We start from the raw sequence: 55,751 nt of genomic DNA on the forward strand, positions 1-55,751 counted from the left end.
ACTTATATTGGGGTGAAGAAAAAGAAATCCACCACCAATCGCTACACTATAGCTGATTCTCGTTCCCCCGCGCGGTTCCTGGCGGTTCGGCCAGGAGGCCTTTGCGCGGTAGCGAACGCTCGTCAGCAACAGCGCGCTATTTATCGGTATAGGGGTTCGTCGAGGAACGAAACTCTATGCGCAATGGAGTGCCGGTGAGCGAGAAAGTTTCCCTGAAACGGTTCTCCAAATAGCGCTTGTAGGTTTCGGTCACGGCGTCGAGTGCATTACCGTGAATCACGATAATCGGCGGGTTCTGTCCCCCCTGGTGCGCGTAGCGCAGTTTCGGGCGAACCGGACCGCGACGGCGCGGCTGCTGGAACTCCACGGCTTCGATGAGCGCGCGCGTGAGCTTCGGCGTAGGCAGCTTCGCCATGGCGGCCGCATAGGCCTCGTCGACCGAGCGCATCAGCGGGCCGATGCCGAATTTTTCCGTCGCCGAGATGAAGCGCATTTCCGCGAAGTCGAGGAACTTCAACTTGCGTTGCAGGTGGTGCTTGGTGCGCTCGCGCGCGTGATCGTCCATGCCGTCCCACTTGTTCACGCCCACCACGAGGGCGCGCCCCTGCTCCACCACGAAGCCCGCGATATGCGCGTCCTGGTCGGAGATTTCCTGCTGCGCATCGAGCAGCAGAATCACCACATTGGCGTCGGCGATCGATTGCAGCGTCTTCACCACCGAGAACTTCTCGATCGCCTCGAACACCTTGCCGCGGCGGCGCAGGCCGGCCGTGTCGATCAGCGTGTACTTCTTGCCGTTGCGCTCGAAATCCACGTAGATCGAATCGCGCGTCGTGCCCGGCATGTCGAACGCGATCACGCGGTCTTCGCCGATCAGCGTATTGACGAGCGTGGACTTGCCCACGTTCGGACGACCGACGATCGCGATCTTCACGCCGTGCTTCGAGGCATCTTCTTCGCTTTCCTCGGGCTGATCGGCGTAGGCCTTTTCAAGCGCCTCGTTGATCATCTCCGTCACGCCGTCGCCGTGCGCCGCGGAAATCGCGCGCGGGTCGCCAAGGCCGAGCTCGTAGAAGTCGGCGGCCACGGCGCTGTACTTCATGCCCTCGGCCTTGTTCACGACGAGGAAGATCGGCCGCCCGGTCTTGCGCAGGTAGTCGGCGATGTGCTTGTCCTGCGGCGCGAGACCATTGCGACCGTCGCAAATGAACACGACGATGTCGGCTTCTTCCACGGCTTGACGCGTCTGACGCGCCATCTCGTGAAGGATACCGTCCTTGGCCACGGGTTCGAAGCCGCCGGTGTCGACCACGAGATACGCGCGATCGCCCACACGCCCTTCGCCGTAGTGGCGGTCGCGCGTGAGGCCCGGCAGGTCGGCCACCAGCGCATCGCGCGAACGCGTGAGCCGGTTGAACAGCGTGGATTTCCCCACATTGGGGCGCCCGACGAGGGCGATTACGGGTTTCATCTGATCTTTTCTACAGTAAGGCGCGGCGCCGGAGAGTCCGGCGCGCTGCGCGGCAAGCCCTGCGCCAGCAAGGCTGCATCAGTTGCAAATTATCACGAAATTCACGAGCGGGGCCGCGGCCCCGAGCCGAAAGTGCGCGGCGGCCGAATCCGGCCACCGTGCATCCGCCGCTGACGGCAACGACAGGAAGCGCGGCCGTGCGCGCCGCGATCCCAAAATGCGCGCGGCCGGCTTGAGCCGGCCAGCGGGAGCGGCGCCGGAACCAGCCGGCTTCGCCGCCTTGCGCAATCCGCGTGCAACAGACTGCCGCTCGTGAAACGCGGCCGCCTGTGTCTTGCCCGCGGTGCGAATGTCTTGCCTGATGCGCCGGCTGTGCGGGCCGGCGCGCGGACGCTGCCTTGAGGCTTGAGGCGGCGCCCGACAGAATGGCGCTTAATGCGGACGCAAGCCGTAGATATCGCCGTCCTTCGTCTGCACAACCAGCGTATTGCCGGCCAGCACCGGTGCGGCCGTGATCGGGCTGCCGTCAGTCTTCACGCGCGAGACAAAGCTGCCGTCGTCGAGCGAGAGGAAGTGCACGTAGCCCTGATAGTCGCCGAGCACGAGCGCGTGGCCCAGCACCGCGGGCACGCTCACATCGCGGCTCTTGAGCTTTTCGTTCGTCCAGGTCGGCTGGCCCGTCGACACGCTGAAGGCCCGCACGACCGACCAGTCGTCGCCGCCCGCCACCGTGCTCTCGTCCTGAGCGATGCCGCTCGTGCTCGAGAACGCCTTTTGCCACATCGGACGACCCGAGTTGGCGTCGAAGCAGCCAAGCTGCCCCTGGAACGTGACCGCGCAGGTCGTCGCGCCGACGAGCGTGGGCGGGCCGCTCACGTCGTTGATGCGCTCGACTTCCGTCACGCCCTTCGGATACGAAACCGGCGTTTCCCAGAAGGCATCGCCGCTCTGGATGTTGATGGCCGCGAAGGTGCCGCCCGGGAAGCCCGCGAGCACCGCCTGGTCGCCCGCGAACGTCATGCCCGCCGACACGCGCAGGTTCAGCGGCACGGCACGGTTGCGGTAGATCCACTTCTGCTCGCCCGTTTGCCCGTTGAAGGCGACGATCTGGCCGTCGATCGTGCGTACGATCACAAGACCGTTACCGACGAGCGGCGGCGAGATGATCTCGCCCGGCGCCTTGGCTTGCCACGACAGCTTGCCGTTCGCGTCGAGCACGTAGACGTCGCCCTTCAGGCCGCCGACGGCCGTGAGATTGCCGTCGCTGCCCACGCCCGCCGAGAGGTCGTCCTTGAGCTTCGTGCGCCAGACTTCCTTGCCCGACGTCGCGTCGATCTTCGCGACCGAACCGTTTTCGCCCGCCGCATAGACGGTGTCGCCCACGGCGACCGGCGCGAACAGATAGCGGCCGGCCTTGCCGACGCTCGCCTTCCACACCTGCTGGACGTCCAGCACCGGCTTGAACTCGGTCAGCGGCACCGGCACGCGGCGCTCGTCTTTCGTCGATGAGCAGGCTGCGAGAGCCAGGACGGTCATCGCGAAAGCGACGGGCACTACGGTTCGTTTCAGCAGATTCATCGGTGAACGAAGCATGAATGAAGTTGGTTTTGAATGGTTTCGCAACGCCATGCGCCTTTCGCGCAGGTTAGCCGCCCAGTGCGTCCAGCTTGAACTGGATCAGCTGACGCTCGGAAGCGTCGCTCTTCGGCAGGCTGTCGAGGGCCAGCTTGTAGGCCGCGCGCGCGTCGTCGCGCTTGCCGGCGGCCGACAGCAGGTCGCCGCGCCCGTCGGCGACGACGCCCTTGAACGGGCCCGAATCGGGTTGAGGAATCAGCGCGAGGCCCTGATCGTAGGCCTTTTCGTCGAGCAGCAACGAGGCGAGACGCAGCTTCGCGATCTGGCGGAATTCGTTGTCCTTCGCGTGGTCGGCCGCCCATTGCAACTGGGCTTTCGCACCGGCCGTGTCGCCCACCATATAGAGCGACTTGGCCACGGCGAGCGCCGTCATCTGCGCATAGGCGGTGCCGCCGAAGCGGTCTTCCATGTCCGACGCCACGCGCGTGAGCATCGCCTTGTCACTGCCGCTCGCGGCCTGCTGCACCTGGTCGTACAGCACGGCGGCCTCGGCCGCCTGACGGCGCTGCCAGAAGTTCCAACCGTTCCACGCGGCGAGCGCGAGCAGAACGATCAGCACGACCCACGTAGTGGCGTTGCCCCACTGCGTCCACCATGCCTTGAAGCTCTCGATCGATTCCTGTTCGTCGTGGTAACTCATCGCGTAGCGATTCCTCGTTTATTCTCAAGCCTGTTTTCGAATGCCCGGCAACCTGTGCGCCCCCTCACGGGAGCGCACTGTTCAATCGTCGCCGTCTTCGGCGGATGCAACCATCGCATTGATCAGATATTCGGTCAAGTCCTCGAGCGCTACCGTTTGTTGCTCGTTGCGGGCCTCGGCGTCGACGCCGCGCAGCGCCTTCACGCCCGCCTCGCCCTTCGCCACTTCGTCCTCGCCGAGCACCACGGCGAACGCCGCGCCGCTCGCATCCGCGCGCTTCATCTGCGACTTGAAGCTCGCGCCCTGACCGTCTGCGCTGCAATGCAGGATGACGTCGAGCCCCGTGTCGCGCAGCCGCTCGGCCACGATGAACGCCTGCTCGCGCGCCGTTTCGCCCTGGTGGACAACGTAGACGTCGCAACCATCCTCGTCCGGCACGAGGTCTTCTTCCTTGAGCAGTTCGAGAATGCGCTCGATGCCCATGGCCCAGCCGCACGCGGCCGTGGCCTTGCCGCCCAGTTGCTCGATCAGCGGATCGTAGCGGCCGCCCGCCGCCACCGTACCCTGCGCGCCGAGCTTGTCGGTCACCCACTCGAACACGGTCAGATTGTAGTAATCGAGACCGCGCACGAGACGCGGATTGATCTTGAACGGAATGTTGTTCGACTTGAGGATGCGTTGCAGCCCCTCGAAGTGCGCGAGCGACGCCTCGCCGAGGAAGTCGATCAGCTTCGGCGCCTTGTCCGCGATCTCTTGCAGCGCGGGGTTCTTCGTGTCGAGCACGCGCAGCGGGTTCGTGTAGAGGCGGCGCTTGCCGTCTTCATCGAGCAGATCGACGTGCTGCTCCAGATACTTGATGAGCTCCACGCGATGCGCCGCACGCTCCTCGGCCACGCCGAGCGAGTTGAGTTCGAGCTTGATGCCCGTGAGGCCGAGGTCGTCCCAGAGGCGCTGGCACATCAGGATGATTTCAGCGTCCGCATCCGGGCCCGCGAAACCGAGCGCCTCGACACCCACCTGATGGAACTGGCGATAGCGGCCGCGCTGCGGACGCTCGTGACGGAACATCGGGCCGATGTACCACAGGCGCTTCGGGCCGTCGTAGAGCATGTTGTGCTCGATCGACGCGCGCACGGCCGCAGCCGTGCCTTCCGGGCGCAGCGTGAGGTTCTCGCCGTTGAGCGCGTCGGTGAAGCTGTACATCTCCTTCTCGACGATGTCCGTCACCTCGCCGATGCCGCGCGTGAAAAGCTGCGTATGCTCGACGATCGGCGTGCGGATATTTTGATAGCCGTACGAACGAAGCAGCGACTTCACCGTGGTTTCGAAGAATTCCCACAGCCCTGCCTCCTGCGGCAGGATGTCGTTCATGCCCTTCACACCCGTGAGCTTTTCGGGCTTGCGTTTTTGTTCAGTCATTGCGTTGCGGATGGCGTTATTCGGTTGTGCGTATCGAACCAGATCGAAACTGCGGCAGAACTACAAAGAACTGCGGACGGCCCGGCGAACCGGCTCAGGTCGTCGCTTCGGCCTTGCCGTACTTGCGCGCCACGTAGTCGCTCACGATCTGCTGGAATTCTTCGGCGATGCGCTCACCGCGCAGCGTCTTCACCTTCTCGCCGTCGATGAACACCGGCGCCGCGGGATTCTCGCCCGAGCCCGGCAGGCTGATGCCGATGTTGGCGTGCTTCGACTCGCCCGGGCCGTTCACGATGCAGCCCATCACGGCGACGTTCATCGTCTCGACACCCGGATACTCGCCGCGCCAAAGCGGCATTTGCGCGCGCAGATAGTTCTGGATCTGCGAGGCCAGCTCCTGGAACAGCGTGCTGGTCGTACGGCCGCAGCCGGGGCACGCGATGACCATCGGCGTGAACGAGCGCAGGCCCATGGTCTGGAGGATTTCCTGGCCGACCACGACTTCACCCGTACGCGCGCCACCCGGTTCCGGCGTGAGCGAGATACGAATCGTGTCGCCGATGCCCTGCTGGAGCAGCACGGAAAGCGCGGCCGTCGAAGCGACGATGCCCTTCGAGCCCATGCCCGCTTCCGTGAGGCCCAGGTGCAGCGCGAAGTCACAACGCTTCGCGAGTTCCTGGTAGACGGCGATCAGGTCCTGCACGCCGCTCACCTTGCACGACAGGATGATCTTGTCGCGGCCGAGGCCAAGCTCGACTGCGCGCTCCGCCGAGCCGATGGCCGACTGGATGAGCGCTTCATACATCACGCTTTGCGCTTCCCACGGCGTCGAACGCGCGGCGTTCTCGTCCATCATGCGCGCGAGCAGGTCCTGGTCGAGGCTGCCCCAGTTCACGCCGATACGCACCGGCTTGTCGTACTTGATGGCCGCTTCGATCATCTGCGCGTATTGCGTGTCGCGCTTCGCGCCCTGGCCCACGTTGCCCGGGTTGATGCGGTACTTCGAGAGCGACTCGGCGCAAGCCGGATAGTCGCGCAGCAGCAGATGGCCGTTGTAGTGGAAGTCGCCGACGAGCGGCACCGTCACGCCCATGCGGTCGAGTTGCTCGCGCACGTGCGGCACGGCCGCCGCCGCTTCCGGCGTGTTGACCGTGATACGCACGAGTTCCGACCCGGCCTGCGCGAGTTCCTTGATCTGGATCGCGGTGCCGATGGCGTCGGCGGTATCGGTGTTGGTCATCGACTGCACGCGCACCGGCGCGTCGCCGCCGATCGTCACCAGTTGACCGCCCCAGCGCACATGCACGGCGTGCGACTTGCGGCGCGGCGCGTGGCCGCCGAGGACCGGCTCGTTCGAGCAGATCTGACTGTTGCTGGTCGAAGATTGCGTTTCGCTTTGCATCGAAAAACCCATTTACGCCTCACGCGCCAGCGCTAGCTCGCTAGCGGCGGCCCAACGTGAATTGAAAAAGCGTCGCGGCCGGCAAACAAACGCTTCGCCGGCCGCGACGCATGCCATGTCCTGATCAGGGCAACACGAAGCGCGCGACATTGCCGCGCGCCGACGCGTACTTCGACGCGTCGACCGGTTGGCCGTCGATGGTCATCGACTCGATGCCCGCCCGGTTGCCCACGGTGATCTTGAGCGGCTCGGTGCCGGTGATCTCACGGGCGTCGCTGCCGTGGATCATGCCCGAGAACACTTCCTTGCCATCCTTCTGACGCACGCTCACCCAGGTGTCCTGCGTCACGCGGATCGCGAAGGTCGAGGTGTCCGCGCCGCTGTCGGCTGCGGCGTTTTGCGCCGCAGGCGCGCTCGCCGCCTGGGCCTTCGCCGCAATGGCCGCGCTTGCGGCGTTAGCCGCCGCCGCGCCGGGCGCCGGCGCGCTGGCCGCCGCGGGACGCGCTGCCTGCTGCACCGGTTGAGGCGCGGGCTGGGCCGTCACCTGGGGCGCGCTGGCCGCCGCCTGCTGCGCGGGCGCGGCACTGCCGTTTTCGCCTGCGCTGTTTGCATTCGCCGCGTCGTTGGTGTCGCCGGCTGCCGGCGCCGCCTGCTGCTCCGACTCCTGCGCCGCCGAAGCACCGCCCGCACCCGTCGCCTCGCCTTGCGTGACCGTGGGCGACGACGCGCCCGTCTGGACGCTCGCGCCGTTCGCCATCGCCTTCAGGCGCGAGAACCATGCCGACGACTCGCCGCTGTTCGTATGCCACATCGAGAGGGCGAGCACCGCAATGACGATGATCCCCACGCCCCAGAGCCACGAAGCGCGACGGCGCGGCGCACGCGCGCCGCCACCGCCGAGCGAGAGCGAAACGCGCCCGCGCGGCAGGTCCGAGCCTGCCGAAGCGGGCATCGACAGATCCGGCTGCGCGATGCCGCGCTCGCGGCGCAGCACCTGCGTAAACGGCGCGGAATCGGTGCCGAGCAGCTTCGCGTATGCGCGCACCACGCCCAACGCGAACGTCGTGTCCGGCAGATGGCTGATATCGCCCGCTTCGAGCTCGCGCAGCTTCGACACCGCCACCTTCAGACGCGCCGAGACGTCCTCGACCGCCCAGCCCTTGGCCTCGCGCAGTTGTGCCAGCCGCGCGCCGGCCGCAGCCAGCGTGTCGGGCACGGCCTGCACCGGCGAGGGCGCCGAACGACCTGCGTTGCTGTCAGTTCCGTCTGTCCCGAAAGGGTGCTGCGGCTCGCTCATCCCAAAGTCCTTGCGTCGATTCTTTTCCATACTGCAACCGGTGGGCCGCGGCGCATCCCGCCCCCGCCTCTACCCGATTCGCAGACCGTTTATAACAAAATGCGCAGCCCGTTGCGAAACCCCAGGCCGCTTCCGATCGCTTCTGCAACTTTCTTTTCAAATACCGCCTGCGACAGCGCGTTCCCCCTGCTCGCCGCCGCGGCTTCTTCCTGCATCGGCCTCAGTGTTGAACCGGCCGAACTTCGATCACCTTGCCCGCGGCCCGCCCCGTGCGCTCGGCAAGTCGCGTACGGTCCTTCACCTCGCCGGCGAGCTGCCCGCAGGCCGCGTCGATGTCGTCGCCGCGCGTCTTGCGCACGGTCGTGACGACGCCCGCATCCATCAGGATCTGCGCGAAGCGCTTGATCTGGTCCGATTTCGAGCGCAGCAGGCCCGACTCCGGGAACGGATTGAACGGGATCAGATTGAATTTGCACGGCACGTCGCGCGTCACAGCGAGCAATTCCCGCGCGTGCTTTTCGGTGTCGTTGACGCCGTCGAGCATGCAGTACTCGAACGTGATGAAGTCGCGCGGCGCGACTTCCAGGTAACGCTGGCACGCCGCCATCAATTCGCGCAGCGGGTACTTGCGATTGAGCGGCACGAGCTCGTCGCGCAGCGGGTCGTTCGGCGCGTGCAGCGAAACGGCGAGCGCCACGGGCAATTCGGCGCCCAGGCGGTCCATCATCGGCACGACGCCCGACGTGGAAAGGGTGACGCGCCGGCGCGACAGGCCATAGGCATTGTCGTCGAGCATCAGACGCATGGCGGGCACGACCGCGTCGTAGTTCAGAAGCGGCTCGCCCATACCCATCATCACGACATTCGTGATGACGCGCTCGCCCTTGCCGTCACCGCCGGTCGCGCGACCGCCCGCCTCTCCGAGAAGCGAGGCGCGCAAGGCGAACTCCGCCATGCGCAGCTGGCCGATGATCTCGGCGGTGGTGAGATTGCGTGAAAAACCTTGCTTGCCGGTGGAGCAGAACCGGCAATTGACCGCACATCCCGCCTGCGAGGACACGCACAGCGTGCCGCGATTCTCTTCGGGGATGAACACGGTTTCGACCGCGTTGCCGTTGCCGACGTCCACGAGCCATTTGCGCGTGCCGTCGGAGGAAACGTTGTCGCTGATGATGCCGGGCATGCCGATGGTGGCGCGCCCTTTGAGCTTCTCGCGCAGCGATTTGGCCAGATCCGTCATGCCGTCGAAGTCGGCGGCGTTGTACTGATGGATCCAGCGCTGAAGCTGCTTGGCGCGAAACGGCTTCTCGCCCAGGCTCTCGCAATAGGCGACAAGCCCTTGGGCGTCGAGATCGAGAAGGTTGACGGTGGAACTGCTCGTCATATCGAATCCTGCCATTTCAGTGCGAGAGCGCGCTCACCGCCCGTATTGCCCGGCTGCCCGCGCATTGGCGGGGCAACGGGAACCGGGCGGCAAGCGTCATCGCCGTTCGCGACCCTATGCTACTACTGCTATCTGCCCGCGCCTTGCTTAGCGCGAGTAGACGTTGACTTGCGGGAAGAAGAACGCGATTTCGACGGCAGCCGTCTCAGCTGCGTCCGAACCGTGCACGGCGTTCGCGTCGATGCTGTCGGCGAAGTCGGCGCGGATCGTGCCCTTTTCAGCCTTCTTCGGATCGGTTGCGCCCATCAGTTCGCGGTTCTTCAGGATGGCGTTCTCGCCTTCCAGCGCTTGAATCATCACCGGACCCGAGATCATGAAGTCGACGAGATCCTTGAAGAACGGACGCTCTGCGTGAACAGCATAGAACTTCTCTGCGTCGGCGCGCGAGAGGTGGACCATGCGCGAGGCAACGATCTTCAGGCCAGCGTTTTCGAAGCGGCTGTAGATCTGACCGATCACGTTCTTTGCCACTGCGTCCGGCTTGATAATCGACAGGGTGCGTTCGATCGCCATAAAAACTCCAGAAAATTAAGAGGTTACAGATTCAAATGAATCCGCAATTGTAGCATGTTCCAATGTATGATTGCGATTGAACCCTCTTAGGCCCGCCAAACCTGCAACAAGCGACCCGCAAGCAGGCCCAGGCGCGCAAGAGCCGTGCCGCCACGCCTTTCAGTGAGGCTTAATATTGGCGGCATAGGCTCTGCGCAATGTGGTGCGAGGTGCGGTGGAAGCCGCTGTTCGAACCGCAGCTGAAACATAACGCAAACTGTGTGGCAACCCGTTGAAACTCTGGGTCGGCGCACTTATCTTATGGGGGAGCGGACCGCGCATCGGCGCACCCTCAACCACGCGTCTCACGTAAGGAGAAAGCATGAACGAGTATCCCTATAACTTCGGCCGCGGCGGCTCCGTCTCCTCGGCCGAGACCCGCAATCGCGTACTGCGCAACACCTACTGGCTGCTCGCGCTGTCGATGGTGCCGACGGTGCTCGGCGCGTGGGTGGGCGTCGCGACCGGTTTCTCGCTCTTCGCCGCAACGAGCCCGGCCATGAGCCTGCTCGCGTTCTTCGCGATTGCTTTCGGCTTCATGTTCGCCATCGAGCGCACCAAGAACAGCTCGGTGGGCGTGTTCGTGCTGCTCGGCTTCACGTTCTTCATGGGCCTGATGCTCTCGCGCCTGCTGTCGTTCATCCTCGGCTTTTCGAACGGCCCGCAGCTGATCATGCTCGCTTTCGGCGGCACCGGCGTCATTTTCGCCGCCATGGCCACCATCGCCACGGTCAGCAAGCGCGACTTCTCGGGCCTCGGCAAGTGGCTGTTCATGGGCGTGATCGTGATCCTGCTGGCCGGCGTCGCGAACATGTTCCTGCAACTGCCCGCGCTGATGCTCACGGTTTCCGTGCTCGCCATCTTGATCTTCTCGGCCTACATGTTGTTCGACGTGCAGCGCGTCGTGAACGGCGGCGAGACGAACTATATCTCGGCCACGCTCGCGATCTATCTGGACCTGTATAACGTGTTCACGAACCTGCTCGCGATCCTCGGCATCTTCGGCGGCAATCGCAACTAAAGCTAACCAAACCCTGGCGGGGCCGGATCGATCGATACCGGCTTCGCAAGACAAAAAGCCCATGACTCGCATCATGGGCTTTTTTTTGTCCGTCGATTTTGCCTGGCGGCACCAGCTAACGGTTCAATGCGGGCTCAGAGCGAAATCCAGTCGAAACCTTCCGCCTGCGAGGCCACGCCGATTTCCGTCGCCGCGTTGCCCAGCACCGCCGCCATTGCCGCGCGGGCCAGGTCGGGCGTGTTGTTCTGCTGACTCAGGTGCGCCGCGATCAAGTGCCGCAGTTTCGCGCGATCGAGCCCCGCAAGAATGCCACCGGCCGCCTCGTTGTTCAGGTGCCCATGCGATCCGCTGATGCGCGCTTTGAGCGACGCCGGGTAGCGACTGGTCGCGAGCATGTCGAGATCGTGGTTGCATTCGAGCACGAGCGCATCGCAGCCGCCGAGCACGTTGCTGATGTGCGGCGTCGATTCGCCAACGTCGGTGAGTACGCCGAGGCGGCTGGCGCCGTTGCTGAACACGAACTGTAGCGGCTCGCGTGCGTCATGCGGCACCGTATAGGGCAACACGCCGAGTTCGCCGATTTCGACCGTTTCGTCGCCCCACAGCACATTGAGTTCGACGCCGGCGGCATCGTCCGCGCCCACGGCCTGGGCCGTGCCCCAGCTCATGTAAAGCGGGATCGACCAGCGGCGCGCCAGTGTGAGCGCGCTGCCAATGTGGTCGCTGTGTTCGTGGGTGATGAGAATCGCGGTGAGCGAGTCGGCGGCCAGCCCCGCGCGGGCGAGGCGCCGCTCGACTTCCTTCGCTGAGAATCCGCAGTCGAGCAGCGCGCGCGTGGGCGTCGCGCCGCCGCCTGCCTCTACGACCAGTGCGTTGCCCTCGCTGCCGCTGCCGAGGCTCGCAAATCGCATATCAGCGCACGTCAGTTCAACTGCGAATGCAGCGCAGCCACGATGCGCTGCGCGTCCGACGAGGTGTCGATGCGACCGCTCTGATCCACCACGGCGACCTGGGTCGAGTTGCCCGTTGCGCGAACCGCAACGACGAATTCCGGACCCTGATCCTTCGCGGCCTTCTTCGGGTTGTAGAACAGCTTGCCGAGCAGGCCGTCGCCCTTGAGCTCCTGCATGGAATCGGCGTAGCGCACGTAGTACAGGCCCTTCTCGCGGTCGCGGTTGTCGACCGTGAAGTTCGTGCGGTCGAGCGCGAGGCCCACGCGCAGCCACGCGGTGTCGAACGCTTCGGGCAGATCGAGCGTCGTGCCGTCAGGACCGGCGGCGACCTTGACCCCGGCCGTGGACGGACGGGCGTCGGTCAGCAGTTGCTTCGACTGCGCGTCAGTCAGACCGAACTTCTGCATGATCTTCGCGAGGAACGCGGCTTCCAGCGCCGGGTCGCGCGGGCGCTCCACCCACTTCGAGCCCGTCTTGTCCTGCCCCGTCAGCACTTCTTCCATCGCGTTATGCGTAACGGAAATATCGGTTTGACCGTCCGGACCGCGCGAAACCAGCACGCGGAAGCGGTCGCGCGTGCCCGACGAGTACGCGAAGTCGATCACGCGGCCGATCGTGCGGCGGAACCAGTCGTCCGGAATATTGGCGCGGTTCTCGGCCCAGTCGGTCGTCATGATGCCCGTGGACGGCGAGTCGGTCGTCAGCGTGAAGCCATTCTCGGTCCAGAACTCCTGCAACTGCGGCCAGACGTCGTCAGGCGAGCGCCCGTCCACCACCAGCCAGCGGCGGTCGCCGTCGCGCTCCACGTGCATGCCCAACGGGTCTTGCGAGCTCGGCACGCCGAGCGTGGCGTTGCCCGCCGGCGTGACCGTGCGCTGCGCGGCGCCGCCGAGCGTGATGGTGGGCGGCGGCGCGACATACTTCTGGTCGTTCGGAGCCGACGACAGATCCTGCGGCACGCTCAGCGGCGGCGCCGTAGGCGTGTCCTTGTAGTTGACGCGATCCGTCGCGAACATGTCGTTCAGCGACTCGCAACCTGCGAGCGAGCCGAGTGCAAGCGCCAGCACCGCCATGCGGGTTGCGTGGAGGGAAAGAGCGGAACGTTTCATGTGGGCCTTCGTGATACGGGAACGCTAAGCCTTGCTCTGCCAGATGGACTGTCCGGGGTCTGTCAGCGATTGGGCGGGTGGGCCGTGGCGGCGTCGGTTGAAAAAACGGCGACTGGCTGAATGGATCAGCCAGTCAGGCCGGCTTCGCGCAGCGCGGCGCGCACCACGTCGTGGTAGCGCGCATCGAGCGGCGTGAGCGGCAGACGAATGCCGCCTTCGATGCGGCCGAGTTCCTGCAACGCCCACTTCACCGGAATCGGATTCGATTCGATGAACAGGTTCTTGTGCAGCGACAACAGCTTCAGATGAATCTCGCGCGCCGTCTTGACGTCGCCGGCAATCGCGGCGCGGCACAACTCGCTCATCTGGCGCGGCGCGACGTTCGCCGTCACCGAGATATTGCCGTGGCCGCCCAGCAGCATCAGCGCGATCGCGGTGGGATCGTCACCACTGAAAATCTTGAAGCCGTTCGGCGCATGCTTGATGAGGTGCGCGGCGCGGTCGATGTTACCCGTCGCTTCCTTCACCGCGATGATGCCCGGCACTTCGGCCAGACGCAGGATGGTCTCGTTCGACATGTCCGCGACCGTACGGCCCGGCACGTTGTACAGGATGACCGGCAGGTCGACCGACTCCGCGATCTTCGCGAAGTGCAGGTACATGCCTTCCTGGGTCGGCTTGTTGTAATACGGCACGACCTGGAGCGACGCCTGCGCGCCCACTTCCTTCGCATGCTTCGTGAGTTCGATCGCCTCGGCCGTGGAGTTGCCGCCGGCGCCCGCGATGATCGGCATACGGCCGGCAGCGTGCTCGACCGCCGTCTTGATCATCAGGATGTGCTCTTCGACGTCGAGCGTCGCGGACTCACCGCTCGTACCGACGACGACGAGGGCATCCGTCCCCTCTTCCACGTGCCAGTCGATCAGTTTGCGGAACGCCGGCAGATCGAGACTGCCGTCCTCGTGCATGGGGGTGACGATCGCGGGAATGCTGCCGCGCAGCGTAATGCCGTCCTGAGTGCCGTTAGCCATGAAACGCCAGAAAAATGAGTCGGTTAAACCGCGATTGTAGCGGATTAGCCGGTCAGATCGTAACGCGGTGCGGGTAGGCCCTGGTTCTCAGGTACATTACCGATGCTTTCGAGGGACACTGAGGTCGTTTTTTCCCGTACCGCGCAGATGCGCTGAATATACGCCTCACGGGGCTGCGAGAGAAACCCGTCCTCGTAGGCGATCACCCGCAAGGCGGGCGCGCAGACGGCGAGCAATTCGCCGGGCGCGAGCAGAAAAGCGGGGTTCGATGGCTTGCCCACGGTCTCGTTGCCCTGTGCAAAGGTTTCGTAGACGAGGACGCCGCCGGGCGCGAGTGCGTCGATGAGACGCGTCATGAGCGGCCGGTGCAGGTAATTCGTGACCACGACGGCGGCAAAGCGCGCGTCGGCGGCCAGCGGCCAGGGCGCGCCTTCGAGGTCGCACTCTAATGAGGTGACGCCCGCCACGCCATGGAGCGTGGCGAGCGCGGCGGCGTCGCGATCGAGCGCCATAACCGGATGGCCTTGCGCCGCGAGCCAGCGTGCGTGCCGGCCTGCGCCCGAGGCCACGTCGAGCACCCTGCCGCCAGGCGCGATCAGGTGCGCCCAGCGGCGCACCCAGCGCGAGGGCTCCGAAAGCCCGTGGACGAGCGGCGCGGCGGCAGGCGTCGGCGTCATCGGCTGCGTCAATTGCGTCAGCTGTAGGAGAGGCCCATGGCCTCGCGCACGTCGCGCATGGTTTCGTTGGCGAACTTGCGCGCCTTGTCGCAGCCGTCCGCAACGATGGCGCGCAGGAGCGACGGATCGTCCATGTACTTCTGTGCGCGTTCGAGCATCGGTTGCTGCTCGCGCAGGATGCCCTCGATCACCGGTTGCTTGCACTCCAGACAGCCGATGCCCGCCGAACGGCAGCCCTTTTGCACCCAGTCGTGCGTCTGCTCGTCGGTGTAGACCTGGTGCAGTTGCCATACCGGGCACTTGTCCGGATCGCCCGGATCGGTGCGGCGCACGCGCGCCGGGTCGGTCGGCATGGTGCGCACCTTCTTCGTGATCGACTCGGCGTCTTCGCGCAGGCCGATGGTGTTGCCATACGACTTCGACATCTTCTGGCCGTCGAGGCCCGGCATGCGCGAAGCTTCGGTCAGCAGCACCTGCGGCTCGGGCAGGATGATCTTGCGCGAGCCTTCGAGGTAGCCGAACAGGCGCTCGCGATCGCTCATCGAAAGGCTTTGCGATTCCGAAAGCATGGCGCGGGCCTGTTCGAGCGCCTCTTCATTGCCTTCCTGCTGGTAGGCGTTGCGCAGCTCGTGGTAGAGCTTCGAGCGCTTGCCGCCCAGCTTCTTCGCGGCGTCGTTGGCCTTCTCTTCGAAGCCCGGCTCGCGGCCGTACATATAGTTGAAACGGCGCGCCATTTCGCGGGCCATTTCGACGTGCGGCACCTGGTCCTCGCCCACCGGCACGAGCGACGCGCGGTACAGCAGGATGTCGGCGGCCATCAGCACGGGGTAACCGAGGAAGCCATAGGTGCCGAGGTCCTTGTCGCGCAGCTTTTCGATCTGCTCCTTGTAGGTCGGCACGCGTTCGAGCCAGGACAGCGGCGTGCTCATGCCGAGCAGGAGCGCGAGTTCGGCGTGCTCGGGCACGCGGCTCTGGATGAACAGCGTCGCCTGGTTCGGGTCGATGCCCGATGCGAGCCAGTCGATCAGCACGTCCCAGACGTTCTTCTCGATGACATCCGGCGTTTCGTAGTGCGTGGTGAGCGCATGCCAGTCCACCACGCAGAAGAAGCACGGGTACTCGGACTGAAGCCGCACCCAGTTTTTCAGCACGCCGTGATAGTGGCCGAGGTGCAGCGACCCGGTGGGCCGCATGCCGGAGAAGATACGGTCAGGGAACATGATGTTATGAAAAGAGCGATACAAGAGGGGTAAGAACCGCCGTGACCACGTCGTAACCTAGACTTACGAGCGGACGCAGCCAGAATCGCGTGAAGATGCCACTCACGAGCAACCCCATCACGATGATGAAACCATAGGGCTCGATACGGGCGAGCGCAATGCTCGCGCGCGTGGGCAGCAGCGCCCCGAGCACGCGGCCGCCGTCGAGCGGCGGCAGCGGAAAGAGATTGAGCACGCCCAGCACGAGGTTCACGCCCACGCCGGCGGCGGCCATGCGCGTGAAGAACGGTTCGTTCACGGCGAGCACCGCCAGCGCCACGCCGAACACGCCCCACACGAGCGCCTGCACGAAGTTGCACAGCGGCCCGGCCGCCGCGACCCACAGCGTGCCCCAGCGCGGATTGCGCAGATTGCTGAAGGCGATCGGCACGGGCTTCGCGTAACCGAACACAAACGCACCATTCGTCAGGAAATACAGCACGAGCGGCATGGCGATCGTGCCGATCGGGTCGATGTGGCGCATCGGGTTGAATGACACGCGGCCGAGCACATAGGCGGTGTTGTCGCCGAGCATGCGCGCGACGTAGCCGTGCGCGGCCTCGTGCAGCGTAATCGCGAAGATGACCGGCAAGGCGTAGACGACGATCGTCTGAATCAGATTGGCTTCCATGGCGGGCTATTGTATCAATGCGGTATCAATGCGGAATCCATGCCTTTCGGCCACGCGAGGCGCGCGCCGCTTCGTGTTCCTCCGCCAGGTACGTTTCTAGGCTTCTTCTTCCTCGATGCCGAACGGCTCGAGTGCGCCGCGCCCGGGGCGCACGAGCACCGGCTCCTCGCCCGTGAGGTCGATCACCGTGGACGGCTCGCACGGGCACGCCCCGCCGTCGATCACGAGATCGACCTGCTTTTCGAGGCGCTCGCGAATCTCTTCGGGGTCGTTCAGCGGTTCGGTGTCGGGCGGCAGGATCAGCGTGGATGCGAGCAGCGGCTCGCCCAGTTCTTCGAGGATCGCCTGCGGGATCGCGTGCCCCGGCACGCGCAGCCCGATCGTCTTGCGCGACGGATGCGAGAGACGGCGCGGCACTTCCTTGGTCGCCACCAGCACGAACACGTACGGCCCCGGCGTCACCGACTTGATGAGCCGGTACTGGCGGTTGTCCACCATCGCGAAGTTCGCGAGTTCGGAAAGATCGCGCACCATCAGCGAAAGCAGCGCCTTCTCGTCGAGCCCGCGGATACGGCGCAGGCGCTCGGCCGCGTGCTTGTCGTCGATGCGCGCGGCGAGCGCATAGCTCGAATCGGTGGGCAGCGCGATCACGCCGCCATCGCGGATGATCTGCACCGCCTGCTTGACGAGGCGCGGCTGCGGATTCTCTGGGTGAAGCCGAAAAAACTGGGACATGGCAGTAATCAGCTCAACGGGTAGCGACGGGAAACTGCGGGACAGCACGGAACGCGGACAACTGCGAACTACACCGGGAATTGACGACAACCGCGGACGACAACCGCGGACGACAACCGCGGACTGCAACCACGCCGGACGGGACCGGCCCGTTCAGGCCGCCGGCCTTGCGTGGCCTACAGCCATCGCTCCCAGACGGGCTTGAGATCGGAGGGAAGCGGCGGCAGCGTGCCCGGCTCGATCGAATCCGGGCCCGGCGCGTGGAAGTCCGAGCCGCGCGACGCCTCGAAGCCGAAGCGCCGTGCGACGGCAGCATACTCGCCGTACTGGTCCGGCGTGTGGCTGCCGGTCACGACTTCGATGGCCTTGCCGCCCAGATCGATGAATTCGCCGAAAAACGTGTCGAACTCGAGCTGGCTATAAGCATAGCGGCCCGGATGCGCGACGATCGCCTCGCCGCCCGCCGCCTTGATCCAGGAAACCGCGTCGGCAAGCTTCGCCCAGCGGTGCGAGACGTAGCCCGGCTTGCCTTCGCCGAGCCAGCGGGAAAATGCGTCCTGGGTGTTCTGCGCGCGCCCGCTCTCCACGAGAAAGCGTGCGAAGTGCGTGCGCGAGATCAGGTCGGGATTCGAGACGTAACGCAGCGCCCCGGTGTAAGCGTCGGGAACGCCGAGTTCGCCAAGGCGCTCGCCGATGGCTTCCGCGCGGGCGGCGCGGCCGTTGCGCGTGCGCGCGAGCCCGTCGACCAGCGCGGCACACTCGGGGTCGACGTGCAGGCCGACAATGTGCACCGTGCGCGAAGCCCAGGTGACGGAAATCTCCACGCCGCTCAGATAGCGCATGCCGAGCGCTTCGGCCGCTTCGCGCGCCTCGCGCTGGCCGCCGAGCTCATCGTGATCGGTGAGCGCCCACAGCGTCACGCCGCCCGCCTTCGCCAGCTGCGCAACGGCAGCGGGGGCCAGTTGGCCATCGGAGACAGTGGAGTGGCAGTGGAGATCGGCGTTCATTGCGTGCAGGAAAAGGATGAATATCCATTTTACTGCAATGCAGTGAAGTCGTCGGGGTCACCCTTCGCGCGCGGCCACGAGGCGCTCAGGCGCAGAACGCCTCGATGAGGCGCGCGATCTCTTCGGGCTGGTCGTGATGCACCATGTGCCCCGCCCCGCTCACGATGCGCTCGCGCCAATCGGGGAACGCCTCGAAGCGCTTCTTGAACGCGTCGATGGACGACGCGGCCGCGAGACGCGCGAGCGTTTCGGAATCGGCCGCTTCCACGTGCAGCACCTTCGCGCGCACCTGCGACCAGATCGCCATCACCTCGTCGAGCTGATAGAGCAGCGGCCCGTGCACCTTGTGCGCCGGATCGCCGAGCAGCACGAAGCCGCCCTCGCCGTCCGGCTTCGACCAATGCTGCGCAAGAAACTGCGCGCGCGACTCGATCAGGCGCGGATTCGTCTTCACGAGCCGCGCGGCCACCGCGTCGAGCGAGGCATATGAGCGCAGTTGGGGCGGCGTGCGCACGTCGTCGAGCCAGCCGCGCACGCGGCGCGGCGCCTGCGCGGGCGAGCTTGCCGGCAGGCCGAAGCCTTCCAGATCGACGACCCGGCGCACGCGCTCGGGCCGCACCCCCGCATAGAGGCAAACGATGTTCGCGCCGAGGCTGTGCCCGACGAGATCCACCTGGCCTTCGGGCGCGTAGTGCGCGAGCAGCGCGTCGAGATCGGCGAGATAGTCGGGGAACCAGTAGTTGCTGCCGCGCCCCTGCGCGACCGGCCACCCGGAGAGGCCGAAGCCGCGCAGGTCGGGGGCGATCACCTGCCAGTCATCGCCCCGCTCGCAGAGCGCATCGACGACGAACTGGAACGACGCCGCCACGTCCATCCAGCCGTGCAGCATGAAGAGCGTGGGTGCGTCCTCGCGGCCCCAGCGGCGCACGTGCTGGCGAATGCCGTTGACTTCTACGAATTCGGATCGGGAGAGATTCATGGGCGTCGCCGCAAGAAAAGAATGATCGTTCGATTATATAGACGCCGCGTGGCGGCGACGGGTCATTCGTTCGAGTCGTGCTCAGTTGACACCTTCGTCGCGACTTGTTCCGCCGCGTCCTGGGCCGCCAGCGCGCTGAGTTCGGCCTCGTCGAAGCCCGCCGAGCGGCGCGCCTCGACGTTGAACGGCCCGCGCATGCGCGGCGCGTGATATTGCTCGGCAAGCGTGAGCCACGCCGCGTGCGGATCGAGGCCGCGCACTTCGCACAGATGGCGGAACCAGTGGTTGCCGATACGCACGTGCCCCACTTCGTCGCGCAGGATGATGTCGAGGATCGCCGCCGACTCGTCGTCGCCGGCCTGCTTCAGGCGCGTGCGAATGGGCGGCGCGGCGTCGAGCCCGCGCGCCTCCAGCACGCGCGGCACGAGCGCCATGCGCGCGAGCACGTCGGCGCTCGTGCGCTCGCACATTTCCCACAGGCCGTTGTGCGCGGGAAAATCGCCATAAGCGTGGCCGTAGTCGGCCAGGCGCTTGCGCAGCAGCGAAAAGTGGTAGGCCTCCTCGGCCGCGACCTTGAGCCAGTCGGCGTAGAAGGCGTCAGGCATGGCGGGGAAACGCCAGACCGCGTCGAGCGCCAGATTGATCGCGTTGAACTCGATGTGGGCGAGCGCGTGCAGCAGCACCACCCGACCCTGCGGCGTGCTCATGGCGCGGCGCTTGAGTGCGCGCGGCTCGACGAGCGCGGGCTGCGCGGGGCGGCCCGGCAAGCCGTCCGGCGCCGCAATGACGCGCTGCGGGTCCCAGCGCCGCGCCGGGTCTTGTGCTTGTGCGTGCAGCGCGCGCACCGCGTCGGCCTTGGCAAGCGGGTCGCGTTCGCGCAGTGCGTCGAGCGCGGCCTCGCGCCAGCTCGCGGGTATGCCGGAGGCGACGGACGGCGCGGCGGCGGCACCCGCTTGGGGCGCTTGAGGTCCCTGGACGGTGGAGAAAACGGAATTCATCGGCAAAAGAAACGGGGAGCGAAAAACCATCGCACGAAGTCGTGCCAGGCGGACTATGCGCGCAACCGTTTACAATACGCGATTCACCTGCCTTGCGTCGCGCGCTTCGGTTGCGCCGCGCCACCAGACCGCGGCCGTCCCAAGGACCGCTGCAACGACCCAGCATGGGACCGAAGCCGGCGTTTTACGCTGACTCCGGCCAACATAGGAGACGCAATACCGTGGCCATCTACAAGCTTGGCGAAGCCGCACCCGTCATTCACGAAAGCGTGTTCGTCGCGGACAACGCGACCATCATCGGTCACGTCGCACTGGCTGAAGACGCGAGCGTCTGGTTCGGCGCCACGCTGCGCGGCGACAACGAACCGATCACCGTGGGCCCGCGCAGCAACGTCCAGGAAGGCTCGGTGCTGCACACCGACCCCGGCTACCCGCTCACGCTCGAAGCCAACGTGACGATCGGCCACCAGGCCATGCTGCACGGCTGCACTGTCAAGGAAGGCTCGCTCATCGGCATTCAGGCCGTGGTCTTGAATGGCGCGGTAATCGGCCGCAACTGTCTGGTTGGCGCGGGTGCGGTGGTCACGGAAGGCAAGGTGTTCCCCGACAACTCGCTGATTCTCGGCGCGCCGGCCAAGGTCGTGCGCGAACTGACCGAGGCCGATATTGCCGGCCTCAAGCGCAACGCGGATGTCTACGCGAAGCGCCGCGAATATTTCAAGGCGCAGCTCGTGCGCATCGGCTGAGGGCGGCACGCTCCGGCCGTGCGCGGCGCGGGCCGCGCCGCCCCGATTGAAAAGAAGGAAAAGATTGTGAACGACCAGTTGCAGAAATTCATGTTCAGCGCCGCCCCGGTGCGCGGCGAGATCGTCACGCTCGGCAGCGCATGGCAGGAAGTGCTCACGCGCCGCCAGTATCCAGCGCCCGTGCGCACCGTGCTCGGCGAAATGATGGCGGCGTGCGCGCTGCTCTCGGCGAACCTCAAGTTCGACGGCACGCTGATCATGCAGATCTTCGGCGACGGCCCCGTGAAGATGCTGGTCGTGCAATGCGGCTCGGATCTGACGATGCGCGCGACCGCGCGTCTCGGCGAGGATTTCACCGGCGAAAACGCCCTGCCGCTCGCCGACAACCTCACGTTCGCCGACCTCGTGAACCCCGACGGCCAGGGCCGCTGCGTCATCACGCTCGACCCCGCGAACAAGCAGCCGGGCCAGCAGCCCTACCAGGGCATCGTGCCGCTGAACGGTGAAGACGGCCCGCTCAAGTCGATCGCCGCGGTGCTCGAGCACTACATGCACCACTCGGAGCAGCTCGACACGCGCCTGTGGCTCGCCGCCAACGACGAACGCGCCGTCGGCATGCTGTTGCAGAAGCTGCCGGGCGACGGCGGCATCGTGCCGCACCAGGGCGAGCACGACCTCGACACGTGGGAGCGCGTCTGCACGCTCGGCGGCACCCTCACGCGCGAGGAAATGCTCGAGCAGGACAGCGAGACGCTGTTCCGCCGCCTCTTCTGGCAGGAAAACGTGCGCCACTTCGAGCCGCTCGCACCGCGCTTCCAGTGCTCGTGCTCGCGCGAGAAAGTGGGCGCGATGCTCAAGATGCTGGGTCGCGAGGAAGTCGACGGCGTGATCGAAGAACGCGGTCATGTCGAGATTCACTGCGACTACTGCAACCAGCGCTATGAGTTCGACCCCGTGGACGTTGCGCAACTTTTTGCGCTGCCGGGACTCTCAGAAGGCGTCAGCCCGGCTGCGGAACGCCGTCACTGAGCGGCGAAAGCCCCACGCGGATCAACGGGGGCTCGCGCCGCCGCCCTTGCGCGGCGGCGCGGCGATAAGCTCCGGGAATCGAGCCGAATCGCAGACCGGCTTGCATCTCATATTGCTTAGGCGTCCGATAGATGGAGAGAAGCATGATCAAGAACAAACGCTTCGCCCGCCCGCCGCACGCACCGCGCATGGCGGCCGTATTGGTTCTGGCCGCGCTTGGCGCGGGCGTCGCGTTGACGAGTGGCTGCACGCTGGACCCGCCGGGACCGTCGCCGATTTACAGCCGCTTGCCCGCCAACCAGGCGGACGCGCTACAGAACGCGCCGGTGCTCACGCCGGACGAGCGTCAGCGCTACGACGCCATCGACCGCCAGGCGCTCGCCGAGTCCAACCAGGCCGCCGCGGCCGATGCCGCCGCGCAGGCCTGGTCGCGCGCCTACGCTCCGCCTGTGACCGTCTTTGGCAGCTACTACAGCGGCGGCGGTGGCTGGGGTGGCGGCTGGGGCACCGGCATCGGTTACGGCTATCCGGGCTGGGGCTGGTAAGCGCGAGCGAACACGTGCAAGCGCGTGTAAGCGCGCAAACGAAAAAAGGCGCGGCATCGAGCCGCGCCTTTTGCTTGACGGTGCGCCTTTGGCACACCGCTTACCCTGCTTACCCAACTTATCCCGCTTTCTTCGCTTCCTTCCCGTGGCCGTGCCGTTTCTCCGGCACGCGCGAGACGGGGTTCGGCACCACCTTCACAGGCGCGGCCGACATCTGCCCGCGCGTCGAGGTATTCGACGAACCGTTGGGCGTAGCCGGCGGCGTCTGGTTCGGCGAGACGAACTGCACGAACACCTCGCCGTCCTTCACCATGCCCATCTCGTAGCGCGCGCGCTCCTCGACGGCCGACGTGCCGTTCTGCAAATCCTGCACTTCGCCCGCAATGCGTTCGTTGCGCAGTTTCTCGTCGTCGTTCTGCTTTTGCTGCTGCGCGAGCTGCTGCTGAAGTTCGTGCACGCGCAACCAGCCACCATGGCCCCACCAGAGCGGATACTGAATCAGCACGAGCAGGATGATCAGGACGACAGTGACAAGCCGCATGAAAGGCGCCGGATAAATACACGCCGCCCTGCGCTATACGCAGGGCGGCGGAAGGAGATGACGAAAAAGGACAGCAAGGCTTGCTGCCGGTGTCGGGTCCGCTTAACGCAGGTTATAGAACGCCGACTTGCCCGGATAGCTGGCGATATCACCGAGATCTTCCTCGATGCGCAGCAGCTGGTTGTACTTCGAGATACGGTCGCTGCGCGAGAGCGAACCGGTCTTGATCTGACCGGCGTTCAGGCCCACGGCGATGTCGGCGATCGTCGAGTCTTCGGTTTCGCCCGAGCGGTGCGAGATCACAGCCGTGTAACCGGCGCGCTTGGCCATTTCGATGGCTGCGAAGGTTTCCGTCAGCGTGCCGATCTGGTTGATCTTGATAAGGATCGAGTTGGCGATGCCCTTCTCGATGCCTTCCTTCAGGATGCGCGTGTTGGTCACGAACAGGTCGTCGCCCACGAGCTGGACCTTCTTGCCGAGCTTGTCGGTGAGCGTCTTCCAGCCGGCCCAGTCGCTTTCGTGCATGCCGTCTTCGATCGACACGATCGGGAACTTGTCGGCGAGGTTCGCCAGGTAGTCCGCGAACTCCGTCGACGACAGTTGCAGGCCTTCGCCCGCGAGCTGGTACTTGCCGTCGTGGTAGAACTCGCTCGCTGCGCAGTCGAGCGCGAGCAGCACGTCTTCACCGGCGCGGTAGCCCGCCTTTTCGATGGCTTGCAGAATGGTCGAGAGGCATTCGTCGTTGCTGCCGAAGTTCGGTGCGAAGCCGCCTTCGTCGCCCACTGCCGTGCTCATGCCGCGATCCGAGAGGATCTTCTTGAGCGCGTGGAACACTTCCGCGCCGCAACGCAGCGCTTCACGGAAGGTCGGCTGGCTCACCGGCACGATCATGAATTCCTGGATGTCCAGGCTATTGTTCGCGTGCGCGCCGCCGTTGACGATGTTCATCATCGGAACCGGCAGTTGCATCGCGCCCGAGCCGCCGAAATAGCGGTACAGCGGCAGGCCGGCTTCTTCAGCGGCGGCCTTCGCGACGGCCATCGAAACCGCCAGCATCGCGTTCGCGCCGAGGCGCGACTTGTTGTCGGTGCCGTCGAGTTCGAGCAGGGTCTTGTCGAGGAAAGCCTGTTCCGAAGCGTCGAGGCCCATGATCGCCTCGGAGATTTCGGTGTTGATGTGTTCGACGGCCTTCAGCACGCCCTTGCCGTTGTAGCGGCCGGCTTCGCCGTCGCGCAGCTCGATCGCTTCACGCGAGCCCGTCGAGGCGCCCGACGGCACCGCTGCGCGGCCCATCGTGCCCGATTCGAGCAGCACGTCGCATTCGACGGTGGGATTGCCGCGCGAATCCAGAATCTCGCGACCGATGATATCTACGATTGCACTCATGGTTTCCTCAGGAAATGACAGTAATTCTTGCGCGACCGGCGTCGCCTGCTGCACTGGCCCTCGAGGCATGGTTTCCATGCTCGTTCGGGGCACACCGTCACATGGGACAGGCGGCGCGGTCGTCGGGTTCAACCTGGCGCAACGCGGCGGTCATGTTCGCATGACCGATGCGCTGCCACGCTGCCTTGTACATCGCGCGCGGCGCGCGAGGCCCGTTGCGTACAGCATGATGCCGTTTCATGACATCCGCTGCCCGCCAGACCCTGCGCCGCGCTGCTCCTCCATCGCGCCGCTCATGCAATCGAAGCGGCGCGCACTGCGTACTCAACAACACTGCGCGAAACCGCGCAAGACTACGGCTGAACTGCGTGCGATCAGTTGAAATCGCTCTCGAGGAACGGCGAGCGCTTGACCGCCTGGTCAAGCGTCACGAGCGTTTCGAGCAGGTCGGCCATGCGGTTCAGCGGCACGGCGTTCGGGCCGTCGGACTTCGCCTCGGCCGGGTTCGGGTGCGTTTCCATGAACAGACCCGCCACGCCCGTGGCCACGGCCGCGCGCGCGAGCACCGGCACGAATTCGCGCTGGCCGCCCGAGCTCGTGCCCTGCCCGCCCGGCAACTGCACCGAATGGGTCGCATCGAACACGACCGGCGCACCCGTCTCGCGCATGATAGCGAGCGAACGCATGTCCGAGACGAGGTTGTTGTAACCGAACGAAACACCGCGCTCGCACGCCATGAAGCGGTCTTCCGAGAGACCCGCTTCACGCGCCGCGTCGCGCGCCTTGTCGATCACGTTCTTCATGTCGTGCGGCGCGAGGAACTGGCCTTTCTTGATGTTGACCGGCTTGCCCGAGCGCGCGCACGCGTGGATGAAGTCGGTCTGACGGCACAGGAACGCGGGCGTTTGCAGCACGTCCACGACCGACGCCACGGGCCCGATTTCCGCTTCCGAGTGCACGTCGGTCAGCACGGGCAGGCCGAGCTGACGCTTCACTTCGGAGAGGATGCGCAGACCCTCGTCCATCCCGAGGCCGCGAAACGACTTGCCGCTCGAACGATTGGCCTTGTCGTAGGACGACTTGTAGATGAACGGAATGCCGAGCCTCGACGTGATTTCCTTCAGGCGGCCCGCCGTGTCGATCGTCATCTGCTCCGATTCGACGACACAGGTGCCCGCGATCAGGAAGAACGGCTTGTCGAGACCGACCTCGAAACCGCACAGATTCATGCTTTCTCCTCAGCGTGCGCCTGCTGGTGCGCAACCGCCGCTTCGACGTATGCCTTGAACAGCGGGTGGCCGTCACGCGGCGTGGACGTGAATTCCGGGTGGAACTGCACGCCGACGAACCACGGGTGCATGTCGCGCGGCAATTCCATCATTTCCGGCAGGTCCTCAGTCGGGGTACGGGCGCTGATGATAAGGCCGCCCGCTTCGAGCTTGGGCACGTAGCCGTTATTGACTTCATAACGGTGACGGTGACGCTCGTTCACGTCCTTGCCATAAATTTCCGCCGCCATCGTGCCGGGCTTGATCGGGCAGCGCTGCGAACCGAGGCGCATCGTGCCGCCGAGGTCCGAGTTTTCGGTGCGCTTTTCGACCTTGCCTTCGCGGTCGGCCCATTCGGTGATGAGCGCCACCACGCGATCCGGCGTGTCCGGGTCGAATTCCGTGCTGTTCGCGTGCTTCAGGCCCACCACGTCGCGCGCGAATTCGATCACGGCGAGCTGCATGCCGAGGCAGATGCCGAGATACGGCACCTTCGCTTCGCGAGCGTATTGAATCGCCTTGATCTTGCCTTCGGTGCCGCGACGGCCAAAACCGCCCGGCACGAGAATCGCGTCGAGATGCTTGAGGCTCTCGACACCTTCTTCGTCGATCTGCTCGGAGTCGATGTACTCGATGTTCACCTTCGTCGAGGTCTTGATCGACGCATGGCGCAGCGCTTCGATGAGCGACTTGTACGATTCGGTCAGATCGACGTACTTGCCGACCATGCCGATCGTGACTTCGTGCTTCGGGTGCTCGAGCTTCTCGACCATCTCCGCCCACACCGACAGATCGGCGGGCTTCGCGGAGAGCTTCAGCTCGTCGCAGACGATCGAGTCGAGACCCTGGTCGTGCAGCATCTGCGGAATCTTGTAGATGCTGTCGGCGTCCCACACCGAGATCACGGCGTCTTCGGGGACGTTCGAGAACATCGAGATCTTCGAGCGCTCGTCGTCGGGAATGCGGCGGTCGGCGCGGCACAGCAGCACGTTCGGATAGATACCGATTTCGCGCAGCTTCTGCACGCTGTGCTGCGTGGGCTTGGTCTTGAGCTCGCCTGCGGTGGCGATGAACGGCACGAGCGTGAGGTGCACGAAGCACGCGCTGTTGCGGCCAAGGCGCAGGCTCATCTGACGCGCGGCTTCGAGGAACGGCAGCGATTCGATGTCGCCCACCGTGCCGCCGACTTCAACGATCGCGACATCGGGCTCACCGCACGTCGCCGATGCGGCGCCGCGTTCGATGAACGCCTGGATCTCGTTCGTGATGTGCGGAATGACCTGCACGGTCTTGCCCAGATAGTCGCCGCGGCGTTCCTTGCGGATCACCGATTCGTAAATCTGGCCCGTGGTGAAGTTGTTGGCCTTGCGCATCTTCGTCGAGATGAAGCGCTCATAGTGGCCGAGGTCGAGGTCGGTTTCCGCTCCGTCTTCCGTTACGAACACTTCGCCGTGCTGAAACGGGCTCATCGTGCCGGGGTCGACGTTGATGTATGGATCGAGCTTGAGGAGGGTGACTTTCAGACCGCGCGATTCGAGGATCGCGGCGAGGGAGGCGGCGGCAATACCCTTGCCAAGGGAAGAAACTACGCCGCCGGTGACGAAAACATATTTGGTCATCGCTGGATGCTCGCGGGAAAAACGGATTATACCGTAAAGCAAGGGCTAACCCTGAATTTTGAACGAGCCGGATGCGATGTGTCCCGGCCCTCCCCGCGCGGAGCGCGACGGCATGCGGGCGACCGCTCAGGCGCCGTTTTCCATGGTGTACAGCATGCGCTGCACGGCGCGCGCCGTTTGAATGGGACGCTCCATCGGATACAGGTGGCTGCCCTCGATCCACTCGAAGCGCTCGCCGGCGATGCGCCGCGTCGCCGCGAGGCCGACCTGGCGAACTTCGCGCGATTCGGTGCCCGCCAGAAAGCTCACCGGCACCGGGGAGCCGTGCACGAGCCGCGCGCCGAGCGTGTGCGGCAGCGTGCGGTAAATCATGTACTCGGTATGGCGGTCGAAGGCGAGCGTGCGGGCGCCGTCGATCGAAGTCTGAGGAATGCCGAAGTCGATGTAGTCCGAGAGCACGCGCTCGTCCCAGCGCGCGAACGCGGGCTTCGAATGGAAGTGGCGCCACGCCTCGTCGCGGTTTGCCCAGTTTGTGCGGCGCGTGCGCGTGGCGGCGGCGGGCGAGATGCGCTCGTCGAGACCGGTCCACTGCGACACCCGCAGCATGCCGCTGCGCCAGCCCGCGATCACGGGCGAGTCGAGCATCACCACGCCCCTCACCCATTGCGGCCTCTTGAGCGCGGCCATTAGCGAGAGATAGCCGCCGAGCGAATGGCCGACGAGCCACACCGGATCTTCATACGCGCGGCCGATGTCGTCGATCAGCTGCTCGACGAGATGCGTCCAGTCGCGGGTGACGGGATAACGCGCGTCATGGCCGATACGCTCGATGTAGCGCAGCTCGTAGTTGTCGCCAAGCTCGGCGAAGAACGTGCGATACGTCGAAGCCGGAAAGCCGTTCGCATGAGAAAAATGGATGACGTTTTTCAAGGGCGCGTTGTCTCTGGATGGTCGATTTATGTCGTTGCCGTTGTTATAGGTACGGCTTTGCATCGTCCCGGCGCGCTAGTTCTGCTCCGGCGGGTCCATCCAGTAGCGCCGCGCTGTGTCGCGAAAGCGCTCGATGGCGAGGGCGCCGGGACGCGCCTCGATGCGCGCCGCGCCGTCGGCGTCGCTGCGCGCGAGCACGATATGGCGTGCCGCGTAGCGCGCGTAGACACCCGGGTGCGGGTGATGAAAGCGATTCAGGTAGCCTACCTGAAATAACGCGACGAGCGGCCAGACAGAGTCGAGGAACGGTTCAGTCGACGAGGTGCGGCTGCCGTGGTGCGGCACGACCAGCACCTGTGCGCGCAGTTGCGCGGGTTCGCGCGCGACGAGCGTGCGCTCGACGCCCGCTTCGATGTCGGCGGCGATCAGGGCCGATACCGGCTCCTGCCCTGCCCGCGCCGCCGTCGAGACGCGCAGCACGCAGCAATGGGCGTTCGGCTTTCCCGCGAGCGGCCCCGGATCAGGCCATAGCACCTCGAAATCGACGCCGTCCCACTGCCAGCGCTGACCCGCCGCGCATTGCACCGTTTGCGCCCCCTTCTCGCGCGCGCTCGCCCATAACGCATGCGCGGGCAGGATGCCCGCAACGAACTGACCGACGCCGATCGAATCGAGCACGGCCTGTGCGCCGCCCGAATGATCGGAATCGTCGTGGCTGATCATTAGCGCGTCGAGCCGCGTCACGCCGTGCGCCTGCAAATAGGGCACGACGATACGCTCGCCCGCCTGCGTGGATTCGGGGCCGGGGCCGGCGTCGAACAACAAGCTATGGCGCGCCGTCTCGACCAGCACCGAGGTGCCCTGCCCGATGTCGAGCGCCGTGAGCCTGAACGCGCCCGGCGGCGCTCCGGTGGGCGCGGGCACGAGCAGCGGCAGCCAGGTGAACGGCGCGAGCCAGCGCAGCGGCCAGCCGCGCGGAGCGAGAGACCACGCGACGCCCACGGCCGCGCAGGCGAGTGGCCATGCGCCCGGTTGCGGCAAGCGCAAAACAGCCCATGGCACGCCTTCGAGCACGCCTAGCACCACTGCAAGCCAGTCGAGGCACGTATGCGCCGCGCGCAGGGCGAGCGCGTCCAAGGGCGCGGGCAATGCCGCGCTCCCGATGACCATCGGCGTGACGAGCATGCTCACCCAGGGAATCGCGAACGCGTTGGCCACGGGGCCAATCAGCGGGATTTGCGCGAACCAGTACGCGGTGAGCGGCGCGAGCGCCAGCGTGACGGCCCATTGCACGCGGGCGCTGTCGCCGGCGCGCGAAGCGAAACGTTGCGCCGCCCTGCGCCATCCGCCGCGCGGCACGGCGGCAACGGCGAAGCGCCGTGCCCCGCCGGTGCGCGCCCCTGGCTGCGGCTCGTCCCGATCGCGCATCGGGTCGATTTCGTCCGGCGAAAGATCCTGCGGCGCGTCCCGGCGCAGGCGCGGCACGCCGGTCGCCGCAAAAAGGATGGCCGCGACGGCGCAAAAAGAGAGCCAGAAGCCGGCCGCCGTCACGGCCCACGGATCGCGCAGCAGCACGAGGCCGAGCGCCCAGCCGAGCACGTGCGAGCGCGCCACCTCGCGGCCCGTAAAGAGTGCGAGCGCCACGACCGCGAGCATCCAGAGCGCACGCTGCACCGGCACGTTGAAGCCGGCAAGCGCCGCATAAACGGCCGCCGCGAGCAGCGCGCCCGCCACGGCGACTTTCTGTGCGGGCACGACGAGCGGCGCCTCGACACCCCGCCAGCGCGCGCGCCGCCAGAGCGCGCCTGCGATCCAGCCTGCCAGTCCCGCGACGAACGCAAGATGCAGCCCCGAAATCGCCACCAGATGGCTCGTGCCGGTATTGCGCATGAGGCGCCAGTCCGCGTCGCTGACCGAGTCCTGCGCGCCGGTTGCGAGCGCGATGACGATGCCGCGATGCGGCGCGTCGCCGAGCACGGCCACGATGCGCTCCCGCAGCGCAGCGCGAGCGCGCTCGATGCGCACGCCCACACCGTCGGCATCGACGGGAAGACGCCTTGCATGCGCCGGATCGCTCACGTAGCCCGTGGCGCGCACGCCGCGCGCGAGCCACGCGGCTTCCGCGTCGCGCAGGCCGAAATTGCCGTTGCCGTGCGGGCGTTTGAGGCGCACCGCAAGACGCCAGCGTGCACCGGGCACCAGCGGCGGCAGCGGCGTCTCGCGGGCCACCCAGGACAACTGGATCAAATGCGGCAGCCGCGTGGCGGCCGTCGAAGCTTCACGCCCGCCCCAGGATTCAACACGAAAGAGAAAGCTCGCCCCGTTCGCGCCGTACGAAGGCAAACTCGAGATATACCCGCTGACGTCGAGATCACGGGTCTGCCAGGCAGCGGGAAGCCCATCGGCAAGCCGCAGTTCGGCGCGCCACGCGGCGTAGCCGAACCCCACGCAGCTTGCCGCCAGCCACACCGCCGCCCACCCGCTCGCAATGCGCCAGCGCCGCGCGATACCGAAGCCAGGTGAATGCTCGGCCGCATCGAGCACTGCGTCCAACGACGTTGCGCCGCCGAGCGCCCAGACGGCCAATCCGGCAGCCAGCGCGGCCACCAGAATGAGACCAAGCCACGCGCCCCACCCCGGCAATGCCGCCTGGCGCTGCAACAGGATCACGCCCAGCGCAAACCCGCACCACATCGCCCGCATCGCGCCTCCCTGCAACGAGGGGGCGAAAGGCGTCAGTCACGCCACGCGGCACGCTTGCCGCGCACACCACCCAGGCAACGATTATGCAGACGAAAGCGCGAGCCGCGGCAGCGCGGCCGCCGCGTTAGCCGTTGTGCCAAGGGCAAGCGCCTCGGCGCTCAAGCCCCGCAAGCCCGCGAGCACGGCGCCGATGCGCGGCACCTGGTCGGGCGTGTTGCGCTCGCGGTAGCGCCATGAAGGCGCGATATCGGGCGCATCGGTTTCCATGACGATCGCTTCGAGCGGCAATTGCTCCGCGAGCCTGCGGATCTGCAAGGCACGCTCGAACGTGACATTGCCGCCGAAGCCCAGATGCATGCCGTGGTCGATGAACGCGCGCGCCTGCTGGAAACTGCCGTTGAACGCATGCGCAATGCCACTCGTCACGCCGTTGCGGCGCAAGCCTTTGAGCACCTGGTCCTGCGACTTGCGCACATGGCAGATCGCCGGCAAGCCGAACTCGCGCGCAAGGCGCAACTGCGCGTCATAGAAGTGCTGCTGGCGCGCTTCGTCGAGGCCCGGCACGAAGTAGTCGAGCCCGATCTCGCCGATGCCGACAAAACGCGGATCGTCGAGACTCGCCTCGATCTCGCGGCGCAAGGCGTCGAGGTCTTCGTCGCGCGCCTGCGGCGTGTAGAGCGGATGGATGCCGAGCGCGTAGACGGCACCTTCGGTGCGATGCGCGAGCGCACGCACCGTCGCGAAGTTCTCGCGCGCCACCGCCGGAATCACGATGCGCGACACGCCCGCCGCGCGCGCGGACTGCGCGACCGCGTCACGGTCGGCGTCGAATTCGGCGGCGTCGAGATGGCAGTGTGTGTCGATCCACATGGCGGGGCTCGTTTAACGACTCAGCAACTCAGACCGGCACAACCGGTTCCTCGTGCAGCATGCCGTCGCGCAGGCGCACGATGCGATCGCACCGCGCCGCGAGATCGGGGTCGTGCGTCACGATCACGAAGCTCGTATCGAACTGGTCGGAAAGTTCGAGCATGAGATTGAACACGGTGTCGGCCGTGCCGCCGTCCAGGTTGCCCGTGGGCTCGTCGGCCAGCACGCAGGCGGGCTTGGTCACGAGCGCGCGCGCGATCGCCACGCGCTGGCGCTCGCCGCCCGAAAGCTCGCCCGGCCGGTTGCGCGCGCGATGCGAGAGACCCACGCGCTCGAGTATCGCCATCGCCTCGGCGCGCGCGGCTTCCTGCGTCATGCGGCGAATGCGCAGCGGCATCGCCACGTTGTCGAGCGCCGAGAACTCGGGCAGCAGATGGTGGAACTGATAAACAAAGCCCAGCGCGCGATTGCGCAACTCGTTGCGTTCGCGCTCGGATAGCTCCGTGAACGGCTTGCCCAGCACGGACACCTTGCCCGCGCCCGGCTCGTCGAGGCCGCCCAGCACATGCAGCAGCGTGCTCTTGCCCGAGCCCGAGGCGCCTACCACAGCGAGCTTCTCGCCGCGTTTCACCTTGAGATCGGTGTCGTGCAGCACCTGCACGGCAAGCGCGCCCTGGCCGAACACCTTCGAAACGCCATACGCTTCGAGCACGTACGGATAATCGCCTGCCGCGGCGATCAGCGATTGACGGTCATTCATAGCGCAGCGCCTCCGCGGGACGAACCTTGGCCGCGCGCCAGCTCGGATAGAGCGTGGCGAGCGCGGACAGCACGAACGCGATCACGCCGATGCGGATCACATCCGATGCCACGAGCTCCGAAGGCAACTCGCTGATGAAATACACCGAAGGCGGCAGGAACTGGACGCCGAGCAGATGCTCGATCGCCGGCACGCTCCAGGGAATGCTCCACGCGATCAGGCAGCCGAGCGCGATGCCGATGCCCGTGCCCACGAAGCCGATCGTCACGCCCTGCACGACGAAAATCTTCATGATCGAGCCCGGCTGCGCGCCGAGCGTGCGCAGGATCGCGATATCGGCCTGCTTGTTGGTGACGGTCATGACGAGAGACGAAACGAGATTGAACGCCGCGACCGCGATGATGAGCGTGAGGATGATGAACATCATGCGTTTTTCGATCTGCACGGCCGAGAACCACGTCTTGTTCTGCTGCGTCCAGTCGCGGATATAGAGGTCACCGGACAGCGTATGCACGAGCTGGCGCGCCACCGCCGGCGCACGCTGCATGTCCTTCAGACGCAGGCGCACGCCGCTTGGCGCGCCCAGGCGATAGAGCACTTCGGCGTCGCGGATATTCACGAGCGCAAGCGTACTGTCGTACTCGTAGTGCCCCGACTCGAACACGCCCACCACCGTGAACTGCTTCAGGCGCGGCAGCATGCCCGCGGGCGTGATCGAGCCCTCGGGCGCGACGAGCGTGACCTTGTCGCCCACCGCCACGCCGAGGTTCACCGCGAGATCCGCGCCGAGCACGATGCCGAAGCTGCCAGGCGTGAGATTGTTCAAGCTCCCCGCCTTCATTTCCTTGCCGATGTCCGAGACCTGCGGCTCCTCGGAGGGCTCGACGCCGCGCAGCGCGACGCCGTTTACGCTGTCACCGCGCGTGAGCAGCGCCTGGGCGTCCACGTAGGGCGCCGCGCCGATCACTTCGGGATTGGTCCTGGCTTCCTTCGCGGTGAGCTGCCAGTCGGGCATCGTGCCCGTGGGCGAAAAGATCTCGATGTGCGCGAGCACGGAGAGCATGCGGTCGCGCACGTCGCGCTGGAACCCGTTCATCACGGAGAGCACGACAATCAGCGCCGCGACGCCGAGCGCAATGCCCGACATCGAAACGAGCGCGATGAACGAGATGAAACCGTTGCCGGTCGTGCGCTTGCCGGCGCGGGTGTAGCGCCAGCCTATCTGCCATTCGTAGGGAAGTTTCAAGCGATTCCTTTTTGCGTCTTCGTTGCGCTCCGGCGGAGCGCCCTCTCGTGGAGCGCCCTTGCGGCGGCGTTTTGGCCTGGGGCCAGTGCGCCGTACGGCCGGAGAATATCGTGCCGGGTCGGGCAACGACCAAGCGCGAAGTTTGCCACACTGGCGGCACTTCACGGACTTTCGCGCGAGATGGCTCGTTGATGCGCAACGCGTTCCCCATGCCTCGCGCGCTTCGCCCGTTCTTACCTTCGAGCCGCTTTTCGGCCACAAGTGCCGCAGCCGGGATACGAAGGCGCCCGCGAGGCGCACACGCAAGACGCACCTGCCAGGCAACGGCGCCCGCACCCGGCGCGCGGAGCGCCGAAGTACAATGCGCACCATCATGCCCGCCGACCGACTTCATCTTCTCGTCCCGTTTGCCCTGCCCTCCGCGGCGGCCGCCTCCACCGCGCTCGCGGGCCTCGAATTCCCGGCGCTCGCGAAACTGGTTGCGCGCGCGACGCTCGGCGAACAGGTGATCGGCGAGGACTTTCAGCGCACGCTGCCGCACGAGCGCTGGGTTGCGCGCCAGTTCGGCGCGCTCAGCGCGAATCCCGCGCCGGCCGCCGACGACGAAGCGCCGCTCGCCCCCTACATGCTGCTCGCCGACGGCGGCACGCCTGGCGACGACATCTGGGCGTGCGTGCAACCCGTGCACGTGCGTATCGCGCACGATCACCTCGTGCTGATCGACCCGGCGTCGCTGGAACTCGCCGACGCCGACGCCGCCACGCTCTACACGATTGCCAAACCGTTGATCGAAGAGCTCGGCGTGCGCGTCGAGGCGCCCACGCCGCAGCGCTGGTATCTCTCGTCGGATGCGTTCGGCACGCTCGCGGGCGCTTCGCCGTTGCGGGCGAGCGGCCGCAATATCGAAATCTGGCTGCCGCACGAAGCCCATTCCGGCCAGCGTTCGCGCGCCTGGATGAAGGTGCAGAACGAAGTGCAGATGGCTTGGTTCGAGCACCCGGTGAACGAGGCACGCGAGGCGCGCGGTCTGCCCGCGGTCAACTCGATCTGGTTTCACGCGCAGGGCGTGCTGCGCACCGTGACGAGCCCGTTCGCGCGCGTGCGTTCCGATGCGGCCGCCACGCGCGGCCTCGCGCTCGCTGCGAAGTCGCAAGTGGACCCGGCGCCCGCCACCTTCGCAGCGCTCACGGCCTCGCTCAACAATGGGTCGGGGGCCGGAGCCACGCTCGTCGAACTCGATCCCTTCTCCGCCGCCTTCATCCAGCAGGACTGGGGCCGCTGGAACGCCGCGTTCGCGCAACTGGAGCGCGACTGGTTCGCGCCCGCGCTCACGGCGCTGCAAACGGGCGCGCTCGGCGCGCTCGACCTCACGCTGTGCGGCGACACCGGCTCGGTCACGCTCTCCATCACGCGCGGCGACCTGCGCAAATTCTGGCGACGCCGCCTGTTCGCGTCGCTTTTCGTCGAATGATCATCGAATGACCTCTTTCACTCAACGCCCCGCATGACCCGAATCGTCACTCGCGCCTGCTCGCCCGCCGACACTGAAGCGCTCGTGCGCCACGGCCTGCACCCGGTGCTCGCCCGCCTCTACGCCTCGCGCGGCGTCTGCCAGCCCGACGAGATCGAAACCGGCCTCGCTCGCCTGATTCCGCCCACGAGCATGAAAGGCCTCGAAGAAGCCGCCGCGCTGCTTGCCGACGCCCTCGAAGCCGACTGCCGCATGCTCGTGGTCGCCGACTACGACTGTGACGGCGCGACCGCCTGCGCCGTGGCCGTGCGCGGCCTGCGCATGTTCGGCGCGCAGATCGACTATCTCGTGCCGAACCGTTTCGAGTACGGCTACGGCCTCACGCCCGAGATCGTCGCGCTCGCCGCGCAACGTAAAGGCGGCCCGCCCGATGTCCTGATCACGGTGGACAACGGCATTGCCAGCGTGGAAGGCGTGGAAGCCGCGAATGAACTCGGCATCGAAGTGCTCGTGACCGACCACCACCTGCCCGGCGACACGCTCCCCGACGCGCGCGCCATCGTCAATCCGAACCAGCCGGGCTGCGAGTTCCCGAGCAAGTGCATCGCGGGCGTGGGCGTCATGTTCTATACGTTGCTCGCGCTGCGTGCCGAGTTGCGCAAGCGCGGCGCCTTCAGCGATGGCAAGCCCGAACCGCGCCTCGACGGTCTGCTCGATCTCGTCGCGCTCGGCACCGTCGCCGACGTCGTGAAGCTCGACGGCAACAACCGCGTGCTCGTCGCGCAGGGCTTGCAGCGCGTGCGCAACGGCCGCATGCAGCCGGGCATCGCGGCGCTCTTTCGCGCGGCGGGTCGCGACGCGAAAAGCGCGTCGGGCTTCGACTTCGGCTTCGCGCTCGGCCCGCGCCTGAACGCGGCCGGTCGCCTCTCGGACATGTCGCTCGGCATCGAGTGCCTGACCACCGACGACGTGGGCCGCGCGTGGGAACTCGCGCAGCAGCTCGATTCGATGAACCGCGAACGCCGCGAAATCGAGGCCGGCATGCAGCAACAGGCGCTGGCCGATCTCGCCGATGTCGATCCGCAAGGCAAGGCCACGCTCACGCTGTTCAACGAAAGCTGGCACCAGGGCGTGATCGGCATCGTCGCGGGGCGGCTCAAGGAACGCTTCCACCGGCCGTCCTTCACCTTCGCGCCCGCCGATGACGGCGGCGAGCTCGTGAAAGGCTCGGGCCGTTCGATCCCCGGTTTCCATCTGCGCGACGCCGTCGATCTCATCAGCAAGCGCGAGCCGGGCCTGATCCACAAGTTCGGCGGCCACGCCATGGCCGCGGGCATGACGATCGCCGCCGCCGACGTGCCGCGCTTCGCCGCCGCGTTCGAGCGCGTGGGCCGCGAATGGCTCACCGAGGAAGCGCTCGCGCGCACGGTGGAAACCGACGGCGATCTCGAAGACGCCTACTTCACGCCCGATTTCGTGGAGATGCTCGACGCCGCCGTGTGGGGCCAGGGCTTCCCCGCGCCGGTGTTTTCAGGCGAATTCGAGGTGGCCTCGCAGGCGCTCGTGAAGGACAAGCACCTCAAGCTGCAACTGCTGCGCGGGCGCCAGCGCTTCAACGCGATCTGGTTCAACCACACCGAGTCGCTGCCGCAACACACCACGGTCGCCTACCGCCTCGTGCGTGACACCTGGAACGGTGTTTCGCGCGTGCAGCTCGTCGTGGAGCACGCCGCGCTCTGAGCGCGCTTCGAGCGCACGGGCGCGGGCCTTCAATTGGTCCGCGCCGCCCTTGATCCGGGTGCAATCAGCTATAATTCAATGTTTTACACGCCGGATCACGACACAAATGGAAGCGGAACGTCTCAACGCGATCGAAGCCCTTTTGGCGGACCTGCGCGCGCGCGCAGGCGAGCTACGGGGGTATCTTTGACTACGACGTAAAAGCCCGACGGCTCGTCGAAGTCAATAGCGAACTCGAAGACCCCAACGTCTGGAACGACTCCAAGCACGCCCAGGGTCTCGGCAAGGAAAAGAAGCTGCTCGAAGGCGTCGTGCACGTGCTCGACGGCATCGAGAACGACACGCGCGACACGCAGGACCTCTTCGAGATGGCTCGCGAGGAAGGCGATGAGGACACCCTCGTCTCCATCGAAAGCGACGCCCAGGAGATCGAAAAGCGTGTAGCCGACGTCGAGTTCCGCCGCATGTTCGCGAATCCGGCTGACCCGAATAACGCGTTCATCGACATCCAGGCGGGCGCGGGCGGCACCGAGGCGTGCGACTGGGCGTCGATGCTGCTGCGCCAGTACGTGCGCTACTGCGAACGCAAGGGCTTCAAGACCGAAGTGCTCGAAGAGTCCGAAGGCGACGTGGCCGGCATCAAGAGCGCGACGATCAAGGTCGAGGGCGAATACGCCTATGGCTTCCTGCGCACCGAAACCGGCATTCACCGGCTCGTGCGCAAGTCGCCGTTCGACTCGTCGGGCGGCCGTCATACGTCGTTTTCGTCGGTGTTCGTGTATCCGGAAATCGACGACTCGTTCGAGATCGAAGTCAATCCGGCCGATCTGCGCATCGACACCTACCGCGCTTCCGGCGCGGGCGGTCAGCACATCAACAAGACCGACTCCGCCGTGCGTATCACGCACGTTCCGTCGGGCATCGTCGTGCAGTGCCAGAACGACCGCTCGCAGCACCGCAACCGCGCCGAAGCGATGGCCATGCTGAAATCGCGCCTGTACGAAGCCGAAATGCGCAAGCGCCAGTCGGAACAGGACAAGCTCGAAGCGGGCAAGTCGGACGTGGGCTGGGGCCACCAGATCCGCTCCTACGTGCTCGACAACAGCCGCATCAAGGATCTGCGCACGAACGTCGAAATCAGCAACACCAAGGCCGTGCTCGACGGCGATCTCGACGCCTTCATCAGCGCAAGCCTGAAACAGGGCGTGTAAGCTTCTTGCGCGCCACGGGCGCTGCATTGCATCGCATGCCGCCCTCTCCCGCCGCGCCGCCCGCATTCACTGCGAGGCGCGCATGGCGGGAACCGAAGTCCGCTTGTTGCGCGCCATGCGCGCCGTGTCCCGCGAAGGACCACACCGGGGCCGCCGCCCCGAACACTCGCCGAAACACCCGCGAATCAAAGAACACCGAGCCATCATGACCGAACCGACCCAGCAGAACGCGCCCAGCGCCGCGCCCGAACTCGACGACAACCAGATCATCGCCGAGCGCCGCGAGAAACTGCGCGCACTGCGCGAGGCAGGCGTCGCCTATCCGAACGACTTCCGCCCGACCCACCACGCCGCCGACCTGCAACGCGACTACGCCGATACCGACAAGGACGCACTCGAAGCGAAACCGCTCGACGTGGCGATCGCCGGCCGCATGATGCTCAAGCGCGTGATGGGCAAGGCAAGCTTCGCCACGGTACGCGACGGCTCGGGCCAGATCCAGTTCTTCATCACGCCCGCCGACGTGGGCGAGACGACCTACGACGCGTTCAAGAAGTGGGACCTGGGCGACATCGTCGCGGCCAGGGGCGTGCTGTTCCGTACCAACAAGGGCGAACTCTCGGTGCGCGTCACCGAACTGCGCCTGCTGTCGAAGTCGCTGCGTCCGCTGCCGGACAAGTTCCACGGTCTTTCGGACCAGGAAATGCGCTATCGCCAGCGCTACGTCGACCTGATCGTCACGCCCGAAGCGCGCGATACGTTCGTCGCGCGCACCAAGGCCATCTCCTCGGTGCGCCGCTTCATGGCCGACGCGGGCTTCATGGAAGTCGAAACGCCGATGCTGCACCCGATCCCGGGTGGCGCGGCGGCCAAGCCGTTCGTCACGCACCACAACGCGCTCGACATGCAGATGTTCATGCGTATCGCGCCCGAGCTGTATCTGAAGCGCCTGGTCGTGGGCGGCTTCGAGCGCGTGTTCGAAATCAACCGGAATTTCCGTAACGAAGGCGTTTCGCCGCGTCACAATCCGGAATTCACGATGATGGAGTTCTACGCCGCGTACACCGACTACACGTGGCTCATGGACTTCACCGAGCAGTTGATCCGCCAGGCCGCGATCGACGCATCGGGCACCGCCGTGCTCACGTACCAGGGCCGCGAACTCGATCTGTCGAAGCCGTTCCATCGCCTGACGATCGTGCAGGCCATCCAGAAGTACGCGCCGCAATACACGAACGAGCAGCTTGCCGACGCGGCCTTCCTGCGCACGGAACTCAAGAAGTTCGGCGTGGACGCGAACCAGCCGCAATTCCTCAACGCGGGCGTGGGCGCGCTGCAACTGGCGCTGTTCGAAGAGACCGCCGAATCGCAACTGTGGGAGCCGACCTACATCATCGACTACCCGGTCGAAGTCTCGCCGCTCGCACGCGCCTCGGACACGCTGCCGGGCATCACCGAGCGTTTCGAGCTCTTCATCACGGGCCGCGAGATCGCCAACGGCTTCTCGGAGCTCAACGATCCGGAAGACCAGGCCGCCCGCTTCAAGAAGCAGGTCGAGCAGAAGGACGCCGGTGACGAAGAAGCCATGTTCTACGACGCCGACTACATCCGCGCGCTCGAGTACGGCATGCCCCCGACCGGCGGCTGCGGTATCGGCATCGACCGCCTGATCATGCTGCTCACGGACAGCGCCAGCATCCGCGACGTGATCCTCTTCCCGCACCTGCGCCGCGAAGACTAAGCGACACGGCTTTTGCCCGAACGGGGCGCATGTGGCTCATCCCGCATGCGCCCCGTTTTTCATTTGCGGATTCGCTGGAAGTTTGTAACCATCGGTAAAAGCTGCTGCCCCGCGCCGCACCAGAAGCGGGCATGCCGATTGCGACAGTGTGAAAAACCGCGCTGTGCAATGCTGCGCGAAGATCGCCCCCTTTTTGCCCCTCTGCCGTCACGGCGCCGGGTTACAAATTGAAACGCCCAGGCAATCCGATTGGCTCACACTGGGTCTCACAAGAGAGCCAACTCTGCAAAAGACGGAGCCATTAATGAACACACCTGATCCGACCACACAGAAGCGCCGCCTGCATCCGCTGATCGCAACCGCGGCGGCGGCCGTCATCGTCGCGAGCCTTGCAGCCACGGCGGCGATTACCGGCGTTTTCCCGAAAGCTTCCAGCACCGCCGAGCAGACCGCTCAGGTCCAGACTGGCCAGATGGCGATGACGGCCTCGCAGCCGGAAGTCGTCGATTCGACGAAACCGGTGCAAGCCTCGCAGTACGCGCAAAACGCCCAGAATGCGCCGGCTGAGCAGGAGCAAGCGCCACAACAAGCGCCGCGGCAGGCTCAGGCGCCCGTTGCCGCGCCCGCGCAGCAGTACGGCCAGCCGCCGCAGTCTTCGCAGCAGTACGCACAGGAAGCGCAGCCCGCCCAGGCCGTGTGCGGGTCGTGCGGCACGGTCGAAGCGATTTCCGAGGTCAAGCAAGAAGGCCATGGCACGGGCATTGGCGCGGTAGGCGGCGCCGTGGCGGGCGGTGTGGTCGGCAACCAGTTCGGCGCGGGCAACGGCCGTACCGCCATGACGCTGCTTGGCGCGCTGGGCGGCGGCCTCGCGGGCAACTCGGTCGAAAAGCACTTGCGCAGCACGACGAGCTATTCGGTGCGCGTGCATATGGAGAACGGCAAGACGCGCTACTTCACCTACCACCAGGCGCCGCCGTTCCAGCAAGGTCAGCGCGTGCGCGTGGAAAACGGCACCCTGGTCGCGGCTTGACGATGTGACCTGACGCGCTCGATTCGGGCGCGGCACAAGAAAAAAGGCGATTCGCCATCAGCGAATCGCCTTTTTCATTGACTGGCCCAAAGTGGGCGCCGTCGCGGGATCAGTAGTCCGCGTCCTCGATCCACGCGGCCTGGATCGCTTCGAGAATCTTCTCGTTCGAACGCTCGGGGTCGTCGTCGAAACCGTCCAGCTCAGTGATCCAGCGGTGCAGATCGGTGAAGCGTACGTATTGCGGATCCACTTCCGGATGGGTGTCCGTCAACGCCATCGCGATGTCCTGCGTATCGGTCCATTTCATGGCTGCCCGCTCCTCTTGTTGGCTCAGTGGTTTTCCTTCGCGTGGTTGATCGAGTATCGCGGGATCTCGACCACCAGGTCGTCGTTCTCAGGCACCAGTGCCTGGCACGACAGCCGCGACGTCGGCTCCAGGCCCCACGCCTTGTCGAGCAGATCGTCCTCGTCTTCCTCGGACGGATCGAGCGCGTTGAAACCCTCGCGCACGATCACGTGACAGGTCGTGCAGGCGCACGACTTCTCACAGGCATGCTCGATTTCGATGCCGTGTTCGAGCAGCGCGTCGCACACGCTCTCGCCCGGCTTGGCGTCGATAACCGCGCCCTCTGGGCACAGTTCGACATGAGGCAGCACCACGATTTGAGGCATTGTGATTTCCGTATCCAATAACTTTCATATCGGGCGCATGCCCCGCCTTCGACGGCGGCATGTGCCCATTCTACTGGGGTCGCGCGCTTGCCTGCATCGGGAAAGCACGCACACGCGGCGGCGTTTGCCCATGCAAGCGCCGCGCGCCCGACCGCGTTCTTCCTAGCCGATCTCGTCGAGCTTCTTGCCGGCCAGCGCGCGCTTGATGCCCTTGTCCATGCGGCGCGCGGCGAATTCGTCGGTGCCTTCGGAGAGCGACTTCGTCGCCGCTTCGATCGCGCCCGCATCATCGCCTTGGGCAACTTGCGCGAGTGCCGCGATCAGGGTGTCGACCTCGGCGCGCTCGGCGGCGTCGAGCAACTCGCCATCGGCGCCCAACGCAGCGTGCGTCGCTTCGATGATGCGCTGCGCCTCGACCTGAGCCTCGCGCAGCGCGCGGGCGCGCATGTCGACTTCGGCGGTCTTGAAGCTGTCTTCGAGCATGCGGGCCACGTCGTCATCGGCGAGCCCGTAGGACGGCTTCACCACCACCGACGCCTCCACACCCGAATGCTGCTCGCGCGCGAACACGGAAAGCAGGCCGTCCGCGTCCACCTGGTAGGTCACGCGAATGCGCGCCGCACCCGCGGCCATCGGCGGAATGCCGCGCAGCTCGAAGCGCGCGAGCGACCGGCAGTCGGCCACGAGCTCGCGCTCGCCCTGCACCACGTGGATCGCCATGGCCGTCTGGCCGTCCTTGAAGGTCGTGAAGTCCTGCGCGCGCGCGACCGGAATGGTCGAGTTGCGCGGGATGATCTTTTCGACCAGGCCACCCATCGTCTCCACACCCAGCGAAAGCGGGATCACGTCGAGCAGCAGCCAGTCGTCCTCGCCGCCGCGGTTGCCGGCGAGCAGGTCGGCCTGGATCGCCGCGCCGAGCGCGACCACCTGGTCCGGGTCCAGATTCGTGAGCGGCGCCTGGCCGAAGTGCTGCTCCACGGCGCGGCGGATCACGGGCATGCGCGTCGCACCGCCCACCAGCACCACGCCCTTCACGTCCTTCGATGCAACCTTCGCGTCACGCAGCGCCTTCTTCGTCGGCGTGAGGGTGCGCTGCACGAGCGCCTGCGTGAGCGCCTCGAAACGCGGCTCGTCGATCGTCAATGCGATCGCCTTGCCATTCGAGAGCGTGACTTCGATGCGCGCCTCGGGCGCCGACGAGAGCGCTTCCTTCGCGTCGCGCACGCGATCGAGCAGAAGGCGCACGTCTTCGGGCGCGAGCGTCGCACGCTCGATGCCGCCCTGCTCCAGCACGTAGTCGAACAGCGCATGGTCGAAATCGTCGCCGCCAAGCGCGGAGTCGCCGCCCGCCGCGAGCACTTCGAACACGCCCTTCGTGAGCTTGAGGATCGACAGGTCGAAGGTGCCGCCGCCGAGGTCGTAGACCGCGTAAAGCCCTTCGGCGCCGTTGTCGAGACCGTAGGCGATCGCCGCCGCGGTCGGCTCGTTGAGCAGACGCAGCACGTTCAGGCCCGCGAGGCGCGCGGCATCCTTGGTGGCCTGGCGCTGGGCTTCATCGAAATACGCGGGCACCGTGATGACCGCGCCGACGAGCTCGTCGCCGAGCGTGTCTTCGGCGCGCTGGCGCAACGTCGCGAGAATTTCCGCCGAGACTTCGACCGGGCTCTTCACGCCGTCCACGGTCTGGATCTGCACCATGCCCGGCGCGTCGACGAAGTCATAAGGCGCATTGGCCGCGCCTTCGACGTCGGATTTGCCGCGGCCCATGAAACGCTTGACCGAGACGATCGTATTGCGCGGGTCGGTGGCCGCTTCCGCCTTCGCCGTGCGGCCGATGCGGCGGCCGCCGTTCGCGAGATAGCGCACGACCGACGGCAGCAGCGCGTGGCCGTGCTCGTCGGGCAGCACGTCGGGCACGCCGCTGCGCACCGCGGCGACCAGCGAGTTCGTCGTGCCGAGGTCGATGCCGACAGCGAGTCGCCGCTGATGCGGCGCCGGCGCCATGCCGGGTTCGGAGATTTGCAGTAAGGCCATCTGTGTGATCTGCTTTTTAACCTGGTGGGCGCGAGCGCCCGATATCCGTTTCAGCTTGATTTCAGCTTGAGTGCGGCCTGGACTTTCAGCCTTCGAGCCGCTCGATCTGCGTGTCGATCTCGCCCGCCACGCGCTCGATGAACATGAGCTGGCGCACCGCTTCGGCCGCCGGCTGGTTCGAGCCGCTGTCGAGCAGCGCCGCGAGCTTGGTGAAGCGCACACGCTCGTCGTCGCGCAACTCGCTCGCGAGCGTGTCGAGCGCGTCCACGTTCTTCGCGCCGACCGCGTCTTCAATCGCCTCGCGCCACTCCATTTGCTGCATGAGGAACGCGGGCTCCATCGCCGTGTTGTTCTCCGCGCCGACGTCGATGCCGCGCAGATGCAGCAGGTACTTCGCGCGCTTGAGCGGATCGCGCAGCGTCTGGTACGCCTCGTTCGTGCGCGTCGCCCATTGCATGGCGACGCGCTTTTGCGCCTCGCCCGCCGCGGCGAAGCGGTCGGGGTGCACCTGCGCCTGCACCGTTCGGTAAGCGTGGTCGAGCGCGTTCGCGTCGATCTCGAACTGCTCGGTCAGTCCGAACAGCACGAAATGGCTATCGGAAAGCGAGCGGGACGGCGTGGAAGACGTGCTCATCGGTTCAAACGTTCTCGTGGGGCCATCGAAACAGGCCATGAAAATCAAAAAGGCGGCACAGGCCGCCTTTTCACCGCTACGCGCGGACTCAAACGCGGAAGGACTCGCCGCAGCCGCACTCGTCCTTCACATTCGGGTTGTTGAACTTGAAGCCCTCGTTCAGCCCTTCGCGCACGAAGTCGAGCTGCGTGCCGTCGATATAGGCCAGGCTCTTCGGGTCGACGATGACTTTCACGCCGTAGCTCTCGAACACGTTGTCCTCGTCCGCGAGCTCGTCGACGTACTCGAGCTTGTACGCGAGGCCCGAGCAGCCCGTCGTACGCACGCCGAGGCGCAGGCCCACGCCCTTGCCGCGACGGACCAGATACTTCTGCACGTGCTGTGCCGCTTTTTCTGTCAACGTAATTGCCATAGCGTCTTCGCCGCGCCCCGCGCCGTCCGGTTTGGCTCTCGCCCTACCTCGCGCCGCGACGCAACCCTGCTGCATCCAAAATCGTTAGTCCCGCGGCGCCGCACCCGTGGGTCCGGCACCGTCCTGCATCCACCGCACTGCGGCGGCCGCGCGCCTGGCGTGCTTACGCCGCGTCGGCCTTCGCTTCCGTCGTGTGACGCTGACGGTAATCGGCCACCGCTGCCTTGATCGCGTCTTCCGCGAGAATCGAGCAGTGGATCTTCACCGGCGGCAGCGCCAGTTCTTCGGCGATCTGCGTGTTCTTGATCGAGAGCGCCTGGTCGAGCGTCTTGCCCTTCACCCACTCGGTCACGAGCGAGCTCGAAGCGATGGCCGAGCCGCAGCCGTAGGTCTTGAACTTCGCGTCTTCGATCACGCCGTCCGCGCCCACGCGAATCTGCAACTTCATCACGTCGCCGCAGGCCGGTGCGCCGACCATGCCAGTGCCGACCGTGTCGTCGTCCTTCGAGAACGAGCCGACGTTACGCGGGTTTTCGTAGTGGTCCAGAACCTTGTCGCTATATGCCATGATCACACTCCTTCAATTCGTTGGCCGCGCTGCATGCAGTTCTCTGCTCGTTGCGCTGCGGCCGGGTCGATGTTCGTTGCTGACTCTGCCCGTACGCCTTAGTGCGCCGCCCACTGGATGGTCGACAGGTCAACGCCGTCCTTGTGCATCTCCCACAGCGGCGAGAGGTCGCGCAGCTTGGCGATCTTCGTCTTCAGCAGGTTGATGACGTAGTCCACATCCTGCTCGGTCGTGAAGCGGCCCACCGTGAAGCGGATCGAGCTGTGCGCCAGCTCGTCGTTACGGCCGAGCGCGCGCAGCACGTACGACGGCTCGAGCGAAGCCGACGTGCACGCCGAGCCCGACGACACCGCCACGTCCTTCACCGCCATGATCAGCGACTCGCCTTCGACGAAGTTGAAGCTGATGTTCAGGTTGTGCGGGACACGCTTTTCCATGTCGCCGTTCACGTACGTTTCTTCGATTTCCTGCAAGCCGCGCAGCAGCTTGTCGCGCAGCATGCGGATACGCTCGTTTTCCGTGGCCATCTCTTCGCGCGCCAGACGGAACGCTTCGCCCATGCCGACGATCTGGTGCGTGGCCAGCGTGCCCGAACGCATGCCGCGCTCGTGACCGCCGCCGTGCATCTGCGCTTCGATACGGATACGCGGCTTACGACGCACGTACAACGCGCCGATGCCCTTCGGGCCGTAGGTCTTGTGCGCCGAGAACGACATCAGGTCGACCTTGAGCTTTTGCAGGTCGATGGGCGCCTTGCCCGTCGATTGCGCGGCGTCGACGTGGAAAATGATGCCCTTTTCGCGGCAGATTTCACCGATCGTCTCGATGTCCTGGATCACGCCGATCTCGTTGTTCACGTGCATGACGGAAACGAGGATCGTGTCGGGGCGAATCGCAGCCTTGAACACGTCGAGGTCGATCAGGCCGTCATCCTTGACGTCCAGATACGTGACTTCGTAGCCTTCGCGCTCGAGTTCGCGGCAGGTGTCGAGCACGGCCTTGTGCTCGGTCTTCACCGTGATGATGTGCTTGCCCTTGCTCTTGTAGAAGTGCGCGGCACCCTTGATCGCGAGGTTGTCCGATTCGGTCGCGCCGGAGGTCCAGATGATTTCACGCGGGTCGGCGTTGACGAGCGCCGCGACCTGCTCGCGCGCTTCCTCGACGGCACGCTCCGCGTCCCAGCCGTAGGCGTGGCTGCGCGACGCCGGATTGCCGAACTGCTCGCGCAGATACGGAATCATCTTGTCCACCACACGCGGGTCGACGGGCGTCGTCGCGCTGTAATCCATGTAAATGGGCAGGTGGGGAATGTCGTTATTCATCTATCGCTCCGGGGAATCTTTGTGCTGCGCTGTACTGTGTATTGCGTTCTGGCGGCCTGACCCAACTCGCGGCTCACGAACCCGCCATGTTGAAGATCGAGTTCGGCCCTAGCGGCACCGCCCTCACCGGCTCGACCGCCGGCGCCTCGGCGCGGCGGTCGCGCAGCACCGTGGGCGCGGCGCCTTCGCGGGCGCGCTGCTTGTCCACCAGGTCCTTGAGCGACACCGAATCGAGGTACTCGACCATCTTCTGGTTCAGCGTCGACCAGAGTTCGTGCGTCATGCAGTGGCCGTCGTGCTGCTTGGTGCCTTCGCACGCGCCCTTGCCGCCGCACTGGGTGGCATCGAGCGGCTCGTCCACGGCGATGATGATGTCCGCGACCGTAACGTCCTCCGCGCGGCGCGCGAGGTTGTAGCCGCCGCCCGGCCCACGGACCGATTCGACGATTTCATGACGGCGCAGCTTGCCGAACAGCTGTTCGAGGTAAGACAGCGAGATGTGCTGCCGCTGGCTGATACCCGCAAGCGTCACCGGGCCCTGCTCCTGGCGCAGGGCCAGGTCGATCATCGCCGTGACGGCGAAACGGCCTTTAGTGGTGAGTCTCATGATGTAGGGGAACCGCAATTCTCGACAATTTTCGTCAAGTATAAATACATGACTAGTTTAGTCAAGTATCCGTGTTGCGAATTGGGTTATTAGGTGCGTTGCGAATAGCGAAAAGTGGCGCGATTGCTGCATTCGACCGAATCGCGCCGCTCATCTCAATCAACCAGTTGCGGGCGCAATGCCGCGAGCAGGCCCCCGCAGGCGGCCTCGCATTGATCGAGCACCGCTTCGAAGCCCGCATCGCCGCCGAAATAAGGGTCAATGACCACGCGTGAGTCGGCCTGCGGTGCAAATTCCATCAGCAGCCGGATCTTGTCGCGCTCGGTCTGCGGACAAAGGTTCTGCAACGCCGTCACGTTGGCGTCGTCCATCGCGACGATCAAGTCGAAACGGCGAAAATCGTCGTCCGCGATCTGACGGGCGCGCAGCGGCGCGAGATCATAGCCGCGCTGCCCACCCGCGCGCTGGGCGCGCTCGTCGGGCGCCTCGCCGATGTGCCAGTCACCCGTGCCCGCCGAGTCGACCTCGACGCGCCCGGCCAGCCCCGCCTCGTCGACGAGGCGCAGCATCACGGCCTCGGCCGTGGGCGAGCGGCAGATGTTGCCAAGGCAAACGAAGCAGACGGAAACCTTTTTCATCGTGGGGCGCTGGAGTGCGGGCCGGCGTTCAAGGCGCGGCGGCGAATCTCTAATTATACAAAGCGCGTGAAACCCGCGCTGCGCTGCCTGATTTCCGGCGAACGGCTTGCGCAAGCACCGCGCACGCGACACGGGCAAGCAGGCGCGAGCGCAAGATCGCCGCGACGATCATCAGATCGTGTTCGACTGCGGCAGCGGCGCGACAGTGCGCATCGCCTTCACGGGCGCCTTGCCTTCGCTGCCCACGAGGCCATACGACACGGCGCGCGCGAGCTCGGCCGTGAATTGATCGGCGGCGAGCGGCATTTGCTGCTCGGCGGTATTCCATGCATGGATCCATGCGATTGCCGCGAGCGGCACGATCAGCGCCAGCGGCCAGTACACCGTTATTTTCTTTCTCATGATGCGACTCTCTCTCGACTGTGGGGCGACGGGTGCGGACGCACTATCGCCAGTCGAGATGATATAGACAGTCGCAATCAGGAAAAACCCGCCCCGAACGAACACACTGTTGCTCCAGCTTAAATAGTTGCCGGAGAAAACTTGACTGTGGACGCGCGTCAGGCTTTTTCGGGACGCTTCGTCGTGTCCAGATGCGTATGCCGCGCCGCGTACAGCTCGCGGAAGGTGCGCCCGACCGGCGCGGGCATGTCGCGCCCGTTCGTCCAGCCGCGCGCGAACGGCAGCTTGCGAATGATCCGCGACTGGCCGCCCATGCGCTCCAGCACCCGCACGCCCAGCTTCGTGAGCAGCGCGTAGACGCCCGGGTGCAACGCGAGCCAGCCCCACGCCGCCAGCGCCGCACGCTCGCGCCAGGGGCGCAAGTGCCGCTCCGTCTGCTTCTCGCGCAACTTGCGCAACAGGTCGGAAAGCGGAATGCCCACCGGGCAGACGCTGTTGCACTCGCCGCAGAGCGTGGCGGCTTGAGGCAGATCGAGCGCCTTCTCGATGCCGACATAGCTCGGCGTGAGCACCGAACCCATCGGCCCCGGATAGACCCAGCCATACGCATGGCCGCCCACCTTCTGGTAGACCGGGCAGTGATTCATGCACGCGCCGCAGCGGATGCAGCGCAGCATCTCCTGAAATTCGCCGCCGATCAGCCCCGTGCGGCCGCCGTCCACGAGGACGACATACATGTGCTCGGGGCCGTCCTGATCCTCGGGCCCGCGCGGGCCGGTCAGCACCGAGAAGTAGTTCGACGTGGCCTGGCCCGTTGCCGACCGCGGCAACAGGCGCATGGCCGTGGCAAGGTCTTCGAGAGTCGGCAGCACCTTTTCGATGCCCGTCACCGCAACGTGCACACGCGGCATTACCGTGCACATGCCCTCGTTGCCCTCGTTGGTGACCAGCACGACCGAGCCCGTTTCCGCCACGAGGAAGTTGCCGCCCGTCACCCCCATGTCCGCCGAAAGGAAATGCGGGCGCAGCACTTCGCGCGCCTCGCGCGTCATGTCGGGGATTTCGGTCAGGCGCGGCTTGTGGTGCGTCTGCGCGAACAGATCGGCGATCTCGTCCTTGTCCTTGTGGACGACGGGCGCAATGATGTGGCTGGGCGGCTCGTTGTCGTTAATCTGAAGGATGTATTCGCCGAGATCGGTTTCGATGGACTGCACGCCCATTTGAGCGAGCACCGTGTTGAGTTGCATCTCCTCCGAGACCATCGACTTCGTCTTGATGACCTTGCGCACGTCGTGGCGGCGCGCGATGTCCGCGACCAGCTTCGCCGCGTCACGCGCGGTCTCTGCATAGAGCACGGTCACTCCGCGCCGCGTGGCCTCGGTCTCGAACTGTTCGAGCCAGACATCGAGATTTTCCAGCGCGCGGTTGCGCCGCGCCTTGAGCGCCGCGCGCGTGGCCTGAAAGTCGATCGCGGTGATGGCCTCCGCTCGCGCCGAGACGAACTTGGTGGAGAGCTTCTTGAGGTTGTGTTGCAGACGCTGGTCGGCCAGTTTCTGGCCGGCGCGCGCCTTGAACTGCATCGATTGGACTTGCATGGCGTCGGGGCGATAGTGAGCGTGAGCGGTGTTCGGCGAATTCCGGAGGGGTGATCGACCTGGGCGAACGACGGATCACACGTCGCCGGCCAGCACCTGCGCAATGTGCAGCACGCGCGTGGTGGTGTCGCCCGTGCGACGCAGCCGGCCTTCGATGTTGAGCATGCAGCCCAGGTCGCCGAGCACCACGGCACCCGTGCCGCTCGCCTGGACGTTCGCGCACTTTTCGTCCGCGATGGCCGTCGAGATGTCGCCGTACTTCACGGCGAAGGTGCCGCCAAAACCGCAGCAGTGCTCACAGTCCTTCATCTCCCGGACCTCGACGCCGCGCTGGGCGAGCAGCGCGCGCGGCTGCGCCTTCACGCCAAGCTCGCGCAGGCCCGAGCACGAATCGTGATAGGTCACCGGCCCGCTGAACCCGCCCTGCGGCAGCGTGACCTTCGCGACATTGACGAGGAAGTCCGTGAGCTCGTAGACGCGCTCGCGCAGCTTGCCGTACCGCGCCATCAACTCGGGATCGTCGCGGAACAGGTCGCCGTAATGCACGCGGATCATGCCGCCGCACGAGCCCGAAGGCACCACGACGTAATCGAATTGCTCAAACTCGCGCAGCGTTTTTTCCGCGAGGTCGCGCGCGAGCGGACGCTCGCCGGAGTTGTAGGCCGGCTGGCCGCAGCAGGTTTGCGCGGACGGCACGACGACCTCATAACCCGCCTCTTCGAGCAGCTTGAGCGTCGAAAAGCCAATTTCGGGGCGCATCGTGTCGATGAGACAGGTGACGAACAAACCGACTCGCATGGGGACTCCTCGTGAAAACCGTCCCCGATTATCCGCTGTTTCGCCGCCGTCACCAACGCGCGTCTGCGCCGATCCGGCCATCAAAACGCATGCCGCACCGCAACGCCCGCCTTCGGTCAAGCGCTTACTTTTTTCACAATACGAGATACAATGGATTTTCCGCCTCACGCGTCAAACGAATCTGAACCCATGAGCGACATCCATCCAGATCCGAAGACCTCGATTCAGGTGATCGAGCGCATGATGCGCCTGCTGGACGCGCTGGCCGCCCATAGCGACCCCGTCAGTCTGAAAGAACTCGCGCTGCGCACCGAACTGCACCCTTCTACCGCTCACCGCATCCTGAACGACATGGTGAGTTGCCGTCTCGTCGATCGCTCCGACCCCGGCACCTACCGCCTCGGCATGCGGCTGCTCGAACTCGGCAATCTCGTGAAGGCACGCCTTTCGGTTCGCGACGCGGCGCTCACGCCAATGCGCGAGCTGCACCGCCTGACCGGGCAAACGGTGAATCTCTCCGTGCGCCAGGGCGATGAGATCGTCTATATAGAACGTGCCTATTCGGAGCGCTCCGGCATGCAGGTGGTGCGTGCCATTGGCGGTCGCGCCCCGCTGCACCTCACTTCGGTCGGCAAGCTCTTTCTCGCCGCCGACGAAGCGAACCGCGTACGCGCCTACGCTACACGCACCGGCCTGTCGGGCCACACGCGCAACAGCATCACCGACCTCAGCCGCCTCGAGCGCGAGCTTGCCCATGTGCGCCAGCAGTTCTGCGCGCGCGACAACGAAGAGCTCGAACTGGGCGTGCGCTGCATCGCCGCAGGCATTTACGACGACACCGGCAAGCTGGTGGCGGGCCTTTCGCTCTCCGCGCCGGCCGACCGTTTGCAGGATTCGTGGCTTGGCCAGTTGAGCAAGACCGCACTCACGATTTCCGAGTCCCTCGGCTATCACCCGGAACCTGCCGAAGGCAACGTTCAAACCGCCTGAAGCGCAAAGCGGTTGTTGCCGGAACACGCAACGCCGGAAAAGTCAGTATCGAAAAAGCGGAGGCAAGGCCTCCGTTTTTTTCGCCTTAGGCTTTCCTCACGCAACCAGTTCATCGAGCTTGCGGTTCAGCTTCGCGTCGAGGTCGCGCGCCTCTTTTGCGAGATTCACTTGCTTGGCCGTTCGCGCCGTCTCCAGCAACACCGGGTCGATGCTGTAGCCCTCTCGCCCCTTCAGCCAGCCCAGGATATCGCTGAGATGCCAGAGCGACGGATTGCCCTCGTGCACGGGCTGCGGAAAATCCGCCACGCGCCCAAGCATCAACTTGCGCAGGTTCTGGCGCGACATGCCGGTCAGGTCAGCCGCATCGGTGAGCCCGACGAAGTCCGGGGCTGCTTCCACGAGGCGCGCGGACGGCACGGCCCGCTTCACGTCCTGCAACGCCGAATAAAATGCCGACCACGCGTTCCCGCTTTCGCGCGTGAACGCAAGCGCGATGCGGCCCGGCAGCCCCACGCCGATCGTTGCGTCGTCGCAGCCGGCTTCGGCGAGGCGCTCCACGAGCGCCTCGTGATCGTTGTCTTCGGCCGCCAACTGGTACTTGAGGGTGAACAGGTAGTCCATGCGTTACTCCGGCGCTTCGGCCGCCGCGCATGCGGCTGCCGGGTTGGTTCGGTGGATCGCGCAATTGTCGACCACGCGTTTGAGCACATAGGCATGATTGGCCGCGCTACGCGGCGTGCTCCAGATGCTCGTGATGCAAAACTCCCCGCAGCGACAGGTTGCGTCGTTATACGGGCAGTACATTCTTCCCCACGCGTGCCCACGGCCATTACCCTTACCTGGTTGAACTAACCAACCCTGCTTCTCGGCATAGGCAAGCACGGCCTCGATCTCTTTCTTCGGGTGCGATCGTCTCATCGACAGACTCAGTGTATGTGCCGCCAGATCAGTTGTCAATTGACAACCATCAATAGCCCGTTTCGCGATGTCCCTCGCTCACGCGGGACCGGGCGCCTGTTCACAAACCACCGAGCCATGTTGCCGACGAACCGGATTCCGAAACAGTCGGCCAATCGTCGTAGGACGCGCCGGCACGTGCCCAAAAACAAAACGCCCCGCAATTGCGGGGCGTTTGCCAAAGTCAGGCCGAAAACCGGCGGCGCGCGGTCTCAGGTACCCGCGCCACCTGCGTCCGCGCTGGTGATGCGCGGCTGCTGCTCCGCGCCGCCATTGTCGAGCCACGTGCGCACGCGCGTTGCATCGGCGAAGCGCGAGTATTTGCCGCTCGAGTCGAGCAGCACCATGATCACAGGACGATTGTGGATCGTGGTTTGCATGACGAGGCACTCGCCCGCTTCGTTGATGAAGCCCGTCTTTTGCAGACCGATATCCCACGACGCGTTACGCACCAGCGCGTTCGTGCTGTTGTAGGCCAGATTGCGCTTGCCCGTGAACACGTCGTAGCTGCGGTCGGTCGAGAACTGGCGGATCATCGGGTACTGATACGCCGCGTTCACCATCTTCACGAGGTCACGCGCAGTCGCAACATTGTGGCTCGTGAGGCCGGTGGAATTCTCGAAGTGCGTATCGGTCATGCCGAGTTGCTTCGCCTTCGCGTTCATCGCCGCGATGAACGCCGGGCGGCCGCCCGGGTAATAGCGCGAGAGCGCCGCAGCCGCGCGGTTTTCCGACGCCATCAGCGCGATATGCAGCATGTCCTCGCGCGAAAGCACCGAGCCCACCGAGAGGCGCGAGCCCGTGTTCTTCTCGTAGTCGCGGTCTTCGTCGGTGACTTCGATCTGCTCCGAAAGCGAAGCCTTCGAGTCGAGCACAACCATTGCCGTCATGAGCTTCGAGATCGACGCGATCGGCACGACGGCGTGCGAGTTCTTGTCGAAAAGCGGTTCGAGCGTGTTCTGGTCGACCACGTAGGCGACGCCGGAGCGCAGCATCAGCGAGTCGGGCGTGTCATGCAGGCCGAACGCCTGGCCAACCGTCGGCTGGCGCGGCTCGAACGCGACGCGACGCACGGCCGAATGATGCCGGCCATTCATCGTGTAGCTGACACGGCGCTTTTTAGCCACCGGTCGCGCGTCGTCGTCCTTCGCGGCGACAGTATGGGTTGCGCCCGACTTCTTGACGGCTTTCGCCGTTGCCGGCTCAGCCTTCGCAACCTTCTTGGTGGCCTTTTTGGCCTTGGCCGTCTTGGCCGGCGCGGCGTCTTGCGATGCAGCAAAAGCACTCGCAGGCGCCACGAACGTCGCACTGATCGCGACGGATACAGCCACCGACAATGCGGTGCTGATAACCGACGACGGCATCAGTGAGAACGACAGGAGCTTGTCGGATTTCATTGGTGTTCTTGATGGAGCGGCGGGATCGTTCGCCAAGTGTAGTAAAACCACGAAAAATTCGCAAATTGAAGCACTTATCGGCGCTCATTAAACCGAAGTATGACCTCCGATTGAGCAGGCCAATGCACTTCCCGCATTCAATGGAAGCAGACAATTGAAAAGCCGCTCCCCTCGCCGTGCCGCCGTGTCTCGCCAACGTTTGCGGCACACACAAGGTGTGCTAGCTGCGTTAACGGCGTGCATCGTACAAAACTTGATCTGAGGGGAAATACGGGTGAGATTGTCTGACGACCAGTGCCGCCGTACCGCGCGACGCGCGTTCGACCGCAATGGATCTCTAACGTTCCATGTAGGAATCTGGTGGACGCACTTGGTGAAATCCCTCAAGCACCTCCATCCAATCCATCTCGCATCTTGCCAGAAGCCGCGTTCCCGCGCTCGGCCTGCCTTGTGTGGCGGGCCTGGCGCCCGTTGTCGCAGGGGCCTGATGCGCGCGGCATAAGTGATTGTTTAATAATAAATTATCGACATTGTGCGATGCACCAAAAGTGCTTGACTTTCTTTGGAGGCATCCTAAAATCGAGTCAATGTTGCGACGCACAAAGCGAGCGACAGAGCACCAGCGCTGTGCCACTTACTTCAGGCGACCCACGAAGGCCGCCGACCATCCAGGAGCGTAAACATGAGTCTGCTGACCCCTGAGCAATTCGCCGCTGCCCAGAAAGCCAACCTCGAAACCCTGTTCGGCCTCACCGGCAAGGCCTTCGAAGGCGTGGAAAAGCTCGTCGAATTGAACCTTCAGGCCGTCCGCTCGAATCTGGCGGAATCGCAGGAACACGCCCAGCGCGCACTGTCTGTGAAGGACGCGCAGGAATTCCTGGCCCTGCAAACGAGCTATGCCCAGCCGCTGACCGAAAAGCTGCTGTCGTATGGCCGTCACGTGTATGAAATCGCCTCGGCCACCCAGGCTGAGTTCGCGAAGGTCGCCGAAGCCCACTACGAAGAGCAGAACCGCAAGGTTCAGTCGCTCGTCGACAACGTCGCGAAGAATGCGCCGGCTGGCTCGGAAACCGCGGTCGCCGTGATCAAGTCGGCTATCAACGCCGCGAACACGACCTACGAAACGGTCCACAAGGCCACGAAGCAAGCCGTGGAAATGGCCGAAAGCAACTTCAACGCCGCCACCGCCGCCGCCAGCAAGGCCGCTGCGCAGGCTTCGCGTTCGGCAGCCGCTTCGGCCAAGAAGACCGTCTGAAAGTAGTCCGTTGAACCGGGGCGCGCACTGAAACAGCGCCGCGCCCCGCGCCGCACCTGACGCTCCGGCATGCATGCCTGGCATGCCACTTGCCCGGTCGACGACCGGGAATCTTTTTTCGCTCAGGCGCTCCAGTACCCAAAACGCAAACGGCGCACTCCTCGCGGAGTGCGCCGTTTCTTCTTGCGCGCCGCCAGGTTCGGCGGCGCGGCTCAACATTACTTCTTCTTTTGCGGCGGCAGGTCGGTACAGACGCCTTCATACAACTCGGCGGCCATGCCGATCGATTCGCCCAGCGTTGGGTGCGGGTGAATCGTCTTGCCGATGTCGGTCGCATCCGCGCCCATTTCCACGGCGAGGCACACTTCGCTGAT

Annotated in this window: 55 protein-coding genes; 11 read left to right on the forward strand and 44 right to left on the reverse strand. The window is 65.4% G+C overall.

What is annotated here, in order from left to right; translation table 11 throughout:
- Nucleotides 1-136: 136 nt before the first annotated feature.
- The 9 genes from der to ndk all read right to left on the reverse strand — a co-directional run bounded on the left by der (nucleotide 137) and on the right by ndk (nucleotide 9,821).
- Nucleotides 137-1,471 carry a ribosome biogenesis GTPase Der gene (der, locus tag C7402_RS17300; protein ID WP_112172877.1) on the reverse strand — a complete coding sequence of 445 codons (1,335 nt, stop codon included), beginning with the start codon at nucleotides 1,469-1,471 and terminating at the stop codon, nucleotides 137-139.
- A 432-nt stretch (nucleotides 1,472-1,903) separates the two neighbouring features.
- Complete coding sequence (bamB, locus tag C7402_RS17305) at nucleotides 1,904-3,049, reverse strand: outer membrane protein assembly factor BamB (protein WP_116611451.1); 1,146 nt, start codon at nucleotides 3,047-3,049, stop codon at nucleotides 1,904-1,906.
- A 67-nt stretch (nucleotides 3,050-3,116) separates the two neighbouring features.
- The gene (locus C7402_RS17310; RefSeq protein WP_116611412.1) at nucleotides 3,117-3,746 is read right to left on the reverse strand and encodes a tetratricopeptide repeat protein; all 630 of its coding nucleotides are present in this window, start codon (nucleotides 3,744-3,746) and stop codon (nucleotides 3,117-3,119) included.
- Between the two features lie 81 nt (nucleotides 3,747-3,827).
- The gene (gene hisS / locus C7402_RS17315; RefSeq protein ID WP_116611413.1) at nucleotides 3,828-5,165 is read right to left on the reverse strand and encodes a histidine--tRNA ligase; all 1,338 of its coding nucleotides are present in this window, start codon (nucleotides 5,163-5,165) and stop codon (nucleotides 3,828-3,830) included.
- A gap of 94 nt (nucleotides 5,166-5,259) precedes the next feature.
- Entirely contained in the window at nucleotides 5,260-6,567 is a 1,308-nt protein-coding gene (gene ispG, locus C7402_RS17320; protein ID WP_116611452.1) for a flavodoxin-dependent (E)-4-hydroxy-3-methylbut-2-enyl-diphosphate synthase, read from the reverse strand.
- Between the two features lie 124 nt (nucleotides 6,568-6,691).
- Nucleotides 6,692-7,864, reverse strand: a complete 1,173-nt coding sequence (locus C7402_RS17325; protein WP_116611414.1) for a helix-turn-helix domain-containing protein — start codon at nucleotides 7,862-7,864, stop codon at nucleotides 6,692-6,694.
- An 89-nt stretch (nucleotides 7,865-7,953) separates the two neighbouring features.
- A complete protein-coding gene (locus C7402_RS48010; protein WP_258397139.1) occupies nucleotides 7,954-8,079 on the reverse strand; it encodes a hypothetical protein in 126 nt (41 codons plus the stop codon).
- 5 nt (nucleotides 8,080-8,084) lie between these two features.
- Complete coding sequence (gene rlmN / locus C7402_RS17330) at nucleotides 8,085-9,248, reverse strand: dual-specificity RNA methyltransferase RlmN (RefSeq protein ID WP_112172881.1); 1,164 nt, start codon at nucleotides 9,246-9,248, stop codon at nucleotides 8,085-8,087.
- Nucleotides 9,249-9,395: 147 nt separating this feature from the next.
- Entirely contained in the window at nucleotides 9,396-9,821 is a 426-nt protein-coding gene (gene ndk, locus C7402_RS17335) for a nucleoside-diphosphate kinase (RefSeq protein WP_112172882.1), read from the reverse strand.
- Between the two features lie 361 nt (nucleotides 9,822-10,182).
- Here ndk and C7402_RS17340 point away from each other — a divergent pair, with 361 nt between their 5' ends.
- Complete coding sequence (locus C7402_RS17340) at nucleotides 10,183-10,881, forward strand: Bax inhibitor-1/YccA family protein (RefSeq protein WP_112172883.1); 699 nt, start codon at nucleotides 10,183-10,185, stop codon at nucleotides 10,879-10,881.
- A 134-nt stretch (nucleotides 10,882-11,015) separates the two neighbouring features.
- Here C7402_RS17340 and C7402_RS17345 read toward each other — a convergent pair whose 3' ends face one another.
- The 10 genes from C7402_RS17345 to C7402_RS17390 form a co-directional block, all read right to left on the reverse strand.
- A complete protein-coding gene (locus tag C7402_RS17345) occupies nucleotides 11,016-11,792 on the reverse strand; it encodes an MBL fold metallo-hydrolase (RefSeq protein ID WP_116611415.1) in 777 nt (258 codons plus the stop codon).
- Between the two features lie 11 nt (nucleotides 11,793-11,803).
- Nucleotides 11,804-12,943, reverse strand: a complete 1,140-nt coding sequence (bamC, locus tag C7402_RS17350) for an outer membrane protein assembly factor BamC (RefSeq protein WP_116611416.1) — start codon at nucleotides 12,941-12,943, stop codon at nucleotides 11,804-11,806.
- Nucleotides 12,944-13,068: 125 nt separating this feature from the next.
- Nucleotides 13,069-13,974: a 4-hydroxy-tetrahydrodipicolinate synthase gene (dapA, locus tag C7402_RS17355; RefSeq protein WP_112172886.1), complete on the reverse strand. Its 906-nt coding sequence runs from the start codon at nucleotides 13,972-13,974 to the stop codon at nucleotides 13,069-13,071.
- Between the two features lie 44 nt (nucleotides 13,975-14,018).
- The gene (locus tag C7402_RS17360) at nucleotides 14,019-14,651 is read right to left on the reverse strand and encodes a class I SAM-dependent methyltransferase (protein WP_116611417.1); all 633 of its coding nucleotides are present in this window, start codon (nucleotides 14,649-14,651) and stop codon (nucleotides 14,019-14,021) included.
- Between the two features lie 17 nt (nucleotides 14,652-14,668).
- On the reverse strand, nucleotides 14,669-15,871 hold the full coding sequence (locus tag C7402_RS17365) for a tryptophan--tRNA ligase (RefSeq protein WP_042264918.1): 1,203 nt from the start codon (nucleotides 15,869-15,871) through the stop codon (nucleotides 14,669-14,671).
- 4 nt (nucleotides 15,872-15,875) lie between these two features.
- Nucleotides 15,876-16,541, reverse strand: a complete 666-nt coding sequence (locus C7402_RS17370) for a site-2 protease family protein (protein ID WP_112172888.1) — start codon at nucleotides 16,539-16,541, stop codon at nucleotides 15,876-15,878.
- A 96-nt stretch (nucleotides 16,542-16,637) separates the two neighbouring features.
- Nucleotides 16,638-17,276, reverse strand: a complete 639-nt coding sequence (locus C7402_RS17375; protein WP_112172889.1) for an L-threonylcarbamoyladenylate synthase — start codon at nucleotides 17,274-17,276, stop codon at nucleotides 16,638-16,640.
- Nucleotides 17,277-17,452: 176 nt separating this feature from the next.
- Entirely contained in the window at nucleotides 17,453-18,283 is an 831-nt protein-coding gene (locus C7402_RS17380) for a 3',5'-nucleoside bisphosphate phosphatase (protein ID WP_116611418.1), read from the reverse strand.
- 85 nt (nucleotides 18,284-18,368) lie between these two features.
- Nucleotides 18,369-19,262: an alpha/beta fold hydrolase gene (locus tag C7402_RS17385; protein WP_116611419.1), complete on the reverse strand. Its 894-nt coding sequence runs from the start codon at nucleotides 19,260-19,262 to the stop codon at nucleotides 18,369-18,371.
- Between the two features lie 62 nt (nucleotides 19,263-19,324).
- Entirely contained in the window at nucleotides 19,325-20,260 is a 936-nt protein-coding gene (locus tag C7402_RS17390) for a ferritin-like domain-containing protein (RefSeq protein ID WP_116611453.1), read from the reverse strand.
- A 221-nt stretch (nucleotides 20,261-20,481) separates the two neighbouring features.
- On the opposite strand from C7402_RS17390, the gene C7402_RS17395 reads away from it, so the two are divergent.
- From C7402_RS17395 to C7402_RS17405, 3 genes are all read left to right on the forward strand, one after another.
- On the forward strand, nucleotides 20,482-21,006 hold the full coding sequence (locus C7402_RS17395) for a gamma carbonic anhydrase family protein (RefSeq protein ID WP_116611420.1): 525 nt from the start codon (nucleotides 20,482-20,484) through the stop codon (nucleotides 21,004-21,006).
- Between the two features lie 66 nt (nucleotides 21,007-21,072).
- Nucleotides 21,073-22,035 (forward strand): Hsp33 family molecular chaperone HslO, encoded by a 963-nt coding sequence (gene hslO, locus C7402_RS17400; protein WP_112172940.1) that lies wholly within the window; start codon nucleotides 21,073-21,075, stop codon nucleotides 22,033-22,035.
- 143 nt (nucleotides 22,036-22,178) lie between these two features.
- Nucleotides 22,179-22,580 carry a hypothetical protein gene (locus tag C7402_RS17405; protein WP_373864443.1) on the forward strand — a complete coding sequence of 134 codons (402 nt, stop codon included), beginning with the start codon at nucleotides 22,179-22,181 and terminating at the stop codon, nucleotides 22,578-22,580.
- A gap of 118 nt (nucleotides 22,581-22,698) precedes the next feature.
- Here C7402_RS17405 and ftsB read toward each other — a convergent pair whose 3' ends face one another.
- From ftsB to C7402_RS17450, 9 genes are all read right to left on the reverse strand, one after another.
- Complete coding sequence (gene ftsB, locus C7402_RS17410) at nucleotides 22,699-23,121, reverse strand: cell division protein FtsB (protein ID WP_112172893.1); 423 nt, start codon at nucleotides 23,119-23,121, stop codon at nucleotides 22,699-22,701.
- A 102-nt stretch (nucleotides 23,122-23,223) separates the two neighbouring features.
- Nucleotides 23,224-24,507 carry a phosphopyruvate hydratase gene (gene eno, locus C7402_RS17415; RefSeq protein ID WP_064268981.1) on the reverse strand — a complete coding sequence of 428 codons (1,284 nt, stop codon included), beginning with the start codon at nucleotides 24,505-24,507 and terminating at the stop codon, nucleotides 23,224-23,226.
- Between the two features lie 374 nt (nucleotides 24,508-24,881).
- Nucleotides 24,882-25,736: a 3-deoxy-8-phosphooctulonate synthase gene (gene kdsA / locus C7402_RS17420; protein WP_116611421.1), complete on the reverse strand. Its 855-nt coding sequence runs from the start codon at nucleotides 25,734-25,736 to the stop codon at nucleotides 24,882-24,884.
- The gene (locus tag C7402_RS17425; RefSeq protein WP_112172895.1) at nucleotides 25,733-27,394 is read right to left on the reverse strand and encodes a CTP synthase; all 1,662 of its coding nucleotides are present in this window, start codon (nucleotides 27,392-27,394) and stop codon (nucleotides 25,733-25,735) included. Before C7402_RS17425 ends, kdsA begins: the two co-directional genes overlap by 4 nt.
- A 126-nt stretch (nucleotides 27,395-27,520) precedes the next feature.
- Complete coding sequence (locus C7402_RS17430; protein WP_116611422.1) at nucleotides 27,521-28,324, reverse strand: alpha/beta fold hydrolase; 804 nt, start codon at nucleotides 28,322-28,324, stop codon at nucleotides 27,521-27,523.
- A 75-nt stretch (nucleotides 28,325-28,399) separates the two neighbouring features.
- Nucleotides 28,400-31,027 carry a ComEC/Rec2 family competence protein gene (locus tag C7402_RS17435; RefSeq protein ID WP_116611423.1) on the reverse strand — a complete coding sequence of 876 codons (2,628 nt, stop codon included), beginning with the start codon at nucleotides 31,025-31,027 and terminating at the stop codon, nucleotides 28,400-28,402.
- A gap of 81 nt (nucleotides 31,028-31,108) precedes the next feature.
- Complete coding sequence (locus tag C7402_RS17440; RefSeq protein WP_116611424.1) at nucleotides 31,109-31,897, reverse strand: TatD family hydrolase; 789 nt, start codon at nucleotides 31,895-31,897, stop codon at nucleotides 31,109-31,111.
- Between the two features lie 28 nt (nucleotides 31,898-31,925).
- Nucleotides 31,926-32,657, reverse strand: coding sequence for a lipoprotein-releasing ABC transporter ATP-binding protein LolD (lolD, locus tag C7402_RS17445; protein ID WP_112172899.1), 732 nt, complete (start codon nucleotides 32,655-32,657; stop codon nucleotides 31,926-31,928).
- The gene (locus tag C7402_RS17450; protein ID WP_112172900.1) at nucleotides 32,650-33,903 is read right to left on the reverse strand and encodes a lipoprotein-releasing ABC transporter permease subunit; all 1,254 of its coding nucleotides are present in this window, start codon (nucleotides 33,901-33,903) and stop codon (nucleotides 32,650-32,652) included. Before C7402_RS17450 ends, lolD begins: the two co-directional genes overlap by 8 nt.
- A gap of 361 nt (nucleotides 33,904-34,264) precedes the next feature.
- On the opposite strand from C7402_RS17450, the gene C7402_RS17455 reads away from it, so the two are divergent.
- From C7402_RS17455 to C7402_RS17475, 5 genes are all read left to right on the forward strand, one after another.
- Entirely contained in the window at nucleotides 34,265-35,374 is a 1,110-nt protein-coding gene (locus C7402_RS17455) for a regulator (RefSeq protein WP_116611425.1), read from the forward strand.
- A 33-nt stretch (nucleotides 35,375-35,407) separates the two neighbouring features.
- A complete protein-coding gene (recJ, locus tag C7402_RS17460) occupies nucleotides 35,408-37,114 on the forward strand; it encodes a single-stranded-DNA-specific exonuclease RecJ (RefSeq protein WP_116611426.1) in 1,707 nt (568 codons plus the stop codon).
- 106 nt (nucleotides 37,115-37,220) lie between these two features.
- Nucleotides 37,221-38,325 (forward strand): peptide chain release factor 2 gene (prfB, locus tag C7402_RS17465; protein WP_112172903.1). Its coding sequence is split into 2 segments (ribosomal slippage): nucleotides 37,221-37,301 and nucleotides 37,303-38,325, totalling 1,104 coding nucleotides; the frame shifts between segments, so codons are not numbered across the junction.
- 205 nt (nucleotides 38,326-38,530) lie between these two features.
- Nucleotides 38,531-40,066, forward strand: coding sequence for a lysine--tRNA ligase (gene lysS / locus C7402_RS17470; protein WP_112172904.1), 1,536 nt, complete (start codon nucleotides 38,531-38,533; stop codon nucleotides 40,064-40,066).
- Between the two features lie 304 nt (nucleotides 40,067-40,370).
- Entirely contained in the window at nucleotides 40,371-41,096 is a 726-nt protein-coding gene (locus C7402_RS17475) for a glycine zipper 2TM domain-containing protein (protein WP_116611427.1), read from the forward strand.
- A gap of 109 nt (nucleotides 41,097-41,205) precedes the next feature.
- Here C7402_RS17475 and iscX read toward each other — a convergent pair whose 3' ends face one another.
- The 12 genes from iscX to C7402_RS17535 all read right to left on the reverse strand — a co-directional run bounded on the left by iscX (nucleotide 41,206) and on the right by C7402_RS17535 (nucleotide 50,778).
- The gene (iscX, locus tag C7402_RS17480; protein ID WP_112172906.1) at nucleotides 41,206-41,403 is read right to left on the reverse strand and encodes a Fe-S cluster assembly protein IscX; all 198 of its coding nucleotides are present in this window, start codon (nucleotides 41,401-41,403) and stop codon (nucleotides 41,206-41,208) included.
- A gap of 23 nt (nucleotides 41,404-41,426) precedes the next feature.
- On the reverse strand, nucleotides 41,427-41,768 hold the full coding sequence (fdx, locus tag C7402_RS17485; protein WP_116611428.1) for an ISC system 2Fe-2S type ferredoxin: 342 nt from the start codon (nucleotides 41,766-41,768) through the stop codon (nucleotides 41,427-41,429).
- A 162-nt stretch (nucleotides 41,769-41,930) separates the two neighbouring features.
- Nucleotides 41,931-43,802, reverse strand: a complete 1,872-nt coding sequence (hscA, locus tag C7402_RS17490; protein ID WP_116611429.1) for a Fe-S protein assembly chaperone HscA — start codon at nucleotides 43,800-43,802, stop codon at nucleotides 41,931-41,933.
- Between the two features lie 85 nt (nucleotides 43,803-43,887).
- Nucleotides 43,888-44,436, reverse strand: coding sequence for a Fe-S protein assembly co-chaperone HscB (gene hscB / locus C7402_RS17495; protein ID WP_116611430.1), 549 nt, complete (start codon nucleotides 44,434-44,436; stop codon nucleotides 43,888-43,890).
- 88 nt (nucleotides 44,437-44,524) lie between these two features.
- A complete protein-coding gene (gene iscA, locus C7402_RS17500; RefSeq protein WP_112172910.1) occupies nucleotides 44,525-44,848 on the reverse strand; it encodes an iron-sulfur cluster assembly protein IscA in 324 nt (107 codons plus the stop codon).
- A 163-nt stretch (nucleotides 44,849-45,011) separates the two neighbouring features.
- Complete coding sequence (gene iscU, locus C7402_RS17505; RefSeq protein ID WP_112172911.1) at nucleotides 45,012-45,416, reverse strand: Fe-S cluster assembly scaffold IscU; 405 nt, start codon at nucleotides 45,414-45,416, stop codon at nucleotides 45,012-45,014.
- Between the two features lie 98 nt (nucleotides 45,417-45,514).
- Nucleotides 45,515-46,738, reverse strand: coding sequence for an IscS subfamily cysteine desulfurase (locus C7402_RS17510; protein WP_112172912.1), 1,224 nt, complete (start codon nucleotides 46,736-46,738; stop codon nucleotides 45,515-45,517).
- Nucleotides 46,739-46,811: 73 nt separating this feature from the next.
- Nucleotides 46,812-47,345, reverse strand: a complete 534-nt coding sequence (gene iscR, locus C7402_RS17515; RefSeq protein ID WP_065060269.1) for a Fe-S cluster assembly transcriptional regulator IscR — start codon at nucleotides 47,343-47,345, stop codon at nucleotides 46,812-46,814.
- Nucleotides 47,346-47,500: 155 nt separating this feature from the next.
- Entirely contained in the window at nucleotides 47,501-47,983 is a 483-nt protein-coding gene (locus C7402_RS17520; RefSeq protein WP_112172913.1) for a low molecular weight protein-tyrosine-phosphatase, read from the reverse strand.
- A 171-nt stretch (nucleotides 47,984-48,154) separates the two neighbouring features.
- Nucleotides 48,155-48,385, reverse strand: a complete 231-nt coding sequence (locus tag C7402_RS17525) for a hypothetical protein (protein ID WP_112172914.1) — start codon at nucleotides 48,383-48,385, stop codon at nucleotides 48,155-48,157.
- Between the two features lie 158 nt (nucleotides 48,386-48,543).
- On the reverse strand, nucleotides 48,544-49,980 hold the full coding sequence (locus C7402_RS17530; RefSeq protein WP_116611431.1) for a lactate utilization protein B: 1,437 nt from the start codon (nucleotides 49,978-49,980) through the stop codon (nucleotides 48,544-48,546).
- A 75-nt stretch (nucleotides 49,981-50,055) separates the two neighbouring features.
- Nucleotides 50,056-50,778 carry a (Fe-S)-binding protein gene (locus C7402_RS17535; protein WP_116611432.1) on the reverse strand — a complete coding sequence of 241 codons (723 nt, stop codon included), beginning with the start codon at nucleotides 50,776-50,778 and terminating at the stop codon, nucleotides 50,056-50,058.
- A gap of 189 nt (nucleotides 50,779-50,967) precedes the next feature.
- On the opposite strand from C7402_RS17535, the gene C7402_RS17540 reads away from it, so the two are divergent.
- Entirely contained in the window at nucleotides 50,968-51,768 is an 801-nt protein-coding gene (locus tag C7402_RS17540; RefSeq protein WP_112172917.1) for an IclR family transcriptional regulator, read from the forward strand.
- 96 nt (nucleotides 51,769-51,864) lie between these two features.
- Here the strand turns inward: C7402_RS17540 and C7402_RS17545 are convergent, their stop codons facing one another.
- The 3 genes from C7402_RS17545 to pbpG form a co-directional block, all read right to left on the reverse strand.
- Nucleotides 51,865-52,389 (reverse strand): helix-turn-helix transcriptional regulator, encoded by a 525-nt coding sequence (locus C7402_RS17545; protein WP_116611433.1) that lies wholly within the window; start codon nucleotides 52,387-52,389, stop codon nucleotides 51,865-51,867.
- Between the two features lie 3 nt (nucleotides 52,390-52,392).
- Nucleotides 52,393-52,686, reverse strand: coding sequence for a hypothetical protein (locus tag C7402_RS17550; RefSeq protein ID WP_116611434.1), 294 nt, complete (start codon nucleotides 52,684-52,686; stop codon nucleotides 52,393-52,395).
- A 251-nt stretch (nucleotides 52,687-52,937) separates the two neighbouring features.
- Nucleotides 52,938-54,122, reverse strand: a complete 1,185-nt coding sequence (gene pbpG, locus C7402_RS17555) for a D-alanyl-D-alanine endopeptidase (protein ID WP_116611435.1) — start codon at nucleotides 54,120-54,122, stop codon at nucleotides 52,938-52,940.
- A gap of 682 nt (nucleotides 54,123-54,804) precedes the next feature.
- On the opposite strand from pbpG, the gene C7402_RS17560 reads away from it, so the two are divergent.
- Nucleotides 54,805-55,377: a phasin family protein gene (locus tag C7402_RS17560; RefSeq protein WP_042264853.1), complete on the forward strand. Its 573-nt coding sequence runs from the start codon at nucleotides 54,805-54,807 to the stop codon at nucleotides 55,375-55,377.
- Nucleotides 55,378-55,595: 218 nt separating this feature from the next.
- Here C7402_RS17560 and C7402_RS17565 read toward each other — a convergent pair.
- Nucleotides 55,596-55,751: hypothetical protein (locus tag C7402_RS17565; RefSeq protein ID WP_133254501.1), on the reverse strand; the 156-nt coding region annotated here is incomplete at its 5' end.

Source organism: Paraburkholderia unamae (assembly GCF_003096875.1).
In the GTDB taxonomy this organism is placed as follows: Bacteria; Pseudomonadota; Gammaproteobacteria; order Burkholderiales; family Burkholderiaceae; genus Paraburkholderia; species Paraburkholderia unamae.

Excerpts from the sequence above, each read along its gene's own strand:
- C7402_RS17365 (WP_042264918.1), bottom strand. The coding sequence starts at position 15,871 with ATGTTCCCTGACCGTATCTTCTCCGGCATGCGGCCCACCGGGTCGCTG.
- C7402_RS17545 (WP_116611433.1), bottom strand. The coding sequence starts at position 52,389 with ATGGACTACCTGTTCACCCTCAAGTACCAGTTGGCGGCCGAAGACAAC.
- C7402_RS17370 (WP_112172888.1), bottom strand. The coding sequence starts at position 16,541 with ATGGAAGCCAATCTGATTCAGACGATCGTCGTCTACGCCTTGCCGGTC.
- kdsA (WP_116611421.1), bottom strand. The coding sequence starts at position 25,736 with ATGAATCTGTGCGGTTTCGAGGTCGGTCTCGACAAGCCGTTCTTCCTG.
- C7402_RS17520 (WP_112172913.1), bottom strand. The coding sequence starts at position 47,983 with ATGAAAAAGGTTTCCGTCTGCTTCGTTTGCCTTGGCAACATCTGCCGC.
- hscA (WP_116611429.1), bottom strand. The coding sequence starts at position 43,802 with ATGGCCTTACTGCAAATCTCCGAACCCGGCATGGCGCCGGCGCCGCAT.
- C7402_RS17385 (WP_116611419.1), bottom strand. The coding sequence starts at position 19,262 with ATGAATCTCTCCCGATCCGAATTCGTAGAAGTCAACGGCATTCGCCAG.
- fdx (WP_116611428.1), bottom strand. The coding sequence starts at position 41,768 with ATGCCTCAAATCGTGGTGCTGCCTCATGTCGAACTGTGCCCAGAGGGC.
- C7402_RS17325 (WP_116611414.1), bottom strand. The coding sequence starts at position 7,864 with ATGAGCGAGCCGCAGCACCCTTTCGGGACAGACGGAACTGACAGCAAC.
- lysS (WP_112172904.1), top strand. The coding sequence starts at position 38,531 with ATGACCGAACCGACCCAGCAGAACGCGCCCAGCGCCGCGCCCGAACTC.
- eno (WP_064268981.1), bottom strand. The coding sequence starts at position 24,507 with ATGAGTGCAATCGTAGATATCATCGGTCGCGAGATTCTGGATTCGCGC.
- C7402_RS17310 (WP_116611412.1), bottom strand. The coding sequence starts at position 3,746 with ATGAGTTACCACGACGAACAGGAATCGATCGAGAGCTTCAAGGCATGG.
- bamC (WP_116611416.1), bottom strand. The coding sequence starts at position 12,943 with ATGAAACGTTCCGCTCTTTCCCTCCACGCAACCCGCATGGCGGTGCTG.
- C7402_RS17550 (WP_116611434.1), bottom strand. The coding sequence starts at position 52,686 with ATGAGACGATCGCACCCGAAGAAAGAGATCGAGGCCGTGCTTGCCTAT.
- recJ (WP_116611426.1), top strand. The coding sequence starts at position 35,408 with ATGACCCGAATCGTCACTCGCGCCTGCTCGCCCGCCGACACTGAAGCG.
- C7402_RS17435 (WP_116611423.1), bottom strand. The coding sequence starts at position 31,027 with ATGCGGGCGATGTGGTGCGGGTTTGCGCTGGGCGTGATCCTGTTGCAG.
- C7402_RS17425 (WP_112172895.1), bottom strand. The coding sequence starts at position 27,394 with ATGACCAAATATGTTTTCGTCACCGGCGGCGTAGTTTCTTCCCTTGGC.
- iscA (WP_112172910.1), bottom strand. The coding sequence starts at position 44,848 with ATGGCAATTACGTTGACAGAAAAAGCGGCACAGCACGTGCAGAAGTAT.
- ndk (WP_112172882.1), bottom strand. The coding sequence starts at position 9,821 with ATGGCGATCGAACGCACCCTGTCGATTATCAAGCCGGACGCAGTGGCA.
- C7402_RS48010 (WP_258397139.1), bottom strand. The coding sequence starts at position 8,079 with ATGCAGGAAGAAGCCGCGGCGGCGAGCAGGGGGAACGCGCTGTCGCAG.
- C7402_RS17510 (WP_112172912.1), bottom strand. The coding sequence starts at position 46,738 with ATGAATAACGACATTCCCCACCTGCCCATTTACATGGATTACAGCGCG.
- C7402_RS17475 (WP_116611427.1), top strand. The coding sequence starts at position 40,371 with ATGAACACACCTGATCCGACCACACAGAAGCGCCGCCTGCATCCGCTG.
- pbpG (WP_116611435.1), bottom strand. The coding sequence starts at position 54,122 with ATGAAATCCGACAAGCTCCTGTCGTTCTCACTGATGCCGTCGTCGGTT.
- C7402_RS17360 (WP_116611417.1), bottom strand. The coding sequence starts at position 14,651 with ATGACGCCGACGCCTGCCGCCGCGCCGCTCGTCCACGGGCTTTCGGAG.
- lolD (WP_112172899.1), bottom strand. The coding sequence starts at position 32,657 with ATGAATGACCGTCAATCGCTGATCGCCGCGGCAGGCGATTATCCGTAC.
- ispG (WP_116611452.1), bottom strand. The coding sequence starts at position 6,567 with ATGCAAAGCGAAACGCAATCTTCGACCAGCAACAGTCAGATCTGCTCG.
- C7402_RS17535 (WP_116611432.1), bottom strand. The coding sequence starts at position 50,778 with ATGCGAGTCGGTTTGTTCGTCACCTGTCTCATCGACACGATGCGCCCC.
- bamB (WP_116611451.1), bottom strand. The coding sequence starts at position 3,049 with ATGAATCTGCTGAAACGAACCGTAGTGCCCGTCGCTTTCGCGATGACC.
- ftsB (WP_112172893.1), bottom strand. The coding sequence starts at position 23,121 with ATGCGGCTTGTCACTGTCGTCCTGATCATCCTGCTCGTGCTGATTCAG.
- C7402_RS17530 (WP_116611431.1), bottom strand. The coding sequence starts at position 49,980 with ATGCAAGTCCAATCGATGCAGTTCAAGGCGCGCGCCGGCCAGAAACTG.
- hisS (WP_116611413.1), bottom strand. The coding sequence starts at position 5,165 with ATGACTGAACAAAAACGCAAGCCCGAAAAGCTCACGGGTGTGAAGGGC.
- C7402_RS17405 (WP_373864443.1), top strand. The coding sequence starts at position 22,179 with ATGATCAAGAACAAACGCTTCGCCCGCCCGCCGCACGCACCGCGCATG.
- C7402_RS17375 (WP_112172889.1), bottom strand. The coding sequence starts at position 17,276 with ATGTCCCAGTTTTTTCGGCTTCACCCAGAGAATCCGCAGCCGCGCCTC.
- rlmN (WP_112172881.1), bottom strand. The coding sequence starts at position 9,248 with ATGACGAGCAGTTCCACCGTCAACCTTCTCGATCTCGACGCCCAAGGG.
- iscX (WP_112172906.1), bottom strand. The coding sequence starts at position 41,403 with ATGAAATGGACCGATACGCAGGACATCGCGATGGCGTTGACGGACACC.
- dapA (WP_112172886.1), bottom strand. The coding sequence starts at position 13,974 with ATGGCTAACGGCACTCAGGACGGCATTACGCTGCGCGGCAGCATTCCC.
- C7402_RS17340 (WP_112172883.1), top strand. The coding sequence starts at position 10,183 with ATGAACGAGTATCCCTATAACTTCGGCCGCGGCGGCTCCGTCTCCTCG.
- C7402_RS17380 (WP_116611418.1), bottom strand. The coding sequence starts at position 18,283 with ATGAACGCCGATCTCCACTGCCACTCCACTGTCTCCGATGGCCAACTG.
- hscB (WP_116611430.1), bottom strand. The coding sequence starts at position 44,436 with ATGAGCACGTCTTCCACGCCGTCCCGCTCGCTTTCCGATAGCCATTTC.
- iscR (WP_065060269.1), bottom strand. The coding sequence starts at position 47,345 with ATGAGACTCACCACTAAAGGCCGTTTCGCCGTCACGGCGATGATCGAC.
- C7402_RS17440 (WP_116611424.1), bottom strand. The coding sequence starts at position 31,897 with ATGTGGATCGACACACACTGCCATCTCGACGCCGCCGAATTCGACGCC.
- iscU (WP_112172911.1), bottom strand. The coding sequence starts at position 45,416 with ATGGCATATAGCGACAAGGTTCTGGACCACTACGAAAACCCGCGTAAC.
- C7402_RS17345 (WP_116611415.1), bottom strand. The coding sequence starts at position 11,792 with ATGCGATTTGCGAGCCTCGGCAGCGGCAGCGAGGGCAACGCACTGGTC.
- C7402_RS17455 (WP_116611425.1), top strand. The coding sequence starts at position 34,265 with ATGCGCACCATCATGCCCGCCGACCGACTTCATCTTCTCGTCCCGTTT.
- C7402_RS17540 (WP_112172917.1), top strand. The coding sequence starts at position 50,968 with ATGAGCGACATCCATCCAGATCCGAAGACCTCGATTCAGGTGATCGAG.
- C7402_RS17525 (WP_112172914.1), bottom strand. The coding sequence starts at position 48,385 with ATGAGAAAGAAAATAACGGTGTACTGGCCGCTGGCGCTGATCGTGCCG.
- der (WP_112172877.1), bottom strand. The coding sequence starts at position 1,471 with ATGAAACCCGTAATCGCCCTCGTCGGGCGCCCCAATGTGGGGAAATCC.
- C7402_RS17390 (WP_116611453.1), bottom strand. The coding sequence starts at position 20,260 with ATGAATTCCGTTTTCTCCACCGTCCAGGGACCTCAAGCGCCCCAAGCG.
- C7402_RS17560 (WP_042264853.1), top strand. The coding sequence starts at position 54,805 with ATGAGTCTGCTGACCCCTGAGCAATTCGCCGCTGCCCAGAAAGCCAAC.